Source organism: Flavobacterium sp. LC2016-01 (assembly GCF_009711135.1).
GTDB lineage: Bacteria > Bacteroidota > Bacteroidia > Flavobacteriales > Flavobacteriaceae > Flavobacterium.
In genome coordinates this window covers 57,672-115,342 of sequence record NZ_WMIC01000010.1, presented here as the reverse complement: position 1 = coordinate 115,342, position 57,671 = coordinate 57,672, and the positions used below count along the sequence as shown (strand labels likewise).

Annotated in this window: 38 protein-coding genes (2 of these 38 cut by a window edge); 16 read left to right on the top strand and 22 right to left on the bottom strand. The window is 34.9% G+C overall.

Going from position 1 to position 57,671, the window contains the following annotated elements:
• Positions 1–133 carry the final stretch of an MFS transporter gene (locus GKZ88_RS19005; protein ID WP_155103895.1) on the top strand. 1,403 nt of this gene lie to the left of the window's left edge, so 133 of the gene's 1,536 nt are visible here — the last part of the coding sequence; the start codon falls outside the window, past its left edge; the stop codon is at positions 131–133.
• A gap of 59 nt (positions 134–192) precedes the next feature.
• On the opposite strand, the gene GKZ88_RS19000 is transcribed toward GKZ88_RS19005, so the two are convergent.
• From GKZ88_RS19000 to GKZ88_RS18930, 15 genes are all read right to left on the bottom strand, one after another.
• Positions 193–2,358, bottom strand: a complete 2,166-nt coding sequence (locus GKZ88_RS19000) for a glycoside hydrolase family 3 C-terminal domain-containing protein (RefSeq protein ID WP_155103894.1) — start codon at positions 2,356–2,358, stop codon at positions 193–195.
• Between the two features lie 332 nt (positions 2,359–2,690).
• Complete coding sequence (locus GKZ88_RS18995) at positions 2,691–4,253, bottom strand: phosphatase PAP2 family protein (protein WP_155103893.1); 1,563 nt, start codon at positions 4,251–4,253, stop codon at positions 2,691–2,693.
• A 1-nt stretch (position 4,254) separates the two neighbouring features.
• Complete coding sequence (locus GKZ88_RS18990; RefSeq protein ID WP_155103892.1) at positions 4,255–5,166, bottom strand: hypothetical protein; 912 nt, start codon at positions 5,164–5,166, stop codon at positions 4,255–4,257.
• Positions 5,167–5,206: 40 nt separating this feature from the next.
• Positions 5,207–5,722 carry a DUF417 family protein gene (locus tag GKZ88_RS18985; RefSeq protein WP_155103891.1) on the bottom strand — a complete coding sequence of 172 codons (516 nt, stop codon included), beginning with the start codon at positions 5,720–5,722 and terminating at the stop codon, positions 5,207–5,209.
• Positions 5,723–5,817: 95 nt separating this feature from the next.
• Entirely contained in the window at positions 5,818–9,111 is a 3,294-nt protein-coding gene (locus GKZ88_RS18980) for a VCBS repeat-containing protein (protein ID WP_155103890.1), read from the bottom strand.
• A 64-nt stretch (positions 9,112–9,175) separates the two neighbouring features.
• Positions 9,176–11,386: an FG-GAP-like repeat-containing protein gene (locus GKZ88_RS18975; protein ID WP_196216499.1), complete on the bottom strand. Its 2,211-nt coding sequence runs from the start codon at positions 11,384–11,386 to the stop codon at positions 9,176–9,178.
• Positions 11,387–11,439: 53 nt separating this feature from the next.
• Positions 11,440–12,933, bottom strand: coding sequence for a vanadium-dependent haloperoxidase (locus tag GKZ88_RS18970; protein WP_155103888.1), 1,494 nt, complete (start codon positions 12,931–12,933; stop codon positions 11,440–11,442).
• 169 nt (positions 12,934–13,102) lie between these two features.
• Positions 13,103–13,645 carry a hypothetical protein gene (locus GKZ88_RS18965; protein ID WP_155103887.1) on the bottom strand — a complete coding sequence of 181 codons (543 nt, stop codon included), beginning with the start codon at positions 13,643–13,645 and terminating at the stop codon, positions 13,103–13,105.
• 272 nt (positions 13,646–13,917) lie between these two features.
• Entirely contained in the window at positions 13,918–15,405 is a 1,488-nt protein-coding gene (locus GKZ88_RS18960) for a RagB/SusD family nutrient uptake outer membrane protein (RefSeq protein ID WP_155103886.1), read from the bottom strand.
• Between the two features lie 9 nt (positions 15,406–15,414).
• Positions 15,415–18,423: a TonB-dependent receptor gene (locus GKZ88_RS18955; protein ID WP_155103885.1), complete on the bottom strand. Its 3,009-nt coding sequence runs from the start codon at positions 18,421–18,423 to the stop codon at positions 15,415–15,417.
• A gap of 559 nt (positions 18,424–18,982) precedes the next feature.
• Positions 18,983–23,122, bottom strand: a complete 4,140-nt coding sequence (locus tag GKZ88_RS18950; RefSeq protein WP_155103884.1) for a two-component regulator propeller domain-containing protein — start codon at positions 23,120–23,122, stop codon at positions 18,983–18,985.
• Positions 23,123–23,264: 142 nt separating this feature from the next.
• Positions 23,265–25,826, bottom strand: coding sequence for a xylan 1,4-beta-xylosidase (gene xyl3A, locus GKZ88_RS18945; protein ID WP_230392555.1), 2,562 nt, complete (start codon positions 25,824–25,826; stop codon positions 23,265–23,267).
• A gap of 112 nt (positions 25,827–25,938) precedes the next feature.
• Positions 25,939–28,404: a glycoside hydrolase family 95 protein gene (locus tag GKZ88_RS18940; protein WP_155103882.1), complete on the bottom strand. Its 2,466-nt coding sequence runs from the start codon at positions 28,402–28,404 to the stop codon at positions 25,939–25,941.
• A 40-nt stretch (positions 28,405–28,444) separates the two neighbouring features.
• Positions 28,445–31,162 carry an alpha/beta hydrolase-fold protein gene (locus GKZ88_RS18935; RefSeq protein WP_155103881.1) on the bottom strand — a complete coding sequence of 906 codons (2,718 nt, stop codon included), beginning with the start codon at positions 31,160–31,162 and terminating at the stop codon, positions 28,445–28,447.
• 75 nt (positions 31,163–31,237) lie between these two features.
• Positions 31,238–32,869 carry a glycoside hydrolase family 43 protein gene (locus GKZ88_RS18930; RefSeq protein WP_230392554.1) on the bottom strand — a complete coding sequence of 544 codons (1,632 nt, stop codon included), beginning with the start codon at positions 32,867–32,869 and terminating at the stop codon, positions 31,238–31,240.
• A 1,168-nt stretch (positions 32,870–34,037) separates the two neighbouring features.
• Between GKZ88_RS18930 and GKZ88_RS18925 the strand changes: the two genes are divergently transcribed.
• From GKZ88_RS18925 to GKZ88_RS18860, 14 genes are all read left to right on the top strand, one after another.
• Positions 34,038–34,856, top strand: a complete 819-nt coding sequence (locus GKZ88_RS18925) for an alpha/beta hydrolase (protein WP_155103879.1) — start codon at positions 34,038–34,040, stop codon at positions 34,854–34,856.
• A gap of 72 nt (positions 34,857–34,928) precedes the next feature.
• The gene (locus GKZ88_RS18920; RefSeq protein ID WP_155103878.1) at positions 34,929–35,249 is read left to right on the top strand and encodes a phosphoribosylpyrophosphate synthetase; all 321 of its coding nucleotides are present in this window, start codon (positions 34,929–34,931) and stop codon (positions 35,247–35,249) included.
• A 140-nt stretch (positions 35,250–35,389) separates the two neighbouring features.
• Positions 35,390–36,022: a hydrolase gene (locus GKZ88_RS18915; RefSeq protein ID WP_155103877.1), complete on the top strand. Its 633-nt coding sequence runs from the start codon at positions 35,390–35,392 to the stop codon at positions 36,020–36,022.
• A gap of 137 nt (positions 36,023–36,159) precedes the next feature.
• A complete protein-coding gene (locus tag GKZ88_RS22615; RefSeq protein WP_255474717.1) occupies positions 36,160–36,288 on the top strand; it encodes a hypothetical protein in 129 nt (42 codons plus the stop codon).
• Positions 36,289–36,403: 115 nt separating this feature from the next.
• The gene (locus GKZ88_RS18905; protein WP_155103876.1) at positions 36,404–38,290 is read left to right on the top strand and encodes an amidohydrolase; all 1,887 of its coding nucleotides are present in this window, start codon (positions 36,404–36,406) and stop codon (positions 38,288–38,290) included.
• A 10-nt stretch (positions 38,291–38,300) separates the two neighbouring features.
• Entirely contained in the window at positions 38,301–38,729 is a 429-nt protein-coding gene (locus GKZ88_RS18900; protein WP_155103875.1) for a DoxX family protein, read from the top strand.
• Position 38,730: 1 nt separating this feature from the next.
• Complete coding sequence (locus tag GKZ88_RS18895; RefSeq protein ID WP_155103874.1) at positions 38,731–39,204, top strand: DNA starvation/stationary phase protection protein; 474 nt, start codon at positions 38,731–38,733, stop codon at positions 39,202–39,204.
• A 5-nt stretch (positions 39,205–39,209) separates the two neighbouring features.
• On the top strand, positions 39,210–39,875 hold the full coding sequence (locus GKZ88_RS18890; protein WP_155103873.1) for a YoaK family protein: 666 nt from the start codon (positions 39,210–39,212) through the stop codon (positions 39,873–39,875).
• A 215-nt stretch (positions 39,876–40,090) separates the two neighbouring features.
• The gene (locus tag GKZ88_RS18885) at positions 40,091–40,381 is read left to right on the top strand and encodes a GNAT family N-acetyltransferase (protein WP_155103872.1); all 291 of its coding nucleotides are present in this window, start codon (positions 40,091–40,093) and stop codon (positions 40,379–40,381) included.
• Between the two features lie 125 nt (positions 40,382–40,506).
• On the top strand, positions 40,507–41,127 hold the full coding sequence (locus GKZ88_RS18880; protein ID WP_155103871.1) for a dienelactone hydrolase family protein: 621 nt from the start codon (positions 40,507–40,509) through the stop codon (positions 41,125–41,127).
• Positions 41,127–41,477 carry a hypothetical protein gene (locus GKZ88_RS18875; protein ID WP_155103870.1) on the top strand — a complete coding sequence of 117 codons (351 nt, stop codon included), beginning with the start codon at positions 41,127–41,129 and terminating at the stop codon, positions 41,475–41,477. The genes GKZ88_RS18880 and GKZ88_RS18875 overlap by 1 nt, the downstream gene beginning before the upstream one ends.
• A gap of 180 nt (positions 41,478–41,657) precedes the next feature.
• Entirely contained in the window at positions 41,658–42,275 is a 618-nt protein-coding gene (locus tag GKZ88_RS18870; RefSeq protein ID WP_155103869.1) for a TMEM175 family protein, read from the top strand.
• 320 nt (positions 42,276–42,595) lie between these two features.
• Positions 42,596–43,534, top strand: a complete 939-nt coding sequence (locus GKZ88_RS18865) for a ring-cleaving dioxygenase (protein ID WP_155103868.1) — start codon at positions 42,596–42,598, stop codon at positions 43,532–43,534.
• A 512-nt stretch (positions 43,535–44,046) separates the two neighbouring features.
• Positions 44,047–45,621: a Na+/H+ antiporter gene (locus tag GKZ88_RS18860; RefSeq protein WP_155103867.1), complete on the top strand. Its 1,575-nt coding sequence runs from the start codon at positions 44,047–44,049 to the stop codon at positions 45,619–45,621.
• Between the two features lie 121 nt (positions 45,622–45,742).
• Here GKZ88_RS18860 and GKZ88_RS18855 read toward each other — a convergent pair whose 3' ends face one another.
• The 6 genes from GKZ88_RS18855 to GKZ88_RS18830 all read right to left on the bottom strand — a co-directional run bounded on the left by GKZ88_RS18855 (position 45,743) and on the right by GKZ88_RS18830 (position 55,832).
• On the bottom strand, positions 45,743–46,264 hold the full coding sequence (locus GKZ88_RS18855) for a DUF3347 domain-containing protein (RefSeq protein WP_155103866.1): 522 nt from the start codon (positions 46,262–46,264) through the stop codon (positions 45,743–45,745).
• Complete coding sequence (locus GKZ88_RS18850; RefSeq protein WP_155103865.1) at positions 46,261–48,702, bottom strand: zinc-dependent metalloprotease; 2,442 nt, start codon at positions 48,700–48,702, stop codon at positions 46,261–46,263. The genes GKZ88_RS18855 and GKZ88_RS18850 overlap by 4 nt, the downstream gene beginning before the upstream one ends.
• 5 nt (positions 48,703–48,707) lie before the next feature.
• A complete protein-coding gene (locus tag GKZ88_RS18845; RefSeq protein ID WP_155103864.1) occupies positions 48,708–50,132 on the bottom strand; it encodes a RagB/SusD family nutrient uptake outer membrane protein in 1,425 nt (474 codons plus the stop codon).
• Between the two features lie 3 nt (positions 50,133–50,135).
• Positions 50,136–53,783 (bottom strand): SusC/RagA family TonB-linked outer membrane protein, encoded by a 3,648-nt coding sequence (locus GKZ88_RS18840; RefSeq protein WP_155103863.1) that lies wholly within the window; start codon positions 53,781–53,783, stop codon positions 50,136–50,138.
• 135 nt (positions 53,784–53,918) lie between these two features.
• A complete protein-coding gene (locus GKZ88_RS18835) occupies positions 53,919–55,058 on the bottom strand; it encodes a FecR domain-containing protein (RefSeq protein WP_155103862.1) in 1,140 nt (379 codons plus the stop codon).
• A gap of 186 nt (positions 55,059–55,244) precedes the next feature.
• Complete coding sequence (locus GKZ88_RS18830; protein ID WP_230392553.1) at positions 55,245–55,832, bottom strand: RNA polymerase sigma-70 factor; 588 nt, start codon at positions 55,830–55,832, stop codon at positions 55,245–55,247.
• Between the two features lie 617 nt (positions 55,833–56,449).
• On the opposite strand from GKZ88_RS18830, the gene ilvN reads away from it, so the two are divergent.
• Positions 56,450–56,953, top strand: coding sequence for an acetolactate synthase small subunit (ilvN, locus tag GKZ88_RS18825; protein WP_155103861.1), 504 nt, complete (start codon positions 56,450–56,452; stop codon positions 56,951–56,953).
• Between the two features lie 113 nt (positions 56,954–57,066).
• On the opposite strand, the gene GKZ88_RS18820 is transcribed toward ilvN, so the two are convergent.
• A protein-coding gene (locus tag GKZ88_RS18820) for an aldo/keto reductase (RefSeq protein WP_155103860.1) crosses the window boundary here: on the bottom strand, positions 57,067–57,671 show its 3' portion. The gene runs 343 nt beyond the window's last position; 605 of the gene's 948 nt are visible here — the last part of the coding sequence; its start codon lies beyond the right edge, outside the window; the stop codon is at positions 57,067–57,069.

The window sequence follows — 57,671 nt, the reverse complement described above, 5'->3', positions numbered from 1 at the left end:
AATTAAACTTTCTATCAGCATTTATCCTGGCTTTATATTTATTATAAGCGCTGTAATGTTATGCTTTTACAAAATAGATAAAAAAATGGAAATTCAGATCGAAAATGACCTAAGAGAAAGAAGAAAAAATTAAAATTATGGCATTATAAAACATTGCCATAATTTTAATTTTTTATAAATTTTCAATGCTGCTTATTCTACTGTAATCTTCAGACTGCTCACGATATCTTTAACTGATGTGGCCGTGTAAAGTACAAATTCACCAGTTTCAATTTTCCAGCTGGAAGTTTTCTCATCATAAAAAGCCAAATCTTTAACCTTTACTTTTAAATCAATTGTTTTGCGTTCTTCTGGCTTCAAAAATATTTTATCAAATGCCTTTAATTCCTTTTTTGGTCTTAATACTGAAGCATTTGTTTGTCCCACATATAATTGAACAACTTCTGCACCATTCGTTTTTCCCGTATTTTTAATATCGAATTTCAAGACTATTTCATCATTTACGCTATAGATTTTTTTATCTGCAGCAACATTTGAGATTTCAAAAGAAGTATAAGACAATCCGTAGCCAAAAGGATATTGAGGCTTAATTTCTTTGGTATCAAACCAGCGATAACCAACCAGAATATCTTCATCATAGTTTACTTTCAAATCATGTCCAGGGTATGCTCCTAAGGCATGTGCAGGTGATTGGCTTAGTGTAACCGGAATCGTAAAAGGAAGTTTTCCAGAAGGAAATTCTTTACCACTCAATACATCAATTACAGCATTTCCAGCTTCCATTCCGCCATACCATCCCCAAACTAAGGCCGGTACTCTCGATTCAATTCCTGCTAGCTCAAGAGGAGAGCCGGCAATAATGACAACAATTGTTTTAGGATTTGCTTTGGCTACTTCCTGAATTAAAGTTTCCTGTCCATATGGCAAACGCATATGAAGTCTGTCAAATGATTCTGAATCAAAATCATGATTTAAACCTGCAAAAACAATGGCTACATCCGATTTTTTTGCCTGTGCCACTGCTTCGTCAATTAATTTCCAATCTACTTTGTCTGTATTTAATTGTCCGTTGCTGCTTCTTTCCTCAACGTGGGATTGTTTTTCGTAACCCTGTGCAAAATTTATCTGTACCGATTTTCTGTATTTTTCAGTAATTGCTTGAAATGGAGTTACCTCATATAACGCTTTTATTTCGGAACTAAATCCACCACCGCAATGAGTTCGAGTCGCATTATCTCCAATAATTGCCACCGATTTTAAGGCGCTCATATTTAAAGGCAAAATTTGGCTCTCGTTTTTCAATAAAACAACCGCTTCGACTGCAGAACGATAAGCTGCTTGCTGGTGTTCTTTAGTATTTATAGAACCTACAATTCGTGTTTTAGGATCTAAAACTTTTGTTTTAATCATAACTCGCAGAATATTGGCCACTTTCTCATCTACCACACTTTCTTTTATGCGTCCTTCCTGTACTGCCTTAATTAAAGGATCTGCAAAATACCAATCATTGTAATTTTCTTTTTCCGTCCCCATTTCCAGATCCAGACCAGCTAAAGCTGCCTTTTCAGTACTATGAGTGGCATCCCAATCCGACATATAAACGCCTTTGAATTTAAATTCATCTCTTAGAATTGTTCGGCCTAAGTAATTATTTTCGGTACAATATTCACCTCTAAATTTATTATAAGCGCCCATCACTCCCAATACTCCGGCATCAACAATCGACGATTTGAAACCAGGCAGATAAATTTCACGAAAAGCTCTTTCGCTCATATTGACATCAATAACAAAACGATTTTCTTCCTGATTATTTGCCACAAAATGTTTCACACAAGCAGCAACATCCTGAGTTTGCAAAGCTTTGATATAGCTTATGGAAAGCTGCGAAATAAGAAATGGATCTTCACTCAAATACTCAAAATTTCGTCCACAAAGAGGAGAACGAATAATATTGATTCCGGGGCCAAGCAAAACGTCTTTTTTACGAAAACGAGCTTCTTCACCTAAAACAATACCGCGCTGCTTTGCCAAATCTAAGTTCCAACTTGCCGCCATAGCCGTTCCTGGAGGAAAAGAAGTGGAAGAATCGTCAGTTTGTCCTGTATATTTCCAGTCGTGTCGATTCATTTCTGCTCTGACTCCATGCGGACCATCAGACAATGCCCATTCTGGAATTCCAAGATGTTTTATTTCTGAAGTGTAAAATTTAGAGTTACCATGCAACATTCCTGCTTTCTCTTTCAAAGTCATTTTTTTTATTAACTGTTGAATTCTTTTCTCAGTTACTGCGTCTGTCTGCGAAAATGTACTTTGAAAAAATATTAAAAATAAAACAATAGCGCTAAATCTGAATCTCATTTTTTTATATGTTTTAAAAACCTTTTGGGTTATAGTAATTAATTTGAATTTAAATGGAAAAGCAACTCATTATGAGCTCGCAAAAATAGCGGAATAACAGTTTTAAGAATCATACAAATGGATCATTTTATATCATAAATGAAGCAAACTTCTATCAAAAATCGCATAAAAATCTAAACTATATAAAAAGGACACCTATCGTATTCTTCCGTTTGATTTTTTATAAAAAATAGTATATGATGAAAAAACAAAACCCGACAGGTTTTAGAAACCCGTCAGGTTTAAAATTGAAAAAATTCATTTTATAATAAAGAAAAAGATACTTTATTTTATTATTCCGCGCCGTCAGTTGTTGCTCTAGTAACGGCAAAGCCACCGACTTTTTTACCTAAGACTAATCCTTTTTCACAATCACTTCTGTAATGAATTGCTCCGTACATTCTTGAGTTTGATGCCTCTAAAGCCATTGCTTCATATTCCGTCTTTTTAGTCGGAATAAAATGCGACAAAACGGTGCTGGCAGCAGCACTAAAAGTAGAATGACCAGAAACATAGGCCGGGAAATTTGGAACTCCTGTAGTAGTTTTAATTGAAGGATCCATTTGGCAAGGACGTGGATTAAAATAAGCGTATTTAGCATCCCAACAGCTTATAGCCGCATCCATCATGGCGACATTTAATAAGGCTAAATTTCTTGCCCAACGAACTTCACTGTACGATTGCTGTACAAAAGTTTCAGAAGCAATGGCGTTCCAATGGCCTGGAGGCGTATAGGTATCTACTCCATCAGCCCAGAAACTGACAATTTCCAAATGTTCGCGAGACTTATCTTGACTGAACTTTTTAATCTCGGCTAGTTCTTTGGCGAAAGCCTCTGATTTTGTTGAAGGCGGGGCCGGCGGGCGATTGGCCACAACATCTGCTTCTGTCATCAAAAATGATTTTACTTTTCCGAATAAAGGCAGCATTGGCGGTCTGGCTGGTATTTCTAATGATTTCCATGGAACTTCTCCAGTTGCAGCGGTTTGAGATTCTAATGCAGCCCAAATTGCCGGTGTACCAATAGCTGCTCCGGCTCCGTCAGTTGAAGCGCGAGCTATAAATTTTGCAGCAACCTTTCTGCCTAAAATTATTCCAGCATCAACATCAGAACGAACATTGGCGCCGCTGATAATGCGGTATAATTTTTCTTCTTCAGCTTTTTCATTTACATAAGCAATTTCAGTTGGAAATAACAATTTTAAAAGTTCAACGGTAACTCCCGTCACAACAGCATCTTCTGAAGGATAAGATGGTAAAGTGCTTTTAGGGATTAAAACTTGCAGACTCGGATCAACAGTATAAGGTGCTGCTCTGTTGTAAAGCTTTTTATAATGCCATGCAGCAACCAGCGCATCGTATTGAGCAGCGCTTACATAAGCATAAGCTCTCGCAGCATAAGGAGGATTCGAAAATGGAAATTGAGGATAAGCAAATGGATTTGCAGCTGAAGGTGCCGGATAAGTTCCGTCTTCATTTTGATACGGCGGGCGATTATGTCTCGCGACTAATGTTCGCAAAATTTCATTCCAACGCAATACGCTGCCCGCGCTCCAATACTCTATTATGCTTTTTTGCTCAGCGGTAATGCTGACCTGAAAACTTTTTATTTCGTTAATTTCTCTTGTATAAGCAGCTGAATTTGTCGCAACAGGTACATCAATTGAAAATTCATCTGGTGCAGTTAAAAGATACGTTTTCCAAGTGCCGGCTTCAACATCTGTATTTTTAGGGCTTAATTGCGGAAACTGTTCATTACGCTGTGCAATGTCATCATCACAGGAATATAATAGTCCCATTGCAAAAAGGAAAAGAATCAGACTTTTAAAGACTATTTTTTGAATACTATTTTTCATCTTATTTGCTTTTTTTATTAAAATTAATCAGGTAGAAAACGCCTCCGTAAAACGAAGTTGTTTCTCCTACATTTCTACCTTCTGTCACTACGTTGTATCCGCCTACGATAGCTAATTCAGGTTTTTTTATAACCGTATATTTTCCATTTAAGCCCAATTTAAAAGCATTCATGGTATTGCTTGGGAAAGGCATGTTGTTTTTTGTAATGTCAAAACCTCCGGACTGAGTAACCGAATTGTCAATCACAGCTTCTGCAATTAATCTTGGGGAACGGTATCCAAATCTAAAATTGACGTTTATAACATCGGGCATATTCACTTCATTGGTATAATGAATTTCATCATCCAAATAGGAATTTCGGTCAATGGTAATATTTCCTCTTTTCATATAAGCAGCAGAGAAAGTCGTGAAGAAAGTACGATATTGTACATCACCCATTAGTCGAAAGGTTCCGGTTTTGCTGCGCATACCAATGCTTAATGGCAAATAATCAGCCACGTAGTCTGACGTAGGCATTGAATAACTTCCTAAAACTAACAAGGAATACGTAAATGCGCCAACTTTCTTTTTAATTGGCATATATTTCAAGGTCAAGGATAAATCCTGCATTCCTTTTTGGCCTTTCATAGTCCCTGCAGTTGCCTTGGTTTCAACATACGGAATGGTAACAAGAAAATTCAGTTTGTCTAATATTCCATAATCACCCATAAATGCAGGGCCTTGAGAAGATACTGTACCAAGATTAAGATTTTCTCTTTTAAAAGTCCCCTCCCAATATTTATCCCAACTGCTGTATTGATAAACTGCTCCAAAGCAAAAATTATTTTTACTCATCATAAGCGCATCTATATCAGTTTGTGCGCTCATCATAACAGGAATTATGAAGAGAAAGCACAAGTATATTTTTTTCATTTTTTAATTTGTTTTTCTTGGTTATTAGTTTGTTTTCCGTTTACTCGTTCAGCATTTGCTGATTCTGAATCGTAGCATTTGCAGTAAATTTTTCCTGCTCTTTTTTCAAACTCATTGCTATATAATATTCTTCATTGTATTTCCCTGCAATCACGAGAGCTCCGGCTACCAAAACAATATTTTTGATAACGTATTGACCGGCTAATGTTGGTTCATACGGAAAGATTTCAAAACAACTGGATTTTAGAATGAAAAAAGTGGATAGCGTTGCGGTCATGTGCAATAATAAAAGCACAATCGTTACCGGAATCCATTTTCTCACGAGTAATCCCACTCCTATGCATACTTCAGCAATACCAAGAATGGGAATAAAGAATTCTGGCTTTAACCAAAAAACGGTTTTCGCTACCATGTCACCTGCAGGACTAAGACCAAAGATTTTGAGAAGTCCAAACCAAATGTAAATGATGACAAGCGCCATACGCATTAAAGAAACACTGTGTTTTCCTATTTTATCACTTAAGGAAAAATAGAAAGCGTTAAAAGTATTTTTCATTTGTTTTTAAAGTTTTGGATTATTAGTTAGAAATGGCTAAAAGACAAGCTTGAACTCAGAATAGGAGATCAAAACTTGTCTTACTCTTTCTATTTTTAATTGATCCTGACGCTTTGTAAAAACGAATTATTTTTAGTAACCAAGAGATAGTTTTTTCCCTGTACTTTGATTTTTTCCATGTTTTTAACATCGCCTGGAGTAAAAAATCCGCTTTCGAGCGCTGTTAGCGATTTGAATTTTCCTTTTCCGTTTCCTTTTAAAAACAATCCATGACCAGCATCGTTTCGAGGCGTTTCTACTTCAGAATTAAACATGTTTCCTGTAATTAAAACATCGAGATTTCCATCTTTATCATAATCATCCACCATGATTTGATTGATACAGCTCAGCTGTGCTTCAACTGGCAATTCATGGATAACAAATTTTCCATCTTTATTTTCTAAATAAATACTGGCAAATGATTTTACTTTGTAATGCAAGGCTTCTTTAAGTGATTTTTCGGTATAAACATCAACCAGAGTCGCTTCTGAAAAGCTTTCGTAATCTTTGAATTTCTTCTTGATATTCGGAATTTGCTGTGATGAACAACCACGGCCACGCACCGGATATTGCTTGCCATCATTGTAATAACTCAGCACAATATCTTTGTGTTTATCGTTGTCAAAATCTTTCACGAAAATATCAAAGGTTTCATTGGGAGTCGCTTTGTATTTGTAATTCAATCCGTTATTACCCACGATATAATCCATGTCGCCATCCTTATCAAAATCGCCTTGCTGAATGCTCCACCACCAGCCTGTCGTGTCATCGTTAAGTCCCATGTCTTTTGTAATTTCTTTGAAACCCGATTTTGTATTTTGGAAAATACGGATCGGCATCCATTCACCGACTATAATGATATCATTCAATTTATCATTGTTAATATCAGTAATTACGGCACTTGTTGCCATTCCAAGATTGACAAATTCCTTAGGTGCTTTTTTAGAAATTTCAAATTTTGGCTGTGTTGCGGTACTCAAATTATGCAACAAATACGTTGTGGTTGGTGATGGATATTGTCCCGGAACTTGTCTTCCTAAAACTAAAAGATCCTGTTTTCCATCTTTATCATAATCGATTGGATATACTTTTGAACTACTTGTCAGCATGGATGGTAGTACTCCTGTTGGCGCTTTAGTAAAATCGCCTTTTCCGTTGTTGAGATATAATCTGTCCTGTAATTTTGGATCATTAATCAGAAATTCGTAACCACCGCTCACTACATATAAATCGTTATCTCCGTCATTATCAGCATCAAAAATCAATGCTCCTGTATCTTCACTCGCTTTATCCTGTTCCAGTGCCGGAATGTTCTTTTCTACAAAACCATTTTTTGTCTGAAAAAACATTTTTCCGGAATACGTGGCTGAACCTCCAATGAAATAATCTTCAAGGCCATCTTTATTTAAATCACCAACAGCAATCACAGGACCAAAAGTTGACATTTTATGAGGCAATAAAACCTGATCTTTAAAATCATCGTATTTATTTTCTTCGTGTTTAAAAACGGGGAAAACCTTAGTTTCATTGGTAAATAATAGGTTTTTAGGCGTTACGTTCGCCACTGATTCCTCTTTGGCATCCTGCTCTTTAAACTGAAGCGTTTGGTTGGCTTTTACATTATACAATTTTTGCACCTTGCCATTCGTCCAGACTACTTTTACTTCATCGATTGTTTTTTCCTTCGCTACTCCAAAATGCAATTCAGGCGTCACTGAAGATTGAAATCCTCTTGTCATGGTCAACTCTTGCATTTGGGTTCCTTTATTTGTTTTTACATAAACACGATTCCCCAAACCATAAGTGTTTTTGGAATTTCCCTTGAATTTTACTTTGATGTAATTATTAATCTTCGAACTTGAATTTTCAAAAACTGAAGCAAAATCATCAATATTATTCACTACCAAATCCAAATCGCCATCGTTGTCTAAATCGGCATAAGCCACACCATTTGAAAAACCTTTGTATTCAATTCCCCATTTTTCATTTACCTGTTCAAAATTTAAGTTTCCTTTGTTTTGAAACATGAAATTATCGATTTTCTCAGAAGGAATTTCCTGAGATTTTTTGAGTAAATCTTTTGGTTTTAAATTCAGCCTTTCTAAACTATGAAAGAAATCATTATTGTTTATTTCTCTTCGGGTTCCATTGGTGACAAACAAATCTTTATTTCCATCATTGTCAAAATCGGCGAATAAAGGCCCCCAACTCCAATCCGTAGAAGAAGTTCCTGTCAAACGGGATATGTTTCCAAAATGCGGAATACCATTTTCATTCACTCCCGTGTTTAATTGCATGCAATTGTGCATATATTGGTAATTAAAACCGGCATCAATGACATCCCAAAAAAGTTTCGGATTCATACTCGACATGTTGGCTTTTTTACGACGATTGTCTTTCGCATCCATGTCTACCTGAAAAATATCTAAGTTTCCATCGTTATTAAAATCAGAAATATCGACACCCATTCCGTAAAAAGAATTGTGTGATGTTGCCTCTTTTACAACTTCTTTAAAAGTGCCATCCTGATTGTTGATGTACATAAAATCAGGCGAATTGAAATCATTTGAAACATAAATATCAGGCCAGCTGTCGTTGTTTAAATCGCCCACTGTAGCACTTAATGATAATCCATAGTTTTTTACACCAGCTTCCTGGGTAACATTGGTAAAATGATTGCCGTCATTTCGATATAAATGACCCGATTCATTGTCTTTGACATGCGCCATCATTTGTACATAATCACCTGTCGCCGAATTGAATTTTGTAGGAGGATAATTAGCGACAAACAAATCTAAATCGCCATCTTTATCATAATCGAAAAAAGTACCCTGAACGCTGTTTCCTATATCGTCAATACCATATTCTTTGGCTCTTTCAGTAAATGTTCCATTGTGGTTATTGATAAATAATTGATTGTTTTTAGGGCCGAATTTTCCACCCACACTACAATAAATATCTAAAAATCCATCTCCATTTACATCGGCCATTGTAACTCCAGTGTACCAACGGCTATCACCTCCTACGCCGGCTTTTTCTGTAATGTCTTCAAATTTTAAATTTCCTTTATTTAGGTATAATTTATTGGATACCTGATTTCCTGTAAAATAAATATCAACCAGGCCGTCATTATTGACGTCGCCAGTGGCTACTCCTCCGCCCAAATAAATATAGTTGTAGGTAAAATAATTCAGGGAATCATTTTCTTTTAAGTTATTACTAAACTCAATTCCGGTATCTGAAGGGTCTAGTGTAGAGAATATTTTCTCATCTGATTTTTTAGAACAGCTGACAAGCAATAATAGGCCAACAACGCTCAAAAAACCTGTTTTTATATTTATATTTTTCATTTTTATAAGTCTAATAATTTTGTCAATTTTTCTAATGAATTTCTGGCTTCAAGAATAGTTCTTATCACATACAGATAGGAGATCTGGCGCCGGCTGTTGGAAAAGAAAGTGCTTTAAGATTTACTTTTGAAAAGTCTTTTTCGCCTTCCATAATTTTAATGTATTGATTGGGCTTTATGTTTTTAAAGACTTGTTTTTTCTGATTTTTGGGCCAGATAATTTCAATTTGATCTATAATTGACGCTTGTCCAATTCCAATTTCCATTCGTAAAGCCGATGCTCCAAAACTTCCACCAGAATTTACTATTCTGTATACCGATCTTGGAATACCATTTTCTTTGAAGCTTACTTTTATTTTGGCCCCGATTGCAGAACGATTACTTTCTGTACCTTCCAGTTTCATTTTTATCCAACGGTTGTTGTTCTGGCCGGGATTCAGGTATAAGGAATTATTGAAAGCATCACCAAAATAAGCACCGCCAACTTCGATAAAAATATCCGTGTCGCCATCGTTATCAAGGTCGTTAAAAGCTACAGCATGCCCTTTTTGCAAATTCCCCATTCGGCTGGAAACGGTGACATCTGCAAATTTTCCGTTGCCCATATTTCTAAACAATTTATTAGGCGATAAGGATTTATAATCGGGGTTTCCGGTTCCGAGATACATATCCAGAAAACCATCATTATCAAGATCTCCAAAATTGGAACCCATAGCAAAAACAGTTTTGCTCAGACCCGAAACTTTTGAAACATCAGAAAAAGTACCATCATGATTATTGTGGTACAAGTACATTTTACTACTTCCATTTGGAATATTCAGGGCTTCCATTGCAATCTCGCCGGCAATAGAACCATTAAACTGATAACCGCAAACAAAAATATCCTGCCAGCCATCATTGTCGTAATCCCAAAACCAGGTTGGAAAAGTCATGACATTAATTCCCGCTAAACCTGCTTCATCAGTGACATCTTTAAATTGTGGAATGCCATTTTTAAGTCCGGTATTTTTTAATAATATTTTCTTTTTATTCATTCCGGAAAGAAACAAATCAATATCGCCATCATTATCATAATCCGCTGATGTTGCTCCTTTGATGTACGCTATAACATCACATTTTGCTTCTTTTGCAACATTCCTAAATGTCCCGTCCTGATTGTTGAGATACAATTCAGAAGGATATGATCCATCATCTGAGGACTCGTTCCCAATAAATAAGTCTAAATAGCCGTCATTATTAAAATCATTCCAGTTGCCGGCTTGAGTAGGAAATTCAGAATACAGACCACTTTTAATAGTGACATCTGTAAAAGTACCATCGCCATTGTTGCGTAATAATGAGTTGGGTTGTCTTCCGTATTTACGCATCCATGCGCCTCTTAAAACAAAAATATCAACGTCTCCGTCGTTGTCATAATCTGCCTGGATCATATTTAAACCACCTTTAAAACGGCCTATTTCTGAAGTTTTGGATACATCTGAAAATTTTCCTTTTAGATCATTTTGATAATAATGCATTACCCCATCCAAACTCCAGTCAGACGTTACAATATCTAAATAATCATCATTATTAAAATCATCCACAATCACCCCGCCCGACATATTTCTGCTTTTTATACCTACGTTTGGTGCAACGTCCAAAAAAGGTTTTACATGATAGTCCGAGTTGTCTTTATTAAGATTGGGTATCAGCCATTTTTCAGGAACTTCTGACGGATATTCACCCAAAGTCATATAAGCGATATTGAGCAACCATCTTGATTCATAATCATTCGGATCTATCTCCAATAATTTCTTATAAATTTCAATGGCATGCTGAGAACCCTGACGGATTGTATGAATTCCATTTTTGTGGATGGGCATTATACACGATTCCGGATTGTGGTAATTGACGCAATTTTGTTTTTCGCCCAATCTCATATAAGCAATTCCCAAACATTTTAAGTATTGAGGATCATCTTTGCCATCTATTCGTTTCTTCTTTTTGATGGCATTTTCGATAATGGAGACAGACTCGGCTTCTTTTCCGAATTTCAATAAGGCGTTTCCTTTGTTTAATTCGTTGAATATTTTGAAAAAACCTTCATCAGAACTCTTAATTATGGAATCATAATAAGCGACTTCTGCCTGCGCTGCAAATGGATTGCTTCTGACATTATACATCATCTTTCTCGCATCCAAAATCTTAATCATCTTATCATTTGGGTTCGAAAAATAATCACATGAAACTGCCAATATAGCGACTGAAAATAAAAATGATAGCGGTTTAATTTTCATAATTAAAACATTTTTAGAATAGATTAATTCCCTGTTTTTATTGGAAAACATATTTAATTCGCTGTGATTTTATCAACAGTTTTATTTCCGATATGAAAATTGTAAAATTTCCAAACTTCATGAGCCACATTTCTGCCCAGCTTAAGTCCTTCGACATTATCTGCCTGAATGTGATAACCTCCCATTACTCTGGAAATTCCAGCCATATTTGCTGTTTCTGTAAAAGTTGGAAATTTTAGGACAACCGGTTTTCCGATGTTGTTTGGTTCTGTCATTGAGCCTGGCGTACTCACTGTTGCAGACTCGCCAAAAGTGTCACTTCCTGTCCATAATTTTAATGCTTCACCGCAGCCTCCGCTGATTGTACTATGTCCTGAAACATATCCCGGAAAAGCTGGACATAAAAAAATATCTGGCGAATAAGGTCTCCAGTCTTGTCCTTTCATTTCTATATTTCCAAAACCAGGTCCGCCCCAGGCTGTTATTGTTTTGTCTTTATAATAATAGTGTACTAAAGCATAAGGACGAGCAAAATCGTAAAACATTTTTGTATCCCAACAGGCTATAAAACAATCCATAGCCGTCACCTGATTGTAAAAAAACATTTTTACATCCTGATCCAGTGTGTGTTTATCACGTCTTGAAACATCCTGAGCGAATTTTAACCAGTGTCCCGCTTGTTGTACGGATTTTGGACCATCACGCATAAATTCTACTAATGCTTTTTGCTCGTTAGTAAGATTATATTGTAAATCAATCAGTTCTTTAACTTCATTTTTGAGTTGTTGCGAATCTAAAGATGGAGGAGGCATCGCGCGAAACTGCTCTCCAGACTTTAACCCAACTGGCTTAACTTTGCCCCAAAAAGGCGTCATACAGCCTGGTGCAAACTTTCCACCTTTTCCATCTGAAAAATATTTTGGCTGCCAGTGGTTTACATCAACCATTTCGTCTGCAGTATTTACGGGCTTATAATTTACATAGTTAAAATAGGGCGTTCCGTTTGATCCGTCTTCTTCTCCATATTGATTTGAACCGTCATGTTTTCTCGCTTCAATTACTGCTTTAGCAGCTAAATTCCCTATTCCTACTGGTGTTTTGGGATCAAGCGATTTATCATTAGGATCCAGTCCTAATTCAATCATATATGCCTTAAACATTTCTTTATCTGAAAAATAATATTCACTTAAGGCACCATAAGCTGCATAACTAATAGCAATCTCTTTGTTTTTAAGTGTCTGTTCTTTATTAGGTCTTCTTTCGGCGTCTTTTAAGTATACTGGAATTGCTTTTTCATCATAACGGCTCCAGGCATCAAAAACAGCAACAAATGTCAATCCTAAAAAACGGGAAGTTACGGTTGGCCTTGGTTTAAATTTATCCGTATCATTTGCCGTTGCACGAATAGCCACTTCGCTCCATTTATAGGCCATATTGTTTGCTCCTGTTGGTTCAGATTGTTTTTTATTGTCTTTGTTTTGGGCAAACGCAGATATGCTTAAAGTACCAAATAGTAATACTTTAAACAAAAATTTATTAATTTTCATTTTGGTTAGTTTTATATGGTTATGTAATAGTTTCTTAAATCAATTATTGCTAATTGATTGTGTGAAAAATTTAAAAAAAACAGAATTAATCTTATGGCAAAAACCAAAGATTGAATTGCAGGACTTGATTAATAGCCCAGATTTTTTAAATTTTAAATGAAAAGAAATATTACACCATATCAGGAGGAGGAGAAATGCTTGTAAGATATCCAGAAAGAAGATCTCTTTTTGGAGTATCTGGATACAATTTGGCAGGAAAAAATGCTTTGGAGTCACTAACTGTCAAATCAATTGTATCAATAGAAATATAATCCGTAATAAAGGATTTTACTAATTTTTTGTTTGGATTCTCTTTATTTGAAGAACTGTCAAATATTTGACTATCAACAATTTTAACTAAATCTTTATTAAAAACTTTACTATTATGATTTTTTAGGCAATATAATTTTAAGACATTGTTTACAATTCTTTTCTTAAAAACATGATAGGTTTTATTTTCAATTGTGAAATCTTCATTGACCTCTTCAAAACCAGAATCTACAACATATGCATAAGGATCAATCTCGACTTCAATAACTTCAAAATTTGAGTCATCAGTTTTTTCCATAGCAGTCACCCATACTTGCTCTTGTTGTTCAGCAAACATGATGTAAAATCCTAAAACATTGTAAAACAACGTTACGATTAAAAAAAGTGATGCAATTTTTTTCATTTTGAATAAAACTGGTCTGTGGTATTATAATTGGATTCTAATAGTGAAATATAAATTGATGAGCATCTAAACTCATATTGCATAACAAAGGCAAAATTGATTTGAGCTAGAAAGTATTTTAGTTTGATTTTTGAATTGGATTATCTGTAATCAAAAATGAAAACAGTAGCAGTTTTAAAGAAAATAACATAGTGATAAACAGCGCACTTTAACATGCGCTGTTTCTCAAATTACTAACTACTAACTTAAACTAACTAACTTCACTCATTTATTTAATACCCAGGATTATTATTACTAGGTTTAATATTTGGATTTGAAGACGTTTCTCTATTTGGTATTGGCCATAACTCGCTTTTACCAGCTTTAAAACCAGTTCCTGCTAATTGAGTACTAGCTATACCCCATCTGATAATATCATCAAAACGAACTTGTTCACCAGCCAATTCTACTTTACGTTCGTGAATTAGAGCAGTAAAAACTTGATCTTTTGTAAGTGTTGTTGCTAACAATGGTACACCTGCTCTTGCACGAACCTGATTGATATACCCAATAGCTGTGGCTTGTACACCACCAGATCTAAGGCTTTCACATTCTGCCATCATAAGCAATACATCTGAATAACGCATAACTTTAAAGTTGATACTTGAATCAAGATTTTCATCAGTACGTTTATAATAGTTTTGATATTTTTTCCAGCCAGCTCTTCTTAAACCTTCTGATGAAGAGAAATTAGCAGCTGTCATTGTGTTGGCTCCGTTATTATATTTAGATCCCGGAACATAAAAAGTATCTCCAAAACGTTTGTCACCTGCCTCATATTCATCTAATAAATTATCAGACGGATACACATTGTACCAACCGAGGTTACCATATTCCTGACCTCTAAGTGTAGATTCGGCAACACCATCTCCGGCAGTATCACTACCCCATTTATCAGCTACACCTAATTTTTCATCATACTCAATCTCAAAAATTGATTCTGGACCATGCTCAGTTTCATCCATAAAATTGTTATAGAAATTAGATTCTAAACTAAATCCTGTCACTTTACTGAAAGCAGCTAAAGCTTCATCATATTTCTTTTGATACAGTAATGCTTTTCCTAAATAAGCAAAAGCAGCTTCTTTGGTTGCTCTACCTTTATCTTCAGCATTTTTGCTTAATAGATTTTTTGAAGCAAAGTCAAAATCAGATACAATCAATTTATAGACTTCATCTTTTGGACTTCTTGGATTACCAACAATAGTCTGTTTTGTATAAATTGGAAGATCTCCAAAACGAGGTACTAACAAAAAGTAATAGTAAGCTCTTAAAAAATGGGCTTCTCCTAAAAATTTATTCTTTTTCTCTTGCGTTAATATTGAATTTGGCAAAGCGTTAATTTTAGCTTCATTATCTAAGACAAAATTAGCCTTGGATATCCCTAAATAACAGGTTTCCCAATAAAACTGGATAATATCGCTGCTGGCATCAAAAGAAAAATCAAGAAAAGGCTTTTTGTTTCCTTCTAATTGAGGGTTCCCTTTATTTTCTTGAGCCATGTTGTCTAAAGCAAAGAAAATATGTCTTGCGTATAATCCTCTTGTTTGCAAGTTAGCATAAGCCGCATTTACTGAAGCTTGCACCTGAGTTTCGCTTTTAAAGTAAGTTTCAGGCGATAACTCATTTGGATTACTCAATTCTAAATCATTGTCGTTACAAGAATTTATTGTAAATATCCCTAACAACACTGCAATTGTATATTTTATTTTTCTCATCATCTTTATAAATTAAAATGTAACATCAAGTCCAAAAATTACTGATTTAGGCTGAGGGTATCTTCCTATATCAATTCCGGCAGAATTTGCATTAGCATCTACACGAGCAATTTCAGGATCTAAACCAGAGTACTTTGTAATTGTCACAAGATTTTGCGCACTTACATAGAATCGTATGTTTGAAAAATGATTGTCGAAAGTGTCTCCTGATAAAGTATAGCCCAGAGTCACATTTTTTAACCTTGTATAAGAACCATCTTCAACATATCTTTGACTTGCAGATGACCAGTTTTGACCCGCTCCAAGAGCTCTAGGTAATGTAGCCGAAGGATTGGTAACTACTCCATTTTGAACAATTGATCTGTCTAAAACATCTGTACTAGCATTAAATAAACGCTGCATAGCTTCTAGATCAAATTTATTTGAATTGAAAACGTCATTACCGCTAACTCCAGTTATGAAACAGTTGAAATCGAATTTTTTATATGCGGCAGTAAGGTTTAAGCCGTATGTAAAATCTGGATATGGATTTCCAATATTTGTTTTATCCTCTGAATTGATAACTTTATCTCCGTTTCTGTCGACAAATCTGATATCACCGGGCTGTACTGTAGTTTGTCCTGCACCTAAAGCGGCATCTACTTCTGCTTGATTTTGATAAATTCCATTGGTTTGATAACCCCAGAAATAAAACAATGGCTGGCCAACTTCTAGTCTTGAAAAGCTCTCCAAACCTGCTCTTCCAGATGGACCGCCTAGTACGCTAGTTACACCCGGTGCTAAACTTGTTACCTCGTTTTTGCTTGTTCCTAAATTAGCAACAGCAGACCATGTAAAATCACCTTTTCTGTCATTGTAGCCAAGCGACAATTCGAATCCGTGTACTTTTGTGTTGGCAATGTTTTGAGTTTGAGTTCCTCCACCAGCAGAACCTACAGAAGCAGGAAGCGGTACTGCGAAAAGGATATCACTGCCTTTATTGTTAAAATATTCAAAGCTTCCAGTGAATGCTTCATCAAATAGTCCAAAATCCAAACCAATATTTCGATCTGTTTTAGATTCCCATTTCAAATCTGGATTAGAAGCTCTACCAGCTGTTACACCTGAAGCTGCTGCTCCATTGATTGGATAAATGTAATTTGCTGCTAAAGTTCCGCTATACTGATAATTGTCGATAAGGTCATTACCCGTTGTTCCTGTACTCGCTCTAAGTTTCAATGTGCTGAATATAGAATTTGCCATAAAACTTTCTTTTGCAATATTCCAACCTACAGCAACTGAGTAGAAGTTACCATAGCGATTATTAGAACCAAAACGAGAAGATGCATCTCTACGTCCTGAAATTGCGAATAGGTATTTATCATCATAGTCGTAATTAATACGAGCTACATAACCTAAATTATTTGTTTCACTGCTTGTTGACGCTAAATTTGCATCTTGAAGTCTCAATTGATCAATTTCATCTGAAATATAATAACGGCTGCTTGCTACAAGATTCTGAAATTTATTCTCAATTTTAGTAATTACTCCTACTGCTTCTAAGTGATGTTTTTCTGCAATAGTAGTTTTGTAAGTTAAACTATTATCGAAAACAATAGTTTGACCTTGAGAATTTGTTTCTGCAGTTGATGAATAAGCTTGTTTATGAGCTGAACCATCGCTGTAGCTTGGAATAAAAGTATGGTCTTCGTTTGTAAAATAATCCAATGCAACTTGTGATCTGAATTTCAATCCTTTAATGATTTCTACTTCAGCATAAATGTTTCCAATTATAGATAAACCCTTAATGTATTGATATCCTAAATTTGCCACACGAACTGGGTTTTCTGCATCCTGCCCATCAGCAGTAGAAGGACCTTGATAACCTCCTAAATTAATTGCATTGTAAACAGGTAAATAAGGTGCCATTTTAATAGCATGCTCTAATAATGTTCTACCTCCTGATGCACGTTCTGGATTAGTCTTGCTAAAAGATACTCCAATATTGCTTCCTACAGTCAGTCTACCGATGTTTTGCGTATTATTCGCTCTGAAAGAATAACGTTCAAAACCGGTATTTATAACAGCTCCTTCTTGCTTTAGATATCCTGCAGAATAGCGACCTGTAGAGTTTTCAGTCCCATTTGAGAAGCTTAAATTATAATCCTGCATTACACCATCCTGAAAGATTTCGTCTTGCCAATTTGTATTGATGTTTCCAAATTCAGCTGCTCTAGCTGTTAAGTCACTTCCTAAATCTTTTGCATATTTCAGATACTGTTGTGTGTTTAAAACATCATATCTTTTAGTAATCTTTTGAAAACCTGCGTAAGAGCTAAAATTTAATTGTCCAGGACCTTTTTTCCCTTTTTTTGTTGTAACCATAATTACACCATTATAGGCTTTGGAACCATATAATGCTGTTGTTGAAGCATCTTTTAAAACTGATATGCTTTCGATATCACTAGGATTTAATCCTGACAAGTTACCTGTCAAAACCCCATCAATTACATATAAAGGTGTGCTATTTCCCATTGTGGCCAAACCACGAATACTAACCGTAGGGCTAGTACCTGGTGCACCATTTACAACAGTAACACCTGCCGCTCTACCTTGTAAAGCTGACTCTGCATTAGTAATAGGCACTGCTGTAATATCTTTTGAGGTAACGGTTGAAATTGCTCCCGTTACTTTTGTTCTTTTTTGTGTACCGTAAGCGACTACAACTTCCTGCAAATTTTGAGCAGATTCTGCTAAAGAGACATCAATTGTAGTGCGAGTTCCTACAGTAATAGTTTGTGTTACTAATCCAACATAAGAATATATAATTTTGTCTGTTGGATTAACTCCTTTTAGAGCATACTTACCATCAAAATCAGTTGAAGCACTATTGTTTGAGCCTTGCACTGTAATACTGGCACCAGGCAATGGAAATCCCGAAGGATCTGTAACCACACCTTGTATGGTCTTGGATTGTGCCATCATATTCTGATAGCTTATCATTAGCAATGCGATTATTGCAAATTTTAATTTTAACATCATACTAATTGGTTTTTTGTTTAGTTAAATAATTGTTGGTTGTAAAGTTTTGTTTGTTGTTATTTATTGCATTGATGCTTTCCTTTTATTATTGGTTAAAAAAAGAAACTCACCATACATAAATATGGTTTCAATTCATATTCGAAATGTTTAAGGTTGTTAGTAATTTGTTTCATGTTTATTTTAATTTTGATTATACCAAAAGTAGATTGTTAACATAAATTTCACATACTACATTTGATGCATAATCTATCAAATTTGTAGCATCATAGTTAAAAAAATAGCAAATTCAAGGTTTTACAGCGCTTAACCAACTGAAATGAAAAATATATTATTACTAATTTTAGCATCTTATTTTTTGTATATAAAAAAATAAATGACTTATATATTCCTATTTCATAATCTGTAAGAAATAAAATTGGGTCTTATATTTCTCTTTTAATAAAAATAAAAAGGCTAAAAACAACTTACTATTCTGTTTATAAAAACCTGTTGATTGATTCAATTAAAAGCAAAAAAAAGACGAAATACTTCGTCTTTTTTGGAGGGGAAATTGCTGTAATTAACTATTGTTTACTTTTTGTGTTGGCAAACATCCAAATTTTTCTTTATAACATTTCGTAAAATAAGAAGGAGAACTAAATCCTACTTTATAACTGATTTCGGTTATATTATCATTTCCTAATTCTATTAATTCTTTTGCCTTTTCTAAACGAACATTCCTTATAAATTCATTAACTGATACGCCAGTTAATGTTTTAACTTTTCGATACAGCTGGCTTCTGCTCAAAAATACATTCGAAGCCAAAACTTCCACGCTTAATTCAGTTTCACGAATGTTTTCATTAATATATTTCAGTACATTTTTTATAAATTCATTGTCTAAAGTGGTTGTTTTTTCTTTTGCTGTTGAAGTAATTCCGTTATAGAATTTATTGAACATAATTTGTCTGCTATTAATCAATTGTACCAAACTAGATCTCAAAATATCCATATCAAAAGGTTTGCTCAGATACATATCAGCACCAGAATCAATTCCTTCTAATTTATCTTTAACCAATGCTTTTGCAGACAGCATCATTAACGGAATATGACTCGTTTTTAAATTTGCCTTTATATTTTTACACAAATCCAAACCGCTCATAACCGGCATAATCACATCGGTTAAAATCAAATCAGGCAATTTTTGTAAAGCTAAGTCTAAACCAACCTGTCCATTTTCTGCGACGATAACTTTGTATTCTTTTTTAAGTTCATTTTTTAAATAATTTCGAAGTTCTACATTGTCTTCAACGATCAGAATGGTGTAAGTCCGATCTTGCTGTTCATCCTCATCTGTTAATTTGATTTCTTCTTTTTCGACAATGGGCCTGAAGCTAATTTTGTTTTCCTTCTTATATTCTTCAAACAATATTTCGTTTTCATTAAAAAATTCTTTTCCAACAGGAAACAGCAGTTTAAAAATACTGCCTGCTCCCAATTCGCTTTCAACTTCGATTATTCCTTTATGTAATTCTACGAATCCGCGAACAACTTCCAAGCCAATTCCTGTGCTTCCATAATACGCCTTATTCAGATTGTTTACCTGATAGAAACGGTCAAAAATTCTTTTAATATCTTTTTTATCTAACCCCGCCCCAGTATCTTCAACAACTATTGTAAAATAGGGAACTGCATCTGATGAACCAATTAACGGAAAATGAATTGATTCGTTATTAATTATGATTTTCACCATAATTTTTCCATTATCTGGAGTAACTTTAAAAGCATTTGAAACTACATTAAAAATAATTTTTTCAAACATTTTCGGATCAATCCAATCTTTTAATGAAGCTTTATTTGACTCAAATTCCAGCTGAATTCCACGACTTGATGCTTCTTCATTAAAATAACTAACGACTTCTTTCGTAAAACCAACTACTTCAATCAATTGTAATTGAAGGTTCATCTTATTAAACTGAAGTTTATTAAAATCCATTAACTCATTAATCAATCGGGAAAGTCTGTCAGAACTTTTTTGAATCGTTTGCAATTTATTTAGTACACCTTCAGGAAGTTCCAAACTATTATTTTTGATTATATCTCCTAAAGGATTTAAAATTAAGGTAAGCGGCGTTCTGAACTCATGTGAAATATTGGTGAAAAATTGTAATTTCTTATTATTCAGTTTTTCAATCTGAATCGCTTTTTGTTTTTCAAACTCAATCATTTGTTTTTGTTTGAATCGATTTTGATAGTATTGATTGGCAAAATGAATAGCTGCCCCGAGTAAAAGAGTATAGAATAAATAAGCAAAAGATGTTTTCCACCAAGGCGGTAATATCTCTATTTTTAATTCTAGCGGTTTCTGACTCCAGACTCCATTTTTTTCTGTTGCTTTAACTTTAAATGTATAATTTCCAGGAGCTAAATTCGTGTAAGTTGCCGAACGTTTATTGCCAACAAAATTCCACGAATCGTCAAAACCTTCTAAGTAATAGGCAAATTCATTTCGAGCAGGGAAAGAATAATTTACAGCAATAAAATCAATCGTAAATACCGATTGATCATGTTTAAGAATTATCTTTTTTGTCTCAGATATTACTTTTATAAGCGGTGAGTTTTTTTCAAGTGGACCTACTGATTTATTAAAAAGCTTTAGATCCGTAAAATAAATAGGCAATTGCTTTTTGCTTTTAACTAAATTAGAAGGATTAAAATAGTTTAAGCCCTCATAACTTCCAAAATAAAGCATTCCTTTTTCGTCTTTTAAAACTGCATTATTGTTGAAATCATTCCCTAGCAAACCATCATAGGTTGAATAGTTGACTGAAGTGTTGTTTTTTAAATCCAGTTTGGTGATTCCTTTCTTTCCGCTTAACCAAATACAGTTGTCATTAGATTCTGTAATCGCTGAAATTGATTTTTCGTGTAGACCGTTGAAATTTATGTACCATTTTAGAACATCTGTTTTTTTATTGTAACTGAACAATCCCGCACCATCAGTTCCAATCCAGATTTCTTTATTTTTAGCCTGATATAAGGCATTAATAGTATGAGTACTTTTATGATTTTTAAGTTTTTCAGACATTTTATCTCTAAAAGAAGTAACTGAAAACGTAACAAAATCATTAGTAACAACTTTGTATAAACCAGTTGTTGACCCAACCCAAACCGCATCATCTGAATCAACCATTACATGCCTGATGTCAATATTTGTAATTGCATTTGTCAAAAATGGTTTAGCATTACAATGATGAAATTGGCCATCTGACGGCGTATAATAATGAAGTCCTTTTGCAAAAGTTCCAATCCAGATTACACCTCGTGAATCTTCACTGATACTCATAATATTATCTGAAGCCAGATTGGGAGTATTTTTTGTATTGTAATTAATAAAGCTTCTGCTTCCCTTCTTTAAAAGAAAAATCCCTTCATTCCAGCTCGATAACCAGATATTTTGTTTTTTGTCAATAAATACCTTTGTGATATTATCATTGGTTAATCCTGAATACAGACTAGCATCTGATTTGGTAATATGTTTAAAGTCTTTGGTTGTAGGATTGAATACATCCACTCCTCCGCCTTCCATGGAAATCCACAACTGCCCTTGATGATCTTTGGCAATTCCGGTCACACAATTGGTTTGTAAGGATTGTGGATTTCCAGGCAAACTTTCTATGATAGTGACTTTACTGTTTATTTTATCAAAAACACCTAAGCCTTTATTATAATATCCCAGCCAAATTCTATTCTCTTTATCTAAAAGTAAAGACCAAACCGAATTTGAGCTTAAACTGCGCGTATTGAATTTACTGTTTACATATTTTTTTTGAACAACTCCCTGATCATCTACAATGATTAAACCGTCATTTTCAGTTGCACAAAGAATTGTTTTAGCATCTCTTGCTAAAATTGACATGATTCTTTTTTTGGTAATAGGATAGAAAAAAGCCTGCTTGATTTTAGAATGTAAATCCACCTTTATTAAACCTTTAAATCCATCGCCAATCCATAAATTTTGATTGCGGTCTAAACACATAGACACAATACTTGCCGAGAGTATGCGATTGTCATTGCCAATATTAATTTTTTTAGTCTCATTCTTTACAGGGTCGAATATTTTCAATCCTAAGTTTGTTCCCAGATAGATGATCCCCTTTTTATCTTTTGCAAGGCAATTGATAAGATAATTTGAGTTATTTGCTACATCAGAATTAACTTTAGTGATTTCCCGCGTCGTCGTATTTAATTTTAGTAAACCATTATTAACTGTTCCTAACATTAAATTTCCATTATTATCTTCAATAATGCTTTTAATAGAAATTACGGTTTCTTTTTTAATTTTCTTCTGAATGTCGATACTTTCAAAACTATCTAAATTTCTATTATACAGACACAATCCTTCATCAGTTCCTATCCACAACCGGTTGCGAGTATCTACATAAGTAACATAAATTAAATTGCTATTAATAGAATTACTTTGCTTGGAGTTTTGCTCATAAGCAACATAATTTACTCCGTCGTATTTATACAAACCAGCACCATTCGTACCCATCCACATAAATCCAGAATGATCCTGTGAAATGGTATAAATGCCGCTTTTTGAAGCTTCTTTATCTACTAATCTAAATTGATAGTTTTCAAATTTATTTTGAGAAAACAAATTGTTTACCACAAAAAATAGAATAACTATCGCTTTAACACAATTTTTTGGAGACATATATTATTGGGGAAATTTAAATTAAATATATACTTTTTAATTGAAAATGCAATTTAGTCGCATGTTAATTAAGTATATTATCAGGATTCTAACCTTACTTTGAAAATATCACTTCTCAAAGCAGGCACTTTATTTTGGTAAATTACTGAACAAACACTTTAGTCATTTTTAAATCTTTAGTTTCTGAACTATTACCATAATACACCTCATACTCACCTGGAGTTACCTTCATATTTCTAGTGTTTTGATCATAAAATTCAAATGAAGATGAAGGCAAATCAATCGTTACATTTTGACTTTCTCCGGCCTTTAAATTGATTCTTTTAAAAGCTTTCAAGGTCTTTAATGGGCCATCTGTGTCATTTAATTTTTTGATATATACCTGAACAATCTCTATTCCTTCACGTTTGCTGACATTTTTTATTGAAAAGTTCAATTGTGTACTTTCATTTGATTTTATTTTTGTCTTGCTCAGGTTTGCTGTGCCTATATTGAATTTAGAATAACTCAAGCCAAAACCAAAAGGAAACAAAACATCTGTGGTGTATCTATAAGTACGTCCTTTCATCGAATAATCTTCAAAATTTCCTAATATTTCTGAATTTTTATAGAATGAAACCGGAAGTTTTCCTGCTGGATTATAATCCCCAAAAAGAACATCGGCGACAGCCTGACCACCTGATTCTCCCGGATACCATGCTTGTAAAATGGCATCACAGCTTGATGTCTCTGGTGTAAAAGCAATCGCAGAACCCGAGCAGTTTACAAAAATCACTTTTTTACCTGCAGCTTTAAGGGCCTGTAAACATTTTCTCTGAACAGACGGAAGCTCAATATTGGTTCGGTCACCGCCTTTAAAACCGGGATAAGAAACCGGCATTTCTTCTCCCTCTAGTAAAGTCGAAAGTCCGCCAACGAAAATTACGGTATCAATACCTTTTAATTTTTGAATTAAACCTCCATAATCTATATCGAATTCTTTTCCAAAATCGAATTCAAGATTCGCCTGCCAATTATTTGATTGAGCAAAAAGAATTTCGATTTTATATTTTTTACCTGCTTCAACTACAAATGGGATTTTTCCAGGCAATGTTCTCCAATTGGTAAATTTTGCTTTAGAAACGCCATCGACTATTAATTCAAAAACTCCGGCAGCACCAGTTTTAAAAACCAGCGTATCATTTGCTTTAGCTGAATATTCTGCTTCATATTTTGCTGAAAATCCTTCTAATTTAACTCCAGAAGCAAATTCATGTTGACCAGCAGTAGTCATTTTTATGGGATTTAAAATTTGCTGTGATACCACTGGACTGCCTTCTCTATTCGGATTATTCCAATAGGTTGCTTTCATTCCTTTTTTTCCTTCAAATGAAATGTCGTTAAAATAACTTTGATTTACTTTATCTTCTACTAAATCACAGGCTTTATCATACATCATTTTATTTGCTGCAATTTTAGATTCAATGCCGCTCTTGATTGTAATTGTTTTAACGGGTGTTCCATTATAATTTCCCCATAACATTGGCTCATTATCGGCATTTGGACCAATAACAGCCACCTTATTTATGGCTTTATTTAAAGGAAGAATATTATTTTTGTTTTGTAAAAGCGTCATTGACTTTTGAGCCATTTCAAGCGCTAATTGTTGATGCTCTTTACTATTTAAAACAGATGCCGGAATTTTGGTCCAGGGAACGATTGCATCATCATCCATTTCACCCAAATCAAAACGGCCAACTAAAACGCGAAGCAGACTTTTATTGATATCCGACTCTTTTATTAGATCTTTCTCAACGGCTTCTGGTAAATTTTTAAAAGGATATTTTTCCCAAACGCATTCGACATCAGTTCCTGCAAGTACAGCTTTAGATGCTGCATGCGTTGCATCGGACGAAACTTTATGAGTGGTATAAAAATCGGTAACTGCTCCGCAATCAGATACTACCATATATTTATACCCCCACTCGTTACGAAGAATACCTTGCAGTAATCTTGTATTACTGCAGCAAGGTTCATCGTCTAAACGCTGATAGGCACACATTACCTGGCGCACATCGGCATCCTGAACCAGCGATTTAAATGCCGGCAAATAAGTTTCGTACAAATCTCGCGGATTTACATTATTCAAATTCAATTCGTGTCTGCTCCATTCGGGACCTGAATGAACGGCAAAATGTTTTGCGCAGGCCAAAAGCTTTCGATATTTAGCATCAGCTGGTCCTTGCAAACCTTTTACAACTGAAATACCCATTCTAGAAGTAAGATAAGGATCTTCGCCATAGGTTTCCTGTCCACGGCCCCAGCGCGGATCTCTAAAAATGTTGACATTAGGAGTCCAAACCGAAAGGCTTAAAAATCGTTTGTTCTCGTTGCCGTTTTTAATCCATTGGTTATATTTCGCCCGAGCTTCATCTGAAACAGCATCAAAAACACGATAAACGAATTGATCATCAAATGATGCGGCCATGCCAATAGGTTCAGGAAAAACGGTCACATTATCATTATTAGCATACCCATGCAAAGCTTCACTCCACCAATTAAATTTTTTGATTCCTAAACGTGGTACCGCATCACTTTGATCACACATTAATGCTGCTTTTTCTTCAAGCGTCAATCGTGAAATTAGATCTTTTGCCCGCTCCGCTGAACTAAGAGAAGGATCCTTAAAAGGATATTGCTGTGCATTGGCACAAAAAAAAGACATTAAACTTATGATAAATAGATAACTGATTTTCATGCTTTCTCTGAATTTAAATTTTTAAAAAAAATCTTTTAATCTAAGTCGCTTCTACTGAATTGACTGCATTTGATTCATTCTATTCCTTAATCGAAAAATGGTATACTTTCCCTTTTTCAGTAGCAATATCATACAAATAAGTTGGCGCTATATCCAAAGGTTTTATAGTCGATTCTTTTGTTATAACAGGTTTTTTGACCTCATTTGTTTCATAAAAAACATTTGAATTAGCTCCCGAAGCTATTTTAAAACTCATCTTGTTTTTAGCCATGATTTGATTTGGTGTTCTCAATCTAAGGTTTCCTCCAAGATTGGACTGAATACTGACCGCTATTAATTTTCCGTTTTTCCATTTCATCTCTTTAATTTCAAATCCTCCGCGTGCTTTCAAACCACTTATTGTTCCAACTTCTTTCAGAGAATCCGGCAAAGCGGGAAGCAAATGAATAGCATCATCTGAACTTTGCATCAACATTTCCGTAATTCCTGATGTACAGCCAAAATTTCCATCAATTTGAAAGGGAGGATGTGCATCAAAAAGATTGTTGTAAGTGCCTCCACCGTCTTTGTTCACACCTAGCGGGGTCAGTTGATTTTGAATTAAACTGTACGCATGATTTCCATCCTGCATTTTTGCCCACCAATTCACTTTCCAGCCCATACTCCATCCTGTGGAAATATCGCCTCTTTGCAGTAAGGTATTTTTTGCTGCAGCAAAAAGTTCAGGAGTTCGGTATGCTGAAATCTGATTAGAAGGATATAACCCGTATAAATGCGAAATATGACGGTGATTATCTTTGGGATTGTCCACATCATCTATCCATTCCTGAAGCTGATTGTATTTTCCAATTTGCATCGGAGGAAGCATATTCCTTAATGTTCTTAAACTATCAGCATATTGTTTATCTTTTCCTAATGCTTCTGATGCTTTAATTACAGTGCTAAAAACATCAAATACAATTTGATTATCCATCGTGGAACCGGCAGTAACCGATGACCCTTGATGTGCTTCCGGAGCATTTTCGGGCGAATTTCCAGGAACTACAACCAGCCAGCCATTTGTTGGATCTCTCACTAAGAAATCAGCATAAAAATCGGCCGTTCCTTTCAGTATTTCATAAACTGATTTAAGATAATTTTTATCTCCCGTATAAAGATAATGTTCCCATAAATGCTGGCTTAGCCATCCCCCGCCTGCATTCCATACTCCCCAAGTTGCGCCGTCGACAGCTCCATTGATGCGCCATATATCCGTATTGTGATGCGCCATCCAGCCACGAGCGCCGTACATTACATTTGCAGTTTCTTTTCCGGTTTGAGCTAATTCCTCAATCATTTTTAAAAGAGGTTCATGCATTTCTGATAAATTGGTTTTCTCAGCGGGCCAGTAATTCATCTCAGTATTGATATTGATGGTGTATTTACTGTCCCATGCCGGATTCATGCTGTGATTCCAAATACCTTGCAGATTGGCCGGCTGGCCACCCGGTTGTGAAGATGAAATCAATAAATATCGCCCGTATTGATAATAAAGTGTTACAAAAGAAGGATCTGAAACATTTCTGAAATTAGCCAGTCTCTGATCTGTCGGCAGTTGAGATGCTACAGTTGAACCTAACTCAAGTTTAACTCTTTTAAAATACTTTTGATAATAAGCAACATGGGCTTTCTTCATTTTATCATAACCCTTATCCAATGCCTTATCCAAAAAAGATTTTGCAAGTGACTTTTCATTTCCACTGATATCCTTGTAATTGATAAAATTTGTCGCAATAGAAACATAAATCAAAACAGAATCTGCACCTTCAATTTTTATCGAATTCCCAGACGCAATGATGCGTCCACCATTCACTTTAAATTTTGCAAGTGCATTAAATTTTACCTTTCCTTCTATGCCTTCATGATCACTTGTTGTGCCTGAAAGTGATAATTCATTATTGCCGTTAACGGATATTTCCTGTTTTTGATGTTCCGAGGTAAAAGCAGTTGTAAACGACAATTTTCCGGGTTTATTAGCAGAAAGTTTTATAACTAAAACACGATCCGGAAAAGACGTAAAAGCTTCGCGGGTATAGATAATGTCTTGTACTTTATATACTGTTTTTGTAACGGCACGCTCAATATCTAGTTCGCGATAATAATCCGTAAAGTTTTGCTGATCAGGAAAACTCAATTCTAAATTTCCTACGGGCTGAAACATCTGTCCGTGGGATTTTTTAGTAATTATATTTTCGTTGATCAGTTTTTCAGCTTTTTTGTATTCTCCCTGAAAAATAAGGTTTCGTATTTCTCCCAAAGCTTGTTTTGCGTCGGGATTGTCATTTCTATTTGGACTTCCGCTCCAGACGGTTGCTTCATTTAATTGAAAAATTTCTTTCTCGACATTTCCATATACCATAGCACCTTGAAAGCCATTTCCAATTGGCAGGGCATTTTCCCAAACTGCACCGGCAGGATTTTTATACCAAAGCTTTAGATCATTTGTCTGTTGTGCAGATAATGAAATTCCAAAAAACAGTACTATGGCAATTAAATAGGTTTTCATAATTTTTTTTTGTCTTTTGGGATTCATTGACGCATATAAATTAATTAAATAACAAAGGAGCAAACATGAATAAATCGTGTCTCCATACCGGCCAGGTATGACCTCCAGAATACTCACTGTATTGATATTTAATGCCCATTTGATCAAACTTGCTCATCATTATTTTGCAGTTTTCATAAGCGATATCTTCCTTACCGCCCATTGAAATCCAAAATTCTTTAATGTTTGAATTAATGGCTACAGCATTGTTTTTCATAAACTCATATTGAGGTGCTGATAAAGTTTGATTGTTGGCCCACCAGCCAGAGCTAAATACACCAATGCTTGAAAACATATCTGAGTTTTTAATCCCTGCGTAAAGTGTCTGCAAACCTCCCATTGATAATCCGGCCAAAGCTCTGTTTTTAGCGTCTGTTGCTACTTTAAAATTACTTTCTACAAAAGGGATTGCTCCCGTTTTTAATTCATTTTCAAAAGATTTCAAGGCATTTTCATTAAATCCGGCAACTCCTCCGGTATTTCCCATATTGCCGTCCAGCATTACGATTACCATTGGTTTTGCTTTCTTTTCAGCTATTAAATTGTCTAGAATTAAATTTGCCTTACCCTGAGTGGCCCATCCGGTTTGGTCTTCACCGCCTCCATGCAATAAATATAAAACAGGATATTTTTCGGAAGCATTTTCATAACCCGGTGGTGTATAAACGTACATTTCGCACCAGGAATTAGTTGCTTTTGAAAAATATTTTTTAATTCTGATATCTCCGTGCGGCACCATTTTTAAGGCATAAAAATCACCTTCTTTGTTCGGAATTTCAATACCGCTGGCCATGCGTCCCATACCATAAAAGGTTTCGCTTGAAGGATCGGCTACAGCTACACCATCAATCAGCAAAGAGTAATAATTAAATCCTTTATTGATTACATCAGTAGTAACGGTCCATAAACCCTCTGAGTCCCTTGCCATATCGTATTTTCTGCCTAGATCAATTTGCACTTTTAAAGCTTCTGGAGCTTTAACTTTAAAAACTACACGATTGTCAGGCAATATTTGCGGATACTTTGCATTGCGGATATTCGTTTGGGCCGGATCTCCTAAAAGGGTATAGGATGTAAAAACAGCTTGATCAACAGGCTTAAATAAGAATTGCGAAAACATATACAAACCGTTTTTCCATACCTTAAAATCATGAACTCCCGGCTCAATATAATAGATATGAGGCACATCATTTTTATACAAATAATCATGGGTTCTTCTGCTATTTTCGATAAGCCAGTCATTATCACCACAGGAAATCCAAAGCAGTTTTAATTTCTTTTTTGCTTCTTCTGGATTCGGAAGCAATTCTTGGGGCATTTTGGTATTCGGTGCCGCAGAGAATGCGCCAACCCATGCAAATTTGTCTAAATTCCCTAATCCGAAATTCAGAGATTGTCCTCCGCCCATAGACAAACCGGCAATAGCACGATGTTCTCGGTCTTTATAAACTGGATATTTTTTTTCGATAAACGGAATTAGATCCGTCAACAAATCTTTTTCAAATGTCGCAAAAGCTTGTACTTTGTCGGGCGCCATTATATTTCCGGTAGCACTATCATCCTTCATAGCCCTGCCGTTTGGCATCACCACAATCATCGGTTCTAATTTTCCTTCTGCGTAAAGATTGTCCAATATAATCTGCGGAGTTCCACCATTGAGCCATTCTTTTTCATCTCCGCCAATTCCATGTAAAAGATATAAAACAGCGTATTTTTTCTTTGTATTGAAACCCGGAGGCGTATAAATAGTCACCTTTCTATCAGTACCAACCGTTTTGGACGGGTAACTAATGGTTTCTATTTTCCCTAATGGTATGTTTGAATTTAATTGATCAAAACCGACAGGAGCCTGCACTCTTAAAGGTGATTTGCCTTCTGAGATTTTATATCCCAAAAGCGAAAGCATATTATCAGCATAACGTCTTCCTAATTCCCTGTAGCCATTGGCATTAAAATGCAAAAAATCGGGTTCAGCAGTACATCCGCTTGATGAAATTACATAGGAATTCGGTATTGTTTTTGGTAGTGTCGCAATAATTTTGTTCATGCTCCCGCATTTACCCTTCTGATCGTCATTTACGGTTTCTCCGGAAAGTAATGGCACTTTTTTGGGATCCAGATTAAGATCTTTTATTAAGTTATCGTACACAATTTTTACCTTTTGAGGCCAAAGTGTATCACCCGTATTAGATTCACCCTGATGCAGTAAAATTCCTTTGATTACACCTTTCTTTTGAGCAATCTTCGCCATTTCTACCAGTCTTTGATACGGATTGTCGTTGTACTGCTTCAGAATTCCTTTCATCCAATCTGGTGCGGTTGCAACATACTCTGCTGTTTTGTTTTGATCAAAAAGTTCGATTTTACAGCCTCCAACCGCTACATTTATAATCCCGATTTTTATATTTTTTGGAAGATTGGCCACCAAAGTTCTGCCAAAATAATCCATCGGTGTCAATCCGGTAGTACAACGGCATAATGGCGGAATAGCCGTATACCAATTGCCTTTTGAACGTGATATTTCCGGACAATCTACCGTTTGCAAAACCTGAAACCGATCATCAACTGCAGTAATATCCTGAGGTTCAATTTTAGCATAACCCTCCATATTTGATTGGCCAAAACTTAAGTACACATGAAAATTTGGATCTTGAGAATATCCTTTTTGTCCTATCAAAAAAAGAACAGCAAACGCGAAAAATCTAATTATTGATTTCATTATATAGTGCTATTTTAATGTCAAAAATTATTGTTTAAATGCTGAATGTTAAATCATTTCTACAGTTCTCGCTTTTTATTCTGCGCGAGCATCATTTGCCGTGGTAGCATATAATCCAACCAATGCGCCTGTAAAACCTCCTGCCACATTTGTTGAAAGAATATCCCCAGAAACGCTTCCACCTAAATTTTCAAAATTAACGCCATTTAGAGCATAACTAAATTGGTAACTGTCTCCTGTTGCTTTTACCTGCAGACGTATATTTTTTTTGATTTCAATTTTAGTGCTTGCGATAATTTTTGATTCACCTTTTTCTGTTCTTTCCAATAGTAAATAAGTGTCTTTTCCTTTCTTGGTTACCCCAAAAACATAATTAAAGCGTTCGTTCTGCAAACAAACAATTCCAGCCAAATCCTTTTCAGATACGGGTTGATAATCTATTGTTGTCGCAAAAGAAAAAGTATTGTGTTGTTGTCTATAAAAAAGTGTCGAAGTGGGTTTGACTTCTTTAATGTTTACCGCAAAAGGCTTAATTTCTAGTCCTTTTTTGGTTACTGAAATAAAGTTTTCGCGAGGTCCTCTAAGCCCTATCCATCTGTAATCTAATTTTTCAGATGTAAAGTTTTCCGTAAACGTAAAATTTCCATTAGGGAAAAATCCGTCCTTGCCGGTTTTATTTTCAGTAACTCCTTTAGGCATTTTCATTTTTGGTTCGAGAGGAACTAATCCGTTTTCAAAAACTGGAAAAACTCCGGACCAATCTACAGGCAACATAAAAGTTTCGCGTCCGGTATTTACCCTGTCTTTATCATTAGGACGAATGCCCAGAAACACCCCATAATATTTATTATCAGGTCCCTGAACTAAATCGGCATGCCCCGCCCAGTCCACTTTATCAGTCCTGTTCTTTGGAAAATATCTTTGCGTAAGAATCGGGTTATTTGACGCGGGTTTAAAAGGTCCCTTCGGACTATCGCTGATAAAAACAACTTCACTATGATTATCACCAGTACCGCCTTCTGCACACATTAAATAATAACGGCCGTCTTTTTTATATAAATGAGGAGCCTCAATCCAAATTGGTTTTTTAGAAAGATCTACGCCTCCATCTACTATAATTTTATCTGTGCCCGGAATTACTTTATCATTTACAACATCATATTCCCAAACTTTAATGACACGATGGCCTTCATACAATTCTTTTCCTTTATCTGGGGCATCGTTATGAACAATATATCCTTTTCCGTTATCATCAAAGAAGATACAAGGATCAATTCCATTAAAATCTAATTTTATGGGACTTCCCCATCCCTTCATAGGATCTTTCGTTTTTACGATAATGTTGCCCATTCCTCCTGTAAAGGCGGTTACGATCATATAAAAGGTATCATTATGCGGATTATAAGTTATGCCCGGCGCGTATACTCCCTGGCTAATTCCGGTATCGTGAGGATTGAATTCTGAAACTTTATTAAGTACACCTCCAAGATCTGTCCAATTTACCAGATCTTTAGAATGAAAAATGGGCACTCCGGGAAACATGGCAAATGAAGAACAGGCCATATAATAGTCATCTCCTTTTCTTGTAATAGCCGGATCAGGATAACATCCTTGTAAAATTGGGGAATAAAACTCGTCTGGTTTTAAAGGATTATTTTTATAAATATGATCATCGCCTGTATAAACAACATTTGAAAAAATAGGCATACTTGCAATTTGACTATTTATTAAATTGTTTTTAATTGTTATTCCATTAAAGGAAAGAAGAAAAAATACTGATAATAACGATAAGGAAAAAATTTGCTTTTGGTTCATTTTGTTAATCTTAATTATTGATATTCTTTTTAAATGTGGTTTTGATATTAAAAAAATCAATTAAAATAAATACAGCTCCATTTCAATTTGAAGCGAATTAATAAGTGTATTTTTAACAAATATAAAAAAACAATTCAATACACAACCGGTTGTTTTGTTATTTTTTTTACATATCAATAAAAATAGTAGAGATAAAAAATACATTATGTAACAAAACCCCTAAAATTTTATGCTTTGAACTAATTCAATCCCAGAAACAGCAATACTTACAAATTCAGAAAATATCGATGAGAAATGCTTCACCCCTTTTTAATATAAGATGATGAAAGTGGAAAAAATGCATTGTATTATAAAAGGGCTTCCATAATACAGCTTTCATGGAAAAATTATAACTATCTAGAACTACCTATCAATGTTCAGCTATTTAAGTATAAAGAAATTTACTTTTTTAAATTACTAATTCTCATATTGGTCAATAGTTTTGATGGTTTCATCTGCTAAAAGATTATTTTTTTATTGTTTTTCTTCTGCAATATAAAATACTGTTGCTTTTTTATATCATATAACAATTATAAATCATAATTTTACGATATATCGTAACTGAAACAGTTTAATAAAACGATAAATCTTTAATTCTAGGCTCTTTTTGCTTTCGGCATACTCATTGGTTTATATCTGACATTCAATTAATTAACAAGATGTAAACATGAATACAGCAGATAAGCTTAAACCTAGAGAAATTATCTTTCTTACAAGTCCTCCAATCTAAGAATACGCACAAAATTAGTGCAGCTAATTTGAATTTGAATAGTTAAAAACTTTGTCTATTTAAGACGAAGCATTAAATATTTCAACTCAAAAAGCAGCCGCTTTTTAAATATTAAATAGATCAACTAGAAAATTAACATTTTTCTTAATCTAGATTAATCAACAAACTTTCGCACCTACTGTAAGTTTGTAAAAGAAATTCACAACAGCTTTTAAATCAAAAATAGATTTAATCACAATACAAGTTTTGACATTTAACTCTAAATATTTAATAACCTAAAACCATAAAAAAATGAGCACATTTAAAACACAAGACGGAACAGAAATTTTTTACAAAGATTGGGGAACAGGACAACCAATAGTTTTTCACCACGGATGGCCATTATCAGGTGATGACTGGGATGCCCAAATGATGTTTTTCCTAAAACAAGGATATAGAGTTATTGCACATGACAGACGCGGACACGGTCGTTCTAGCCAAACTTCAGAAGGAAATAATATGGAAACTTACGCAGCAGACATTGCAGAATTGACAGCGTCTCTTGATTTAAAAAATGCAATTCATATTGGCCACTCAACTGGCGGCGGTGAAGTAATTCGTTATGCAGCAAAATATGGAAAAGGCCGTGTTGCAAAAGCAGTAATTATTAGCGCGGTAACACCAATTATGATTCAAAGTGAAACAAATCCTGAAGGTGTGCCATTATCTATTTTTGATGAAATCAGACAAGGAACTGCATTTAACAGAGCGCAATATTTTTATGATTTTCCAATTCCATTTTACGGATGGAACCGCGAAGGACAAACCGTTCAAGAAGGTATCAAACACAATTGGTGGCGTCAAGGAATGATGGGATCAGTTTTAGCTCATCACGATGGAATTAAAGCGTTCTCAGAATCCGATTTTACAGAAGATCTTAAAAGTTTAGATATTCCTGTTTTGGTTTTACACGGAGAAGATGATCAAATCGTTCCTTACAATCAGGCACCTAAAGCTGCCGCACTTTTGAAAAACGGAAAATTAATTTCGTATCCGGGTTTTCCTCATGGTATGCCAACTACAGAAGCAGAAACAATCAATAACGATATTTTGGCTTTCATTAAAGCATAAATATCTTCCTAAAATTAATCCAAACTGCCTTTAATGGCTCGCTTTTATGGGCAGTTTAAAATTTTTCTAACTATGAGTTCAACACAACAACCCGCTTTTGATACGGTTACCGAAGCTTTACAATGGCTGAATCAGCAAGGTTTTACCGAAAATTTTAATCTTGACGAAAACTGTATCCGCTATAATAGCAACACCCAGAGTATGTCTCCCGAAGAATTCAAAATCGAATATTTATTTCGTTTTGAAGGAGATACAGATCCCGGCGATGAAGATATTGTTTACGGAATTATCTCTGAAATCTATAATATAAAAGGAGTTTTAACCAGCGCATTTGGAATTTATGCTGATGCGATTTCTGCAGAAATGATCAAAAAGCTTTCTACACATTCATAAAAACGGGACAACAGCTTAATAAAATCGCGATATATCGCAAATCTTTTTAGCTCTTAAAAACCTAAACCATAATGCAGTAACAAATTAAAAGTCTGTCATTTCATTGGCTTGACTAATTATAAATCTTAAAAATAAATATTATGAAACCATCAGTTAATTTATTATCACCAGACAATCATGCTTTAGTATTAATCGATTTTGAAGGGCAAATGGCTTTTGCAACAAGTAATATTCCGTTGAACGAATTACGCACAAACGTTGCTATTATTTCTGGAGCTTCTAAAATTTTTAATGTGGAAACTATTGTAACAACTGTTGCAGAAGAAAGCTTTTCTGGTCCTGTTTTTCCTGAACTAGAAGAATTTTACCCAATCGCAACTTCTGGATACATTGACAGAACGACAATGAATACTTGGGAAGACGAAAATGCTTATAAAGCTATTGTAGCAAAAAATAAGAAAAAAATAGTTCTTGCCGGTTTATGGACAGGGGTTTGCATCGTTGGGCCAGCGTTATCTGCTATCGAAGAAGGTTACGAAGTTTATGTAATTACAGATGCGTGCGGAGACGTAAGCAAAGAAGCTCACGAACGTGCAGTACAAAGAATGATTCAGGTTGGAGTACAGCCAATCACATCAATTCAATATTTATTAGAACTTCAAAGAGATTGGGCTCGTGAAGAAACTTATGTGCCTGTAACCAACTTAATGAAAAAATATGGAGGATCTTATGGTTTAGGAATTCATTATGCACACAACATGCTGAAACACTAATTCATTTCAACTTGAAACTTTAAACAAAAAAGCCTCTCACACTTCATTAAATTGGAATAATAAAAATTCACATCCCAAAAAAAACAAGAATTTCGGAATTATCGTGATGTGTTTTCTTCTAATGGGAAGCGTTACGTTTGGGCATTACAAATTATTCTTTTGCAAGTGATATTAAAGATGCGGGAATTGATTCTACAACGGCTTTGGCAGCAACCAATGTAGTTTTAGTGTATAAAACTCAGCCGTATTTAAAAGATAAAAACTAGCTGATTATAAACCATTAACAAAAATCATATTGCTTGCCAGACCTTCATTCTACAATGTTGCCGGAGAAGGAATTAAAGAAGCCATTGCAAAATTGAACACTAAATAACCAAAATTATGAAAGCAGATCTAATTTTATTCAACGGAAAAATTCATAGCTTCAATGCCGAAACTCCAAATGTTACAGCAGTTGCCATCAAAGACGGAAAATTTATTGCAGTTGGAAACGATAGCAATGTAATGGAATTTGCATCTGAAGAAACCAAAATAATCGATCTTCAAAATAAAAGAGTGGTTCCAGGAATCAACGATTCGCACATTCATCTTATTCGAGGCGGTTTAAATTATAATTTAGAATTGCGCTGGGATGGCGTTCCTTCTTTAGCTGATGCATTAAGAATGCTGAAAGAACAAGTCGATCGCACGCCAAATCCGCAATGGGTTCGTGTAGTTGGAGGCTGGTCGGAATTTCAATTTGCTGAACGCCGAATGCCGACTTTAGAAGAAATCAATGCAATTGCTCCCGAAACTCCTGTTTTTATTCTGCATTTATACGATAGAGCCATTATGAACAGAGCGGCGCTAAAAGCAGTTGGCTACACTAAAAATACGCCAGCGCCTCCTGGTGGTCAAATTGAAAGAGATTCTAAAGGAGAACCAACCGGACTTATTATTGCCACTCCAAACGCCATGATTTTATATTCAACTTTGGCAAAAGGCCCAACGCTTTCATATGAACATCAGATCAACTCGACACGTCATTTCATGAAAGAATTAAACCGTTTCGGAATTACAAGCGTGATTGATGCCGGAGGTGGATTTCAGAATTTTCCAGATGATTATAAAGTCGTTAATGAACTGAATGAAAAGAAGCAATTAACGGTAAGAATTGCTTATAATCTTTTCACTCAAAAACCAAAACACGAATTTGAAGATTTCGAAGATTGGATTGATACTGTAAAATTGCATCAGGGCGATGATATGTACCGCCATAATGGTGCAGGCGAAATGTTAGTTTTTTCTGCTGCCGATTTTGAAGATTTCCTGCAGCCAAGACCCGACCTTCCTGAAAATATGGAAGCCGAATTGGAAAAAGTTGTTCGCCTTTTGGTAGAAAACCGTTGGCCGTTTCGTCTTCACGCGACTTATAACGAAAGCATTACGAGATTCTTAAATGTATTTGAAAAGATCAATCAGGAAATTCCGTTTAACGGACTGCCTTGGATTTTTGATCATGCCGAAACTATTGATGAACGTAATATTGAACGTGTCAAAAATTTAGGCGGTGGAATCGCCGTACAAAGCCGAATGGCATATCAAGGCGAATATTTCACAGATCGTTACGGAGCAAAAGCAGCTGAAAATACGCCGCCAATAAAAAAAATGCTTGAGATGGAAGTTCCCGTTGGCGGAGGTTCTGATGCCACAAGAGTAAGCAGCTACAATCCGTGGGTTTCTATGTATTGGATGACAGTTGGAAAAACAGTCGGCGGTTTGCAATTGTACAATGAAAGCAGATTAAGCAGAGAAACGGCTTTAGAAATGTATACCAGAGGAAGCGCCTGGTTCTCGCAAGAGCAAACTAAAAAAGGAGATATCAAAACCGGAATGTTTGCTGATTTAGTGGTTTTAGATCGTGATTACTTTAATATTGAAGACGAAGAAATCAAAAAAATAGAATCAGATTTGACTATTGTGGACGGAAAAATTGTGTACGCCAATGGCGATTTTTCATCCTTTTCTCCGCCGCATATTCCAATTTTGCCAGATTGGTCGCCAACGAATATTTACAATGGTTATCCATCAAAAAGCAATTTGCAGAGCGCGATTGAGAAAAATTCAAAAGCAGACGCTAAACCAAGTCTGACCTCGCAAATACACAGTTGTTCTGGAAGCTGCGATGTTCACGCTCACAGCCACGATATTGCCAGAATGAGCAACGTACCAGTAAATAACTATAACGCATTTTGGGGCGCACTTGGATGTTCCTGCTTTGCCTTTTAAATTTAAAGAAATGACTGAAATTATAAAACAAATACTTTATTCTGATTTAGGAACATCTTTCAATAATGCTGCGTTTTTACTGTTTAGAGTATTACTTGCAATAGAGCTCTTTAGAGTTCATGGAATGAAGAAATTTAGAGTTGAAAACGGACAAAGAGAACACGTTCCTAATCCGCTGCATTTACCGGAAAAACTAAACAGTTTAGTGGCTACTTTTTCTGATACTGTGGTTCCATTTCTAATCATTTTGGGCATCGGAACCCGACTTGCAGTTTTACCAACTATTGGTGTTACAGCTGTTGGATATTTTGTAGTGCACAGAAAAGATTCACTCGAAGTACGCGACGTTCCTTATATGTACACTTTATCTCTATTACTAATTCTCGCACTTGGAGCAGGAAAATATTCACTTGATTATTACTTTTTAAACCTAATTTAACATGAAAGCAAACATCGGAATTAAACAAGAAAGCATCACAAAAGTTGTGGATGTACTGACAAAAGTTTTGGCTGACGAATTTGTACTTTATACCAAAACAAAAAAAGCACACTGGAATGTAGAAGGCCCTGATTTTTACAACAAACACCTTTTCTTCGAACAGCAATACGAAACATTAGACGAAATTGTAGATGCGGTTGCAGAAAGAATCAGAACTCTTGGTCATTATGCGCCGGGAACTTTAAAAGAATATTTGGCATTAACGCATCTTTCAGAAGAATCGAGAGAGAAAAACGATAGTGCAGGTTATATAAAAGAATTGCTTTTGGATCATGGAAGTATTTTGATTCACTTACGCGAAAACATTAACAATTTTGCCGCAGAACTACACGATGCCGGAACCAGCGATTACATCACAGGTTTATTAGAAAATCACGAAAAAATGGCTTGGATGCTTCGCGCCCACCTAAAATAAAAACGATGGAAATACAAAAAAACATTTGGTACGTTACGCTGCTTCTCACTATGATTGCAGGATATTGTGATACCGTCACTTTTGTCGCTGCAGATTCCATATTTTCAGCACACGTTACCGGCAACTTTATTGTCTTTGCTTATCAAATCATCAAAGGTTCAGACTTGCATGCTTGGATAAAATTATTGACTTTTCCTGTTTTTATTTTAGCCGTAATTACCGGAGGAAGAATTGCATTAAAAGCAGCAAATCATTATACCGTCTTATTTTGGGAAGGTTTAATATTAGTTTTGAGTGGCATTGCAACTTATCTTTTTGGTTACTTAGACATTTTCTCCGAATGGACAATGTACACTGTTGCTATGACAACTGTATTTGCCATGGGACTTCAAAATGCTTTTGGAAAATTATATGCCAAAGAGACCTACGGACCAACAACCATGATGACAGGCAACGTGACTCAAGCTTCTCTTGATTTGGGAAACCTGTTAAAAAACGGATTGAAAGATGTAGATGTGCTCCTCAGTTTAAAAAAACAATTAGTTACCATAATCGGATTTCTTGTGGGGTGTTTTTTGGGAGCCGTTGCCGGAAAGTTTTTTGGATTAGGTACTTTAATTTTGCCTGGAGCATCAATGATAATTTGTTATCTCTACCACCGCGAAAACTAAGCAAACATGGATTTAAAATTGCTGATTTCTGATAATATAGTATCTTTAAGAAATGAATTTTGCCCTATTATTTTTTATCAAAAACCACATAAATTTTTTAATGTGTATTGTTTCTGTTTTTCATAAACATACAACCCCAGAGGCGCAGCAGAACTCTTAAAAATACTGCCACAAACTTTAAAAAACTAGTTATAAAACAAGATTGTAATTAAGATATGGAAACAATAAAATTAGAATTAGACGAAAAAAAACACGGTGCTTTTAATCTTTATGTTGAAGATAAAAAATTAGGCGAAATGACGGTAAGCATCAAAGATGATTTACTAACCGTTTACCACACAGGAGTTGAGCCAGAAGCTGAAGGAAAAGGTTATGCAAAAAAACTTCTTGAAGAAATGGTATCGTATGTTCGTGCCAATAAAATGATGGTTTTAGCACTTTGTCCTTACGTTCATGCCCAATTTAAAAGACATCCAGATGAATATCAGGATATTTGGAAAAAGTAATCAATTCTTTAAAAAGTAATCACCAAAGTTTGTCATTTCGAACTACGAGAAATGACAAGATTATGTAAACAATTTTACTATCCGAACAAAAAATCAAATTGATTAAAATAAAAAAAATAAAAACTATGAGTTTAGAGATTATAACAGATGGTGTACCATTAAATGAAGCTAAAAAAGCTTTGATTATGATTCACGGACGTGGTGCGGGTGCTCATGATATTCTTTCAATTGCAAAACATCTTAAGGTTAATGATTTTGCTCTGGTTGCTCCTCAGGCAGAAAACAGAACATGGTATCCCTATTCTTTTTTAGTTCCGATTGAGGAGAATGAACCTTCTTTTTCAAAATCATTAGATGCTATACATCAGGTTGTTGTCGCAATTCAACAAAACGGAATCGAGAAAGAGAATATCTATTTTCTTGGGTTTTCGCAAGGCGCTTGTCTGGCTTTAGAATTTACTGCCAGAAATGCTGCTAAATATGGCGGAGTTGTTGCTTTTACAGGCGGACTTATTGGCGATAAAGTCTATGAAAATCATTACGCCGGAAATTTCGAAAACACACCTATTTTCATCGGAACAAGCGATCCTGATTTTCACGTTCCAGTTGAAAGAGTAAATGAAACCGAAGCGCTTCTTCAAAAAATGGGCGCAGACGTTACTAAGAAAATCTATCCAAATATGGGACATACCATTAGTCAGGACGAAGTAGATTCTGCAAATGCATTAGTCTTCAATAAAAAATAATGATTACAATAACACGAGTTTACAGCGATGCAAATGGCGAAAGTCATTTTGAAGATTTCGAAGTTCCGTTGAAAAACAATGGCGATATCGGTTTTTTATCTGATGATGAACCGGTAAAATCGATTGTATTTAGAGAAGTAAGTCCGTCTTATGATTATGATTTTCATAATGCACCTGATCGACAATATATTGTTTTATTAGAAGGTGGTGTAGAAATCGAAACTTCTTTAGGAGAAAAAAGAACATTTGAAACAGGATCCATTTTATTGGTTGAAGACACCACGGGAAAAGGTCACAAAACAAAAAATATTGAACCAAAACTGCGAAAGTCAATATTTATAAAATTATAAATTAAACACTGCAAATATTTCTTAAGATCTAGAAAAAATTTAACCGCAAAGCACGCAAAAGTTTTTTCATACTTTTTATAGTGTTTGTAAATATAAAGTTCACAAAGCTTTATCTAAAACTTTGCGAACCTTTTGTAAACCTTTGCGGCTTCGCGGTTAATAATACAAAGAAATTATAAAATGGAAAAAGAAACCGTAAGAATAGAGAATTTCAGCGATGCTGTTTTTGCTATTGCCATTACGCTTTTGGTTCTGGATCTTCATGCACCAGATACCAATGCTGTAAAAAATGGCGATGAATTACTGGCTTTTTTAAGAGGAGAATGGACATCGTATCTTGCTTTTACGCTTTCTTTTTTCAGTATTTTTATCATGTGGGTGAATCACCACAAGATTTTCAAACAAATTTACAGCCGCAACACCGCGATCATGTTTGCAAACGGATTGATTCTTTTTTTGGTAACAATTGTTTCTTATCCAACCGCTTTATTAGCACGTTTTTTTGAGGGAGAAGCGTCCAATATTGCAGTTGCAATTTATACGGGAATCTTTGTTTTGATCAATCTTTCGTATAATTTGTTGTGGTATACGGCAAGCAGCAACAAAAAACTTTTACGTCCAGAAATTACAAATTCGGCTATAAAAAAAATACGAAACAATTATTTATACGGATTACCAACTTATTTAATAGCTTTTGGTTTTTCATTTCAATATCCAGCATTTGCTTTGATTATCAGTATGGCATTATTGATTTTTTGGGCAATTTCTTCGGGAAAAATAAAAATGATTCAGGAATAAATCGAGCTGCAGAATGTTCTTTTTAATACCCAAAATTCTGCATTCTCGACATCAAAGTTGTTGCCGTCAAACCTAGTAAAATGGCTGCTCCTTGTGGTCCTGAAATTCTTCTTTGATTTCTATTTCTGAAAGCGCCTTACAAATCGACAAAATCAAAATCTGTTCTCGTTCTCTTTCCTGCAATCGGTTAATTAAAATTGCAAATTGACGAATGAAAACGAAACGGCTTATTATTTCTTAATCTAGGTTAATCGATGCAGAACCATAACAGAAGTAAATTTGTATAAGAAAATCAATAATAACTAAATAAAAAAAATACCATGGAAAATACAATTTTAGGCTTACACCATATTACTGCAATTGCTGGTGATGCAAAACGCAACTTTAATTTTTATTCTAATATACTAGGATTACGTTTTATTAAAAAAACAGTCAATTTTGATGATCCGGGAACTTACCATTTTTACTTTGGAGATGAAGTTGGAAGTGCCGGAACAATTTTAACTTTTTTCCCTTGGGGAGAAGGAATTCAGCAAGGCCGAAAAGGTTCTGGAATGGCAACCGAAATTGGTTATTCTGTTCCAAAAGGAAGTTTGGATTTCTGGCAAAAACGTTTTGAAAAATACAATGTAATTTACAATAAACCAGCTGAAAAATTCGGCGAAAAATACCTTACTTTTTTAGATCCTGATGGATTAAAATTAGAATTAATCGAATCTAAAACAGAAGACAACAGAAAACCTTGGGAGACTGACGAAGTAAAAGCAGACGTGGCTACAAGAGGATTTCATAACATCACTTTAACGTTAAACAGCATCAAAGCAACTGCAGCCGTTTTAACTGAAATATTTGGCTATAAATTAATTGATCAAGATGTAAACCGTTACCGTTATGCAACCGATGCCGTAGAAAATGCTGCAATTGTTGACTTAGTAGAATTACCCGAAGAAAAACGTGGTTTAGGTGCAAACGGAACTGTTCATCACGTGGCTTTTAGAGTGCAAAACGATGAAATTTTAATGCACTTCCGTGAAAAAATAGAAGCTTACGGATTGTCTATTACGCCACAAATTGACAGAAATTATTTCCATTCTCTTTATTTTAGAGAACCGGGAGGAGTTTTGTTTGAAATTGCTACCGAAAATCCTGGATTTATGGTTGATGAAAGTTTAGAAGAATTAGGAAAAAACTTAAAACTTCCGGCACAATATGAATCTGATAGAGCGGCTATTGAAGCACATTTGGTAAAAATCAATTAATTTTAAAAGGAAAAAATAAACATCTAAAATCATAGAATTGAGAAACCATTTAAACATAATCCTTTAGTGGTTCTCTTAAAAAGCGTTAAATCAAATGATTTAGCGCTTTTTTTATGAAAGTAATTTATAACCCGAGAAAATAGTACTACTGCTATTTTATCAAAATTTGAAAATTGGCTGCATGATTATTTACAATCAGAAAATGCACAGGAGACAGGTCTGCCTTAGAGTATTTTGCATCTCTTTTAAATCTTTCTCTTAATTATTTTAGTGATTTAATAAAAAAGAAACTGGTAAATCTGTTTAGGAACACATTCAACTGAAATTGATTAACTTAGCCAAAGAAAGATTTTTTGCACCAATAAATCAATCAGCCAGATCGCATTTGAACTTGGTTTTAAATATCTACAGCATTTTAATTGAATGTTTTAAAAAATACAGGTTGTGCGCCCAATGAATACCTGAATTTAAGCTAAAAAAAGTATTGTAAATTTCTATATAAAAGATAACGAATGCTCGAAAATTTTCCTTTTTACTTAGGCTTAATAATGATTATTTTACTGCTGATTATGCTGGCAGCCAAAATAAAAGTAGCATATCCTGTATTACTGGTATTAGCAGGATTGGCAATCAGTTTTATTCCAAAAATTCCAGTAGTAGAAATTGAGCCGGATCTTATCTTTTTGATATTTCTTCCTCCATTATTATATGAAGCAGCATGGACCGTTTCCTGGAAAGAAATGTGGCGCTGGAGGCGCATCATTACAAGTTTTGCCTTTATAGTCGTTTTTCTGTCTGCCCTTTCCGTAGCATTAGTAGCGAATTATTTTATCCCAGGATTTTCTCTTGCATTAGGCTTTTTACTTGGTGGCATCGTATCTCCTCCAGATGCCGTAAGCGCCGGTGCAATTTTAAAATTTGTCAGAGTTCCTAAAACAATTTCATCTATACTCGAAGGAGAGAGTTTATTGAATGATGCCTCTTCTTTAATTATTTTCAGATTTGCAATGATTGCGGTTGCAACAGAACAATTTATATTTTACAAAGCGGCAGTAAGTTTTAGCTGGATGATTATTGGAGGCGTTGCAGTTGGCTTGATAATAGGATGGCTTTTTATGAAAGCACATAAATACTTGCCCACTAGTGCCAATGTTGATATTGTTCTATCGCTTCTTACGCCTTACATTATATACATTGCAGCTGAAGAAGTACATAGTTCTGGTGTTTTAGCTGTTGTTAGCGGCGGTTTGCTTTTGTCTAATAACAGGCATCGTTTTTTGAGCAGCAGATCCCGAATACAAGGAATAAATGTATGGGAAAGTCTTTGTTTTATTTTAAACGGACTGGTTTTTATGCTGATTGGATTAGATTTACCTCAAATTACTTCTGGTCTCGAAGACACAAGTATTGCGGTGGCAATTGGATATGGCGTTTTAATTACTTTTGTTTTAATAATAAGCCGTTTATTATCTGCATACGGCGCCGTAATTGTCACATTAATTGCCCGTAATTTTATCACAGTAGCGGACCGACGAAATCCCGGATATAAAACTCCATTTATTCTTGGATGGACTGGTATGAGAGGTGTTGTTTCTTTGGCGGCGGCGTTATCAATTCCTGTTTATTTAAACAATGGAAATGGCTTCCCGCAGCGAAATCTCATTTTGTTTATCACTTTTATTGTAATCCTTTTAACCTTATTAATTCAAGGATTAACGCTTCCTTATTTCATTAGAAAAATAAATCTGCCGGCAATTTATGATCCGATTTCTCGAGAGGAAGCCAGTACTATTTTACGAAAAGATCTTGCTGAATCTTCTTTGAATTATTTAAAAACAACTTATCAGGATCAGCTGGAAAATAATCAATCTTTACAGCAGCTCATTCAAAAATGGGAACATCACACGAAAGGAATTGACGATGAATCGATTGGAAATGAAGTTAAAAATATTTATCTTGATTTAATAAATCATCAGAGACAATGGCTGATTGATAAAAACAAAGAAGATCAAAGTATAGATGAATCTATCATTAGAAAACAAATGTATTATTTAGATCTTGAAGAAGAAAAACTGATTCACTTTTAGGATTGTATAGTTCCCTATTCGTTATTTTTGAACTTTTAATATTTTGCTTTTTATCTAAATAGACAAATACGGCCTCTATTCAGAATACCGTATTTATCAAACTAATTCAAATTAAAAAAAACTACAAACTTGCTTTTACTTCTCCACAAGTCAGCATATTTTTTGGATAGTAAGGATTTTTAATTTCTTTACTATCACTTGTCCAGACAGCACCAGTCATTGGGCAGATCTGTAAATACAATGTCGCATCAGCCGCTTTGAATTTTGATGCCTGCTCCCAATATTTAACCGAAAGCGTTTCAAAAATTTTACGCTGCTTATTAATGTTTTTAGTTGCGGTAAGCTGTGTTGACAGCTCTACCATTTCTTTTCTTGATGTCGTAGCTTCGTTCATTTTTTCAAGAGTTAATTTTTTAAACTTGAAATTCTTTAATGAATTTTTCAATGCCTCTGCATTTTTAACAACTCCCAAACTATCTGAAGTTAAAAAGCTATTTTTCAAAGCCAGATAATTTTTAGTAATCTCTTTTTTTTGTTCTTCTCTTTTTTGAACCAATTCTGGAGCTACTTCTTCTTTTGATGTTACTTGCGCTTGTGCTAAACTGCTTATGAAGATTAGCGCGATAACTAGTATATTTTTCATATCGTCGTAGTTGAATTTAATTTTGTTGCTATTTTATCTATTTCGATTAATATTCCTTCGAAATGTTCTTTGTTTATTCCTGATGTTCCGCTCATCAATTTTACAACATCTGCTCTTAATTTTATAAGATGCTGTTTGGCATACAACCTTACATCGCTGCGCTGTGCGTTATTTAAAGCTCTGCTTCCTTCCGCTTCTTTAGGCAGTAGTAACAAGTAAAGCTTATCGATATAGCTGCGCTGTAAACTGCGTCTGTAGTAATCTAATTTTTCGTTGCCGCTAAAATTTACCCAGACAGTCTGCTGCAGATCGTTTAAAAACTCCGGAACAGTGTAAGCTCCTTCAAACTGCATTGATTTAAGACTGATATTATACAAAATCCCAGAACTTAACAGAATATTTAAAACCTGATTCTGTTGATCTGATATTTCCTCTGAAGTTTTTAAAGAAATGAGCTGGCTAATATCCTGAGGATACATCCAAAGAGGAGCTGTAAATAATTGTCTTCCAACGTAATCAACAGCTGCTTTTACTTTGGCTTTAGGAACCGGCTGATACACTGCGCCTTTTTCATCAACAGTTCTTTTGGTAACATAGTTGTTGCCAATATATTTAAGCACATGGTATAAATACATGCTGTATTGTTTTACAACCGCTTTGTGCATATCTGCTAAATTATCATAAGCATCATTTGGCTCGTAGGTCCATTCAATAAGGTTTGGCACAACACGCTTTAAATTTTTAATTCCGTAATCGCTTGCAAGAACTGCGTCATCACCTAAATCTTCTGTCTGGCTTCGAGGATCTTCCTCTTTTCCTTCTCCTCCAAACCATAATTTAGGATTAGCGGTCAAGCTATCAGTTGCTAGTTTGCTGAGCATATTTTCCTCTTCAAACTCATCTTTAGTTTTTGAAAAATAATTGTAGCCCCATTTTATCGCCCATTTATCGTACATTCCAATACGTGGATAAAGGCCCTGCGGACTAATATCATCTTCTGGCTGTGCCACATAGTTAAAGCGGGCATAATCCATTATAGAAACGGTATGACCATTGGCTTCAACCCATTTTTTATCTCTTAGTTTTTCAACTGGTGTAGCGCTGCTGGCTCCCATGTTATGACGCAGACCAATAGTATGTCCAATTTCATGAGAAGAAACAAAACGGATTAACTGTCCCATCAATTCATCATCTAAGTGCATTTTTCTGGCCCTTGGATCTAAAGCTCCTGCTTGTATCATATACCATCTCTGGACTAATTTCATTACGTTATGATACCAGCCCACATGGCTTTCAATGATTTCCCCGCTTCTTGGGTCGCTCACACGCGGTCCGTAAGCATTAGGTGTTTCTGATGCATAATATCTAACTACTGAATATCTGGCATCTTCTAAACTCATCGTAAGATCATTTTCGGGCCACTCCTTGCCTACAATTGCATTTTTAAAACCAGCCGCTTCAAAAGCTTTCTGCCAGTCGTTGATTCCTGCAATCAGATAAGGTCTCCATTTTTTTGGCGTTGCTGGATCAATATAATAAACGATTTGTTTTTTCGGCTCGACCAGTTCGCCTCTTTCATATTTTTTAATATCCTTATCCTTAGGTTCCAGACGATAACGCTGAATTATATACTTCACTTGAGCACGCTGCTGCTCATCATCAAAAAGAACATATTTATTGGCAAAATACCCTACTCTTTCGTCAGCAAAACGTTTGCGCATTGGCGTTTTTGGCAATAGTACTAATGAAGTATTTAACCTCAACGTTACCGTTCCACTGCTTGCTGCTGCATTAGTATAGGTTTTTGTCGTTTTAACCTCTACGTTAATAGGATAGGTATCTATCATTTCTATGAAAGACTTATCATCAGCCAGAGCGGTTAATTTTTTCTCTGTTTTCTCTTTACTTTCGATAGAAAACATCGGATTATCTTTCTTGAAAATATCAGTTACATCAATGACAACATTTCCGTTGTCTGGATTGGTTGTTTTGATTGGAAAAGCGGCCACAATTGGATTCTCGTTGCTCCCTGCCAGTGCTTTTGCCAGCATAGAATCGGCATTACGAACATCTTGCCTGTATTGCAGCGATCTAACATAAACTGTATTATTAGTTCCTTTCTCAAAATAAATTGTCTGCTCGTTGGCTTTCTCACCACCAAAACGGCCAAAACCTTCAGGAGTTGAAAGATAACGGGTTACCACCAGCATATATCTGTTAAACAAACTGTCCGGAATTTGAAAGTAATATTTAGTATCCACTTGACTGACAACGAATAATCCCGACTTGCTTTTAGCCTTATCAGTGATTATCTTATTGTAAGGCTGCATGCCTTTTGGCTGCGTGCTGGTACTATCTGCTTTTTTTTCAGGAGTTTGGGCAAAACCATGCTGGTGTAAGCCCACCAGCATGATCATTAATATAAATAATTTTTTCATTGGAATTAAAACGGAAGTTTCTCGTCTGTATTTAATGTAAGTTTTGGATTTTTTGTCAGGGCAGACAAAGGAAATGGAATAATGTATAACCTCGAATTAGGCTGTAACGTATACGTTTTTTGAGCAACAGTCTTGTTAACCAGCGGAAATACTCTTGTAATGGTTTTTGCATATTCCGTTTCAGTATTTAATCTTTTCAAATCAAAGAAACGATTGAAACCTAAAAGCAGTTCTTTTCTGCGCTCGTTTATAACCAGCTGCATCGTTGCTGCTCTGGTCGCTGGAACATCTAAATTTACAGTTCCTGATAAAATGCGTTTTGCTCGCAAGGTATTTAGAATAGCAACCGCCTCTGCATATTTGTCTTCTCTGGCATAACATTCAGCCTGCATCAAATATACCTCGGTTGTTTTCATGCCGACCGTAGAATAAAAATATTTCGTGTACACAATTGACCAATAAGCCGTGTTGGAACCCTGATCCAGATTTGTCGTGCTGGTGGTATTAAAAAACAAATTAAAACGCGCATCGTTTGTGCCGAATAAAGTTCTGAGTTCTGGACTTATAATATATTGATAAGCAAAGCTCATCTCATTGTAGCCTGTCATGTACTGGTAGCTCAATACTTCTACATTATTTGCAGCAGGTACACTAACTACATTTGGCCCGCCTTGTTTGTTGTAGGCAACCATATCAAATATTTGATTATTATAGCTTAATGATTTTTCAGCGGCTTCTTTTGCTTTTGCAATTTCACGCTTAAACAAATGAACTTTAGCTTTAAAAGCATAAGCAAATGCCAATGAAGGGTGATAAACATCAAGTGGTTTTTCCTGAAGGTAAGGCAGTGCATCCTCTATATCCTTTTGAATAAAATCGTAAACCTGAGCCACTGTTGATTTTGCTGGCTGTGCTTCCAGATCAAATTTATCCATTATACAGATGCCTCCATCCGTTGCAGCAGTCTGCGGATCATAAGCCTTTGCATACGTATTTACTAACAAAAAATGGTCGTAAGCTCTATTAATTTTAGCTTCGGCTTTTGCTATTTTTTTGGTCGCTTCATCTCCTTTACTATCATCAACTAATGAAATAATGGTATTCCATCTGTTGATGTAAGCGTAAGCCTGGTTATAAAAACTGGAAGCTTTAAGTAAAGAAACTCTATCTGTATTTTCATCAAAAGTAAAATTAATAATGTCAACATTTGGAGTTATTCCGATTACGTTGGATTCCTTCATCCATTGGTCATCTGACAAATACTGAAAATTATTGATTGGATAACCTCTGTTAGGCAGTGATACCATTTCGTAAAATTGTGCTGCTGTTTCAACAACTAAAGCTCCTTTAGGTGTTACATCTGTGTATTCTTCGCATGATGTTACAGTTAACATCAATAGCGACAGCGTTATTGTATATATATGTTTCATTTTTTAAAGGGTAAGATTAAGACCTAATAAGTACGTTTTAGGCGATGGCAGATTTCGCGTACCAGAGTTAGCAGAATAAACTTCTGGATCAATACGATTCCCAGCGGCACTCCAATACCAGATATTATTCATTTGAAAAGTAAATTTAGCCGATGCTATTTTCATTTTATTGGCAAAAGCTTTTGACAGATTATAAGCCATTGAAATATTTCTCAACTTAATATAATCCCCATCGACAACATTTACATCTGAGTTTCTCCACTGTGCGCTGATCGTTCCGGCATAACTTCTGACATTTTCCGCTAAATCTACATACAAACGTGTATTGCCGTTTTGATTCGTATCTGTGTAACGATCCGTAATACCTGAAAGATTTACCAGATCTGAACTCATATCAATAGTCTCCTTACGCATCACATTTCCGCCTGAGAAAACAAACAAGAAATTCAAATCAAATTGTCTGTATGAAAATCGCTGTGATAATGAACCTGTATAAGTGGGCATTAGACTCCCCATGTTAACTAAGGCAGCAACATTATTTACTGATTTTACAGAAGTAGGAATAGGATTTCCGCTGGCATCAAAAGTAATTGATGGATTTCCATTCTCATCTAAAATATAAGGATAACCGTTTACTGTTCCTCCATATTTGTAAGCATATAAACTATTGTATGCTTCGTTTTCTAAAAAGTAATCGCCTGGAAAGCCTACATAATTAGAAGCTGTCGATTCTGCTCTGGTAATTTTTTCAACGGTAGTTTTATTAAAGCCAAAAATTACATTAGAACCAATTCTGAAATTCCCGTTATTATACCATTCAGAACCTACACTAAATTCTACACCTTTGTTTAACAAAGCTCCTGCATTAATTCTTCTGGATAAGGCACCAACTGTAGGATCCAAATCGGTTGTCGCTAATAAATCTGAACTGTATTTACGATAAATATCAATGCTTCCGTTTAACTTACTGCGAAACAAACTGTAATCTACACCAAAATTGGTTGTCTGTGTTTTCTCCCATCTCAGCATAGGATTTGGCTGTGCTGTTACGTTGATATATTGTAAAGACTGATATAAGTTATCATTTTTTCTTGTAGCCGTCACATATGGAGTTGTAGATTGATCTATATTTCCATTAATACCATAGGTAGCTCTAAGCTTAAGCGCACTAACCCATTTTACCTCTTTCATAAAATCTTCACTGCTGGCATTCCATCCCAGACCTGTTGACCATAATGGGCGATTTTTATATTTAGGATCTACTCCAAACAAATCTGCTCGGTCTACTCTATAACTTCCTGTCAAGTTATATTTAGACAAAAAAGTATAATTTAAAGTACTGAATACTGAAAAATAGCGATGCAGGGATTCTTGCTGCGTTCTTGTGACAGCTGCTAGCGTTCTATTACTGCCATAAATGTAACTTGCAACGCCCGTCTGGCTTAGTGCCAAACTATTAAGTACGGCAGAAGTAAGTGTTACAGGATCATAACCGTATCTAATTTGTTCAATATTTCTGGGAGAACTGGTTTCTCTCATTTCAAAACCAGCAACTGCATTAACAGTATGTTTCCCCTCAGCAAATTCCTGATTATAATCTAATTGGTTTCTAAAAGTATAATTACTGGCTTGATTGCTCAATTGTTTATATCGTCCTCCGGTAGAAAAACCATCCACATAAGTATAAGTATTTGTAGTAGGAGTATATCCCGTTAATGCATTAATGGCATAACGCATCTTATATGAATTTACGTCATTGTATTCTGAGCTCTCATTTCTTCTGGCCTCGTATTGAAATTGTGTGTTATAACTTAAACCTTTCCACAGCTTGGCTCTGATGTTTGCAAAAGCTCTTAATCCTAATGAATTCTGCTGTTTAATTCCTTCCTGAAGCGAATTTAAAACATTAAACTCCAAAGATTTAAAACCGCTTAAAGCCGCTAATTTTTGAGCGATCTGAGGATTCATAAGACCGCTCGAAGTAAAACCATCACTTAGATTTACAAATGGTGACATTACCAGATTTCCATTGTCATCAGTAATACGTTCGTATCTTTTTTGGATATCATAATTGCCGTAATCTACATCGGTTATATCGTCATTGCTGAACGTTCCATTGACACCAATTGTAGCCTCCAGCCAGTTATTCAGCTGAAAACTGCTTTTAGCATAAAGGTTAAAGTTATTGCTGTTGTTGTATTTGATACGTCCTTTAGATTCATCATAATTCAATGATACAAAAGTGTTTTGCTTTCTTGTACTTCCTGAAAATGTAACGTTGTAACGCTGTCTGAATTCATTCTGCCATACGTTATCACTGTAATCCTTATAATAATCGTTTTTTTTCCATTGGGCAATGGTACTGTTATAATCGGCGCTGCTTACTTTTCCATCTTCCAAATCTCTGTTTAATTGGTAAAGCGGACTGTAATATTTGATACTGCTGCTTCCAATATCTCCATAGTTGTTGAACATAGTGGCAGTATTGGTAAACCTTGCTCTTTCTCTATTGTAAACTGCTTGTTCAAAATCTATCATATCGCTTGTTGAAGCGTAATTCATATCTCTTAAATTAGGTTTTGCAGAAATAAAGAAATCAGAATTTACAGTAACTTTTAAACTGCCGCTTCCTTTTTTAGTACTCAAAACAATAACACCATTTGCGGCTCTTGAACCATAAATAGAAGCTGCAGCGGCATCTTTAAGAACATTGACGCTTTCAATATCGTAAGGATTAATTTCATCCAGAGTCATTTCAGTTGGCAGGCCATCAATTACTATTAGCGGACTGTAACCAACCAGCAGAGAAGAAAAAGTTCCTATACCTCTCAAAATAGGTTTATCGGCTGAAGATCCGTTAGGATTTTTTTGAAACATCAAACCTGCAACACGGCCTTCCAAGGCGGCTAATAAGCTGGGATTGATATTTTCATTTAATGTTTTTTCATCTACTGTTGCGATGGCTCCCGTAGAGTGTTTTCTCTCAAGAGTCTGATAACCTGTCACAACAACTTCTTTCATAACAGATATTTTCTCTTCCACAAAAAGTGTCAATTGCGTACGCCCTCCTATTGAAAAAGATTTTTTTTCTATTGTCAGCCCTGAGACTTCTATGATACCTTCAGCGGGCACATTGTCAATAGAAAAGCTTCCGTCAAAATCGGTTATACTATGCATGTTCGTGCCCGAAACATTTACATTTACACCCGGAAAAGGCTCATTTTTATTATTTACTACTTTTCCGCGTATACCGATTAATCCGTTTCCCTGCTTTTCAGCTTTTTCCTCTTTTTCCTCAGTAACCACAATGGTTTGATTGGTAATGGTGTACTTTAATTTTTGAGAACTAAAAATCTGATTTAAAGTTTCTTTCAAAGAAGAATTCTTAACATTAATAGTTACAGGGCTCGAATTTTTGAATAATTTTTGGGTATAAAAAACTTCATAATTGGCCTGTTTTGCCACCTCTTTCAGAACTGTTTCCAGTGGTGCATCTTTAAATTTAATCGTAATGTTCTGCGCTTGGCTTTTAAAACTGCAAAACAGCATCAGGAGCGCACTAAAGACCCATAAAGAAATAGAAGATTTAAATTTCGGGATCCTTTTTTCAAGTTTTTTGTAAGGTTTTTTTGGTTGTAAATTAAATTTCATACATTTACATTTGATTATAGTTAAACAATAGGTGGACAACTTATACCGGCTATAAACTTTTATAACAACCAGAAGCATCGCAACTGTTTCTGGTTTTTTAGTTTATAATCTCAGTATATTCGGGTAAATTTAAAATCAGGGATATACAATAACTGTTTTTCCTTCAACCTTAAATTTTATATTACTAAACTCAAGTACTTTTAATACTTCAGACAAATTTTTATTTCTAAACGTACCTCCGTTAAATCTAACATCCGATACATCTCCACGGTATTGTACTGTAATTCCGTACCAGCGTTCCAGCTGTCTCATTACTGTTTTTAAATCAGCATTATCAAATTTAAAACGACCATTTTTCCATGCAACTGCTTCTTCCGTATCTACTTCTCTTACTTTAATTCTAGAAAAATTATCAGATACATCCGACTGTTGTCCCGGTTTTAATATTGTTTTTTGGTTTTTAAAAGCAACTGCCACACTTCCTTCAATCAAAGTCGTTTTTACAACAGCTTCGTCGTTATAAGAGTGCACGTTAAAATGAGTTCCTAATACTTCTATTGATTGCTTATCTGATTTTACAATAAAAGGTTTGTTTTTATTTTTGGCTACCTCAAAATAAGCTTCACCTTCAAGTTCTACAATTCGCTTATTTCCATTAAATTGAGTTGGATATTTAATAGATGAAACTGCATTTAGATACACTTTTGTTCCGTCTGCCAAAACAATATTATATTGTCCTCCTGTTGGAGTTGAAAGTGTATTGAACGAATTAGCTTCTTCCTTTGAAATAGCAGCATTTGGATTGATAGTATACGTGATTACTCCATTTGCCCCCATCTTTATGGTAACTTCTTCTTTTTCTCCTTCTTTGGCAATAGTATCTTTTGTAGAAATATCAGACAGTACAATTTGCTTACCATTAGAAAGTGTCAAAATACCTCTGGTTCCTCCTGGAGCAATTTCCTGTGGTTTTACGACAACCTGAATATTTTGCTGATTTGGTTTAGTGAAATAAAATATTCCTATTCCCAGAAGTAAAAGTATTGATGCCGCTACAGCGACGCGGGGCCACAGACGAATTACTTTTCTTTCATACTGAAGAGGCAGTTTAGATTTCAGCAGCTCATAACTTTCCTGCAGCTCATTTTCGCTGAGCTGTAAATCGCTGTTAACAGCTGTGTGCAGGTACCAAGCATCGAGTTTATCCTGCTCTTCAGCAGACAAAAGGCCTTCCTTGTGTTTTTTTAGCAGCGCTAAGATTTCAGTTTCATTCATAATTATCATGCAAAATTTTATCTTGCTTTTAAATAAGACAGTTAAAAACAACTTTTGTCATATCCAATATCAAAAAAAAATTAAAAAATAATTATCTTATCATTAACTGACAGAAACAATCAAGTTAATAAACAACTGATAAAAAGAACATTAGGAGGTAATATTATTGTAAAAAGAAAAAAAAATTTAACAAACAAAAACGGTTAAAAATGATTTAAGTTTTACGCGTAGAATTTTCACAGAGTTATACACCTGCTGCTTGGCAGTTTTATCTGTAATATTGAGTTGAAGCGCAATTTCTTCATAGGAAAGTTCATCGACCTTTCTTAAAAGAAAAACTTCTCTCATTTTTTCTGGAAGTAATGCAATTTCTTTTGCAATAACTGCTTCTAACTCTTTTTCTCTAAGATTAGAATCAGCAAAAGTATAATCGTTTTCGATGAAAATTGAAATTGAATCAGCATAACGTGAAATCACTTTTTCATGCGCAATATGATTCAGTATTTTATTTTTTACTGCCTTATATAAGTAGGATGATAAAGATCCAGTAATTGCTAATTCATGACGCTTGTTCCAGATTGTTAAAAATACTTCCTGAACGATGTCATTTGCTTCATCTTGATTACCAAGTATTTTATAAGCATGATTTATGAGGACTTTTGAATACTTCTCGAAAATTTCTGTATACGCTAATTGATTATCTTCCTTTAGAAGAGCAATTAATGCGTGATCATCAAATTTGTTAGGAAAAGACATTATAAAAGTAAAAATCATTGTATATAACGCAATATTAGGTATTTTATATGTTAAAACCCAAAAGATAATTGAACTAAAAACGATTTACCCTTAATTATTTTCAATTTTTACTTTAGTCCGATTAATTATTTTCAAGAAATGTCTTATGAAATAATAGGGACCATTAATTCCCTTTCGGTATTTAAGTTGAATTCCTAAGTTGTCTGAATATCTTTTAAAGATTTATGCGTTGAAAGGCATTCTCCTTTAAAACAAATAATCTCATTGAAAAAAACTTTTTTTTAACATTATAAAAATCAATACATTTGTCGCACATCGAAAATATAACATGAAAAACTTAATTAACATCACTATTATCAGCAACATTATTATCATTAGATAATGATCTGGGATGTTATATAAATAAGTACATAGATACAATTTAAAGCCTCCCTCTTTGGGAGGCTTTTTTTATTTAAAATATACATGAAAAATTCTGTACAAATTATTATCAGCACAATTATCATTATTCGTCTATTATGACGAGGCAGGATTCTATTGTATAATAAAAACCTTTCTCAGTCATAATGAGAAAGGTTTTTTTATTTCTAAAAAACACTAATTAGTAATCATTCAAATACACAAACACCTTTCAAATGAAACAAGAATATACTTTAACTGCCTACACAGAAGATCAAATGGGATTACTTAATAAAATAACGGTTATACTTTCGCGACGAAAAATCAGTTTAGAAAGTATCAATATCGCTACTTGCGAAATTGACAAATTGTACAGATGTACCCTCGTTATAAAGGAAACTTTTGAAATCGCTAGAAATATTGCACTTCAAATCGAAAAAATCATTGAGGTTTACAGCTGTTACTGCAGTACAAATGAGGAAATCGTCTGGAAACAAATGGGATTATTTAAAGTAATGACTTCCACTTTCATAAATGACGAAAGTGTGAATCATTTACTCAGAAAATATAATGCTGAATCTGTAATAATTGAAAAAGATTTTACTGTATTTGAAGCAACAGGACAAGAAGATGATATCAATGATTTGGCGATCGAATTAAAGAAATTTGGATTAATTGAATTTGTAAAAACTGCCCGAATTGCTGTCACTCTAAATAGTGAAGCTTTCGATGCATATTAACACATTACTTTTACATTAAGCACTAAATTAACGTGTTCAAAAAAAAATAAAGCCTCCAATTAAAGAGGCTTTTTTATAATAAGATCAGAACAATATAGTCGAATACCAATGCTTTAGCTCCATTCCGGAAATTGGGTTTTATTTAAGTCAAGTTTTTCAATTGCACTCATATCTTCATGATCGAGTTTGAAATCAAATATATTCAGATTTTCTATAATATGTACTTTTTGGGAAGATCTTGGAATGGCAACAATACCACGCTGATAATGCCATCTCAGATTTACCTGAGCAACAGTCTTGCTATGCTTTTTGGCAATCTTGGCAAATACTTCATTTGTAAAAAGTCCGTTGCGGCCTTCTGCAAAAGGTGCCCACGCCTCCATCTGAATATTATGTTGTTTCAGCACATTATATGCATTACCTTGCTGATAATAAGCGTGTGTTTCAATCTGATTCACAACCGGTTTTACCTGAGCATAGGACAAAAGATCAGCCATTTGGTCTGAATCGAAGTTACTTATTCCTATAGCTCTAATTTTTCCAGCCTTGTAAAGTTCTTCCATAGCTTTCCAAGATCCTTTCACATCACCTCTTGGACGGTGGATAAGATACAAATCGAGATATTCTAGTCCTAATTTTGTCAATGTCTCTTCAAAACCTTTTTTAGCATTTTCATAACCAGCATCATCAACCCATAGTTTCGAGGTAACAAAAAGTT

Excerpts from the sequence above, each read along its gene's own strand:
- GKZ88_RS19000 (WP_155103894.1), bottom strand. The coding sequence starts at position 2,358 with ATGAGATTCAGATTTAGCGCTATTGTTTTATTTTTAATATTTTTTCAA.
- GKZ88_RS18995 (WP_155103893.1), bottom strand. The coding sequence starts at position 4,253 with ATGAAAAATAGTATTCAAAAAATAGTCTTTAAAAGTCTGATTCTTTTC.
- GKZ88_RS18990 (WP_155103892.1), bottom strand. The coding sequence starts at position 5,166 with ATGAAAAAAATATACTTGTGCTTTCTCTTCATAATTCCTGTTATGATG.
- GKZ88_RS18985 (WP_155103891.1), bottom strand. The coding sequence starts at position 5,722 with ATGAAAAATACTTTTAACGCTTTCTATTTTTCCTTAAGTGATAAAATA.
- GKZ88_RS18980 (WP_155103890.1), bottom strand. The coding sequence starts at position 9,111 with ATGAAAAATATAAATATAAAAACAGGTTTTTTGAGCGTTGTTGGCCTA.
- GKZ88_RS18975 (WP_196216499.1), bottom strand. The coding sequence starts at position 11,386 with ATGAAAATTAAACCGCTATCATTTTTATTTTCAGTCGCTATATTGGCA.
- GKZ88_RS18970 (WP_155103888.1), bottom strand. The coding sequence starts at position 12,933 with ATGAAAATTAATAAATTTTTGTTTAAAGTATTACTATTTGGTACTTTA.
- GKZ88_RS18965 (WP_155103887.1), bottom strand. The coding sequence starts at position 13,645 with ATGAAAAAAATTGCATCACTTTTTTTAATCGTAACGTTGTTTTACAAT.
- GKZ88_RS18960 (WP_155103886.1), bottom strand. The coding sequence starts at position 15,405 with ATGATGAGAAAAATAAAATATACAATTGCAGTGTTGTTAGGGATATTT.
- GKZ88_RS18955 (WP_155103885.1), bottom strand. The coding sequence starts at position 18,423 with ATGATGTTAAAATTAAAATTTGCAATAATCGCATTGCTAATGATAAGC.
- GKZ88_RS18950 (WP_155103884.1), bottom strand. The coding sequence starts at position 23,122 with ATGTCTCCAAAAAATTGTGTTAAAGCGATAGTTATTCTATTTTTTGTG.
- xyl3A (WP_230392555.1), bottom strand. The coding sequence starts at position 25,826 with ATGTCTTTTTTTTGTGCCAATGCACAGCAATATCCTTTTAAGGATCCT.
- GKZ88_RS18940 (WP_155103882.1), bottom strand. The coding sequence starts at position 28,404 with ATGAAAACCTATTTAATTGCCATAGTACTGTTTTTTGGAATTTCATTA.
- GKZ88_RS18935 (WP_155103881.1), bottom strand. The coding sequence starts at position 31,162 with ATGAAATCAATAATTAGATTTTTCGCGTTTGCTGTTCTTTTTTTGATA.
- GKZ88_RS18930 (WP_230392554.1), bottom strand. The coding sequence starts at position 32,869 with ATGCCTATTTTTTCAAATGTTGTTTATACAGGCGATGATCATATTTAT.
- GKZ88_RS18925 (WP_155103879.1), top strand. The coding sequence starts at position 34,038 with ATGAGCACATTTAAAACACAAGACGGAACAGAAATTTTTTACAAAGAT.
- GKZ88_RS18920 (WP_155103878.1), top strand. The coding sequence starts at position 34,929 with ATGAGTTCAACACAACAACCCGCTTTTGATACGGTTACCGAAGCTTTA.
- GKZ88_RS18915 (WP_155103877.1), top strand. The coding sequence starts at position 35,390 with ATGAAACCATCAGTTAATTTATTATCACCAGACAATCATGCTTTAGTA.
- GKZ88_RS18905 (WP_155103876.1), top strand. The coding sequence starts at position 36,404 with ATGAAAGCAGATCTAATTTTATTCAACGGAAAAATTCATAGCTTCAAT.
- GKZ88_RS18900 (WP_155103875.1), top strand. The coding sequence starts at position 38,301 with ATGACTGAAATTATAAAACAAATACTTTATTCTGATTTAGGAACATCT.
- GKZ88_RS18895 (WP_155103874.1), top strand. The coding sequence starts at position 38,731 with ATGAAAGCAAACATCGGAATTAAACAAGAAAGCATCACAAAAGTTGTG.
- GKZ88_RS18890 (WP_155103873.1), top strand. The coding sequence starts at position 39,210 with ATGGAAATACAAAAAAACATTTGGTACGTTACGCTGCTTCTCACTATG.
- GKZ88_RS18885 (WP_155103872.1), top strand. The coding sequence starts at position 40,091 with ATGGAAACAATAAAATTAGAATTAGACGAAAAAAAACACGGTGCTTTT.
- GKZ88_RS18880 (WP_155103871.1), top strand. The coding sequence starts at position 40,507 with ATGAGTTTAGAGATTATAACAGATGGTGTACCATTAAATGAAGCTAAA.
- GKZ88_RS18875 (WP_155103870.1), top strand. The coding sequence starts at position 41,127 with ATGATTACAATAACACGAGTTTACAGCGATGCAAATGGCGAAAGTCAT.
- GKZ88_RS18870 (WP_155103869.1), top strand. The coding sequence starts at position 41,658 with ATGGAAAAAGAAACCGTAAGAATAGAGAATTTCAGCGATGCTGTTTTT.
- GKZ88_RS18865 (WP_155103868.1), top strand. The coding sequence starts at position 42,596 with ATGGAAAATACAATTTTAGGCTTACACCATATTACTGCAATTGCTGGT.
- GKZ88_RS18860 (WP_155103867.1), top strand. The coding sequence starts at position 44,047 with ATGCTCGAAAATTTTCCTTTTTACTTAGGCTTAATAATGATTATTTTA.
- GKZ88_RS18855 (WP_155103866.1), bottom strand. The coding sequence starts at position 46,264 with ATGAAAAATATACTAGTTATCGCGCTAATCTTCATAAGCAGTTTAGCA.
- GKZ88_RS18850 (WP_155103865.1), bottom strand. The coding sequence starts at position 48,702 with ATGAAAAAATTATTTATATTAATGATCATGCTGGTGGGCTTACACCAG.
- GKZ88_RS18845 (WP_155103864.1), bottom strand. The coding sequence starts at position 50,132 with ATGAAACATATATATACAATAACGCTGTCGCTATTGATGTTAACTGTA.
- GKZ88_RS18840 (WP_155103863.1), bottom strand. The coding sequence starts at position 53,783 with ATGAAATTTAATTTACAACCAAAAAAACCTTACAAAAAACTTGAAAAA.
- GKZ88_RS18835 (WP_155103862.1), bottom strand. The coding sequence starts at position 55,058 with ATGAATGAAACTGAAATCTTAGCGCTGCTAAAAAAACACAAGGAAGGC.
- GKZ88_RS18830 (WP_230392553.1), bottom strand. The coding sequence starts at position 55,832 with ATGATTTTTACTTTTATAATGTCTTTTCCTAACAAATTTGATGATCAC.
- ilvN (WP_155103861.1), top strand. The coding sequence starts at position 56,450 with ATGAAACAAGAATATACTTTAACTGCCTACACAGAAGATCAAATGGGA.